Origin of the sequence: Herbaspirillum aquaticum (assembly GCF_002213425.1) — a bacterium.
Classification (GTDB): Bacteria; Pseudomonadota; Gammaproteobacteria; order Burkholderiales; family Burkholderiaceae_D; genus Herbaspirillum; species Herbaspirillum aquaticum.
The window spans coordinates 1-56,282 of record NZ_NJGV01000017.1 but is presented as its reverse complement, the minus strand read 5'-3'; the positions used below and the strand labels follow the sequence as shown (position 1 = coordinate 56,282).

At 63.2% G+C, this 56,282-nt stretch carries 51 protein-coding genes and 1 tRNA gene (1 of these 52 running past the window's edge); 31 read left to right on the top strand and 21 right to left on the bottom strand.

The genetic code is table 11. From position 1 onward, the window contains the following. From CEJ45_RS16330 to CEJ45_RS16320, 3 genes are all read right to left on the bottom strand, one after another. Positions 1-76, bottom strand: the 5' portion of a protein-coding gene (locus CEJ45_RS16330) for a transposase (RefSeq protein ID WP_088756118.1). It extends 656 nt beyond the left edge of the window; 76 of the gene's 732 nt are visible here — the first part of the coding sequence; it begins with the start codon at positions 74-76; the stop codon falls past the left edge of the window. A 182-nt stretch (positions 77-258) separates the two neighbouring features. Next, complete coding sequence (locus CEJ45_RS16325; RefSeq protein WP_088756117.1) at positions 259-1,236, bottom strand: TerC family protein; 978 nt, start codon at positions 1,234-1,236, stop codon at positions 259-261. Positions 1,237-1,317: 81 nt separating this feature from the next. After that, positions 1,318-1,617, bottom strand: a complete 300-nt coding sequence (locus CEJ45_RS16320) for a TFIIB-type zinc ribbon-containing protein (RefSeq protein WP_088756116.1) — start codon at positions 1,615-1,617, stop codon at positions 1,318-1,320. 166 nt (positions 1,618-1,783) lie between these two features. On the opposite strand from CEJ45_RS16320, the gene nhaR reads away from it, so the two are divergent. Further along, positions 1,784-2,722: a transcriptional activator NhaR gene (nhaR, locus tag CEJ45_RS16315; RefSeq protein WP_088756152.1), complete on the top strand. Its 939-nt coding sequence runs from the start codon at positions 1,784-1,786 to the stop codon at positions 2,720-2,722. Between the two features lie 387 nt (positions 2,723-3,109). On the opposite strand, the gene CEJ45_RS16310 is transcribed toward nhaR, so the two are convergent. Beyond that, positions 3,110-3,973: a LysR substrate-binding domain-containing protein gene (locus tag CEJ45_RS16310; protein WP_088756115.1), complete on the bottom strand. Its 864-nt coding sequence runs from the start codon at positions 3,971-3,973 to the stop codon at positions 3,110-3,112. A 117-nt stretch (positions 3,974-4,090) separates the two neighbouring features. On the opposite strand from CEJ45_RS16310, the gene CEJ45_RS16305 reads away from it, so the two are divergent. Next, the gene (locus tag CEJ45_RS16305; RefSeq protein ID WP_088756114.1) at positions 4,091-5,314 is read left to right on the top strand and encodes a YbfB/YjiJ family MFS transporter; all 1,224 of its coding nucleotides are present in this window, start codon (positions 4,091-4,093) and stop codon (positions 5,312-5,314) included. Positions 5,315-5,396: 82 nt separating this feature from the next. On the opposite strand, the gene CEJ45_RS16300 is transcribed toward CEJ45_RS16305, so the two are convergent. After that, complete coding sequence (locus CEJ45_RS16300; protein WP_088756113.1) at positions 5,397-6,899, bottom strand: AMP nucleosidase; 1,503 nt, start codon at positions 6,897-6,899, stop codon at positions 5,397-5,399. Positions 6,900-7,464: 565 nt separating this feature from the next. On the opposite strand from CEJ45_RS16300, the gene CEJ45_RS16295 reads away from it, so the two are divergent. From CEJ45_RS16295 to CEJ45_RS16280, 4 genes are all read left to right on the top strand, one after another. Beyond that, the gene (locus CEJ45_RS16295) at positions 7,465-8,532 is read left to right on the top strand and encodes a type II asparaginase (RefSeq protein WP_088756112.1); all 1,068 of its coding nucleotides are present in this window, start codon (positions 7,465-7,467) and stop codon (positions 8,530-8,532) included. A 152-nt stretch (positions 8,533-8,684) separates the two neighbouring features. After that, positions 8,685-10,313 (top strand): OpgD/OpgG family glucan biosynthesis protein, encoded by a 1,629-nt coding sequence (locus CEJ45_RS16290; RefSeq protein ID WP_088756111.1) that lies wholly within the window; start codon positions 8,685-8,687, stop codon positions 10,311-10,313. Between the two features lie 82 nt (positions 10,314-10,395). Continuing rightward, positions 10,396-10,472 (top strand) — tRNA-Arg (locus CEJ45_RS16285). Positions 10,473-10,678: 206 nt separating this feature from the next. Next, on the top strand, positions 10,679-10,984 hold the full coding sequence (locus CEJ45_RS16280) for a hypothetical protein (RefSeq protein ID WP_088756110.1): 306 nt from the start codon (positions 10,679-10,681) through the stop codon (positions 10,982-10,984). 44 nt (positions 10,985-11,028) lie between these two features. Here CEJ45_RS16280 and CEJ45_RS16275 read toward each other — a convergent pair whose 3' ends face one another. Further along, positions 11,029-11,298 (bottom strand): hypothetical protein, encoded by a 270-nt coding sequence (locus tag CEJ45_RS16275; protein ID WP_088756109.1) that lies wholly within the window; start codon positions 11,296-11,298, stop codon positions 11,029-11,031. Then, positions 11,298-14,408, bottom strand: coding sequence for a multidrug efflux RND transporter permease subunit (locus CEJ45_RS16270; protein ID WP_088756108.1), 3,111 nt, complete (start codon positions 14,406-14,408; stop codon positions 11,298-11,300). Before CEJ45_RS16270 ends, CEJ45_RS16275 begins: the two co-directional genes overlap by 1 nt. 169 nt (positions 14,409-14,577) lie before the next feature. Between CEJ45_RS16270 and CEJ45_RS16265 the strand changes: the two genes are divergently transcribed. From CEJ45_RS16265 to CEJ45_RS16255, 3 genes are all read left to right on the top strand, one after another. Beyond that, positions 14,578-15,318, top strand: coding sequence for a response regulator (locus tag CEJ45_RS16265; protein WP_167386308.1), 741 nt, complete (start codon positions 14,578-14,580; stop codon positions 15,316-15,318). 23 nt (positions 15,319-15,341) lie between these two features. After that, positions 15,342-16,430: an ATP-binding protein gene (locus tag CEJ45_RS16260; RefSeq protein ID WP_088756107.1), complete on the top strand. Its 1,089-nt coding sequence runs from the start codon at positions 15,342-15,344 to the stop codon at positions 16,428-16,430. A 126-nt stretch (positions 16,431-16,556) separates the two neighbouring features. After that, positions 16,557-17,708 (top strand): branched-chain amino acid ABC transporter substrate-binding protein, encoded by a 1,152-nt coding sequence (locus CEJ45_RS16255; RefSeq protein WP_241517360.1) that lies wholly within the window; start codon positions 16,557-16,559, stop codon positions 17,706-17,708. 21 nt (positions 17,709-17,729) lie between these two features. Here the strand turns inward: CEJ45_RS16255 and CEJ45_RS16250 are convergent, their stop codons facing one another. The 4 genes from CEJ45_RS16250 to CEJ45_RS16235 form a co-directional block, all read right to left on the bottom strand. Beyond that, positions 17,730-18,128 carry a hypothetical protein gene (locus CEJ45_RS16250; RefSeq protein ID WP_088756105.1) on the bottom strand — a complete coding sequence of 133 codons (399 nt, stop codon included), beginning with the start codon at positions 18,126-18,128 and terminating at the stop codon, positions 17,730-17,732. Between the two features lie 79 nt (positions 18,129-18,207). Beyond that, positions 18,208-18,681: a hypothetical protein gene (locus CEJ45_RS16245; protein WP_088756104.1), complete on the bottom strand. Its 474-nt coding sequence runs from the start codon at positions 18,679-18,681 to the stop codon at positions 18,208-18,210. Positions 18,682-18,922: 241 nt separating this feature from the next. Further along, positions 18,923-19,450, bottom strand: a complete 528-nt coding sequence (gene ssb / locus CEJ45_RS16240; protein ID WP_088756103.1) for a single-stranded DNA-binding protein — start codon at positions 19,448-19,450, stop codon at positions 18,923-18,925. 18 nt (positions 19,451-19,468) lie between these two features. Continuing rightward, complete coding sequence (locus CEJ45_RS16235; RefSeq protein WP_420913305.1) at positions 19,469-20,665, bottom strand: MFS transporter; 1,197 nt, start codon at positions 20,663-20,665, stop codon at positions 19,469-19,471. A 573-nt stretch (positions 20,666-21,238) separates the two neighbouring features. Here CEJ45_RS16235 and CEJ45_RS16230 point away from each other — a divergent pair. From CEJ45_RS16230 to CEJ45_RS16220, 3 genes are all read left to right on the top strand, one after another. Further along, on the top strand, positions 21,239-22,993 hold the full coding sequence (locus CEJ45_RS16230; protein WP_088756101.1) for an ArnT family glycosyltransferase: 1,755 nt from the start codon (positions 21,239-21,241) through the stop codon (positions 22,991-22,993). 326 nt (positions 22,994-23,319) lie between these two features. After that, positions 23,320-26,187, top strand: a complete 2,868-nt coding sequence (uvrA, locus tag CEJ45_RS16225) for an excinuclease ABC subunit UvrA (protein ID WP_088756100.1) — start codon at positions 23,320-23,322, stop codon at positions 26,185-26,187. 163 nt (positions 26,188-26,350) lie between these two features. Further along, a complete protein-coding gene (locus tag CEJ45_RS16220; RefSeq protein WP_088756099.1) occupies positions 26,351-27,118 on the top strand; it encodes a phytanoyl-CoA dioxygenase family protein in 768 nt (255 codons plus the stop codon). Between the two features lie 128 nt (positions 27,119-27,246). Here CEJ45_RS16220 and CEJ45_RS16215 read toward each other — a convergent pair whose 3' ends face one another. Both CEJ45_RS16215 and CEJ45_RS16210 read right to left on the bottom strand, forming a co-directional pair. Beyond that, the gene (locus CEJ45_RS16215; RefSeq protein WP_088756098.1) at positions 27,247-28,878 is read right to left on the bottom strand and encodes a methyl-accepting chemotaxis protein; all 1,632 of its coding nucleotides are present in this window, start codon (positions 28,876-28,878) and stop codon (positions 27,247-27,249) included. A gap of 250 nt (positions 28,879-29,128) precedes the next feature. After that, positions 29,129-31,120 (bottom strand): monovalent cation:proton antiporter family protein, encoded by a 1,992-nt coding sequence (locus tag CEJ45_RS16210; protein ID WP_088756097.1) that lies wholly within the window; start codon positions 31,118-31,120, stop codon positions 29,129-29,131. A gap of 361 nt (positions 31,121-31,481) precedes the next feature. Here CEJ45_RS16210 and CEJ45_RS16205 point away from each other — a divergent pair, with 361 nt between their 5' ends. The 10 genes from CEJ45_RS16205 (at position 31,482) to CEJ45_RS16160 (ending at position 38,899) form a co-directional block, all read left to right on the top strand. Next, positions 31,482-32,510: a KpsF/GutQ family sugar-phosphate isomerase gene (locus tag CEJ45_RS16205; protein ID WP_088756096.1), complete on the top strand. Its 1,029-nt coding sequence runs from the start codon at positions 31,482-31,484 to the stop codon at positions 32,508-32,510. Continuing rightward, positions 32,510-33,064 carry a KdsC family phosphatase gene (locus CEJ45_RS16200; protein ID WP_088756095.1) on the top strand — a complete coding sequence of 185 codons (555 nt, stop codon included), beginning with the start codon at positions 32,510-32,512 and terminating at the stop codon, positions 33,062-33,064. The genes CEJ45_RS16205 and CEJ45_RS16200 overlap by 1 nt, the downstream gene beginning before the upstream one ends. Further along, positions 33,061-33,669: an LPS export ABC transporter periplasmic protein LptC gene (gene lptC, locus CEJ45_RS16195; RefSeq protein ID WP_088756094.1), complete on the top strand. Its 609-nt coding sequence runs from the start codon at positions 33,061-33,063 to the stop codon at positions 33,667-33,669. The genes CEJ45_RS16200 and lptC overlap by 4 nt, the downstream gene beginning before the upstream one ends. Positions 33,670-33,720: 51 nt before the next feature. Further along, positions 33,721-34,359, top strand: a complete 639-nt coding sequence (gene lptA, locus CEJ45_RS16190; RefSeq protein WP_088756093.1) for a lipopolysaccharide transport periplasmic protein LptA — start codon at positions 33,721-33,723, stop codon at positions 34,357-34,359. Then, entirely contained in the window at positions 34,356-35,105 is a 750-nt protein-coding gene (lptB, locus tag CEJ45_RS16185; protein WP_088756092.1) for an LPS export ABC transporter ATP-binding protein, read from the top strand. The genes lptA and lptB overlap by 4 nt, the downstream gene beginning before the upstream one ends. A gap of 68 nt (positions 35,106-35,173) precedes the next feature. Then, entirely contained in the window at positions 35,174-36,664 is a 1,491-nt protein-coding gene (locus CEJ45_RS16180; protein ID WP_088756091.1) for an RNA polymerase factor sigma-54, read from the top strand. Between the two features lie 152 nt (positions 36,665-36,816). Continuing rightward, complete coding sequence (hpf, locus tag CEJ45_RS16175) at positions 36,817-37,179, top strand: ribosome hibernation-promoting factor, HPF/YfiA family (RefSeq protein ID WP_034331451.1); 363 nt, start codon at positions 36,817-36,819, stop codon at positions 37,177-37,179. A 370-nt stretch (positions 37,180-37,549) separates the two neighbouring features. Then, positions 37,550-37,861: a Grx4 family monothiol glutaredoxin gene (gene grxD, locus CEJ45_RS16170; protein ID WP_088756090.1), complete on the top strand. Its 312-nt coding sequence runs from the start codon at positions 37,550-37,552 to the stop codon at positions 37,859-37,861. Between the two features lie 22 nt (positions 37,862-37,883). Further along, positions 37,884-38,486 carry a UbiX family flavin prenyltransferase gene (locus CEJ45_RS16165; RefSeq protein ID WP_034331455.1) on the top strand — a complete coding sequence of 201 codons (603 nt, stop codon included), beginning with the start codon at positions 37,884-37,886 and terminating at the stop codon, positions 38,484-38,486. A gap of 14 nt (positions 38,487-38,500) precedes the next feature. Continuing rightward, positions 38,501-38,899: a helix-turn-helix domain-containing protein gene (locus CEJ45_RS16160; RefSeq protein ID WP_154134113.1), complete on the top strand. Its 399-nt coding sequence runs from the start codon at positions 38,501-38,503 to the stop codon at positions 38,897-38,899. Positions 38,900-38,981: 82 nt separating this feature from the next. Here CEJ45_RS16160 and CEJ45_RS16155 read toward each other — a convergent pair whose 3' ends face one another. Then, positions 38,982-39,740 (bottom strand): SDR family oxidoreductase, encoded by a 759-nt coding sequence (locus CEJ45_RS16155; protein WP_088756088.1) that lies wholly within the window; start codon positions 39,738-39,740, stop codon positions 38,982-38,984. A 161-nt stretch (positions 39,741-39,901) separates the two neighbouring features. Next, positions 39,902-42,583: an alpha-ketoglutarate dehydrogenase gene (gene mdeB / locus CEJ45_RS16150; RefSeq protein ID WP_088756087.1), complete on the bottom strand. Its 2,682-nt coding sequence runs from the start codon at positions 42,581-42,583 to the stop codon at positions 39,902-39,904. 307 nt (positions 42,584-42,890) lie between these two features. Between mdeB and CEJ45_RS16145 the strand changes: the two genes are divergently transcribed. Next, complete coding sequence (locus CEJ45_RS16145) at positions 42,891-43,370, top strand: Lrp/AsnC family transcriptional regulator (protein ID WP_006461679.1); 480 nt, start codon at positions 42,891-42,893, stop codon at positions 43,368-43,370. Positions 43,371-43,450: 80 nt separating this feature from the next. Here CEJ45_RS16145 and CEJ45_RS16140 read toward each other — a convergent pair whose 3' ends face one another. Further along, positions 43,451-43,972: a response regulator gene (locus CEJ45_RS16140; protein ID WP_088756086.1), complete on the bottom strand. Its 522-nt coding sequence runs from the start codon at positions 43,970-43,972 to the stop codon at positions 43,451-43,453. Positions 43,973-44,205: 233 nt separating this feature from the next. On the opposite strand from CEJ45_RS16140, the gene CEJ45_RS16135 reads away from it, so the two are divergent. Next, positions 44,206-44,637 (top strand): hypothetical protein, encoded by a 432-nt coding sequence (locus CEJ45_RS16135; protein ID WP_088756085.1) that lies wholly within the window; start codon positions 44,206-44,208, stop codon positions 44,635-44,637. 26 nt (positions 44,638-44,663) lie between these two features. Here the strand turns inward: CEJ45_RS16135 and CEJ45_RS16130 are convergent, their stop codons facing one another. Further along, positions 44,664-45,542 carry an AraC family transcriptional regulator gene (locus CEJ45_RS16130; RefSeq protein ID WP_088756084.1) on the bottom strand — a complete coding sequence of 293 codons (879 nt, stop codon included), beginning with the start codon at positions 45,540-45,542 and terminating at the stop codon, positions 44,664-44,666. A gap of 150 nt (positions 45,543-45,692) precedes the next feature. On the opposite strand from CEJ45_RS16130, the gene CEJ45_RS16125 reads away from it, so the two are divergent. After that, complete coding sequence (locus CEJ45_RS16125) at positions 45,693-46,562, top strand: CPBP family intramembrane glutamic endopeptidase (RefSeq protein WP_241517359.1); 870 nt, start codon at positions 45,693-45,695, stop codon at positions 46,560-46,562. 12 nt (positions 46,563-46,574) lie between these two features. On the opposite strand, the gene CEJ45_RS16120 is transcribed toward CEJ45_RS16125, so the two are convergent. After that, positions 46,575-47,141 carry a pyridoxamine 5'-phosphate oxidase family protein gene (locus CEJ45_RS16120; protein ID WP_088756083.1) on the bottom strand — a complete coding sequence of 189 codons (567 nt, stop codon included), beginning with the start codon at positions 47,139-47,141 and terminating at the stop codon, positions 46,575-46,577. Positions 47,142-47,347: 206 nt separating this feature from the next. Here CEJ45_RS16120 and CEJ45_RS16115 point away from each other — a divergent pair, with 206 nt between their 5' ends. Beyond that, the gene (locus tag CEJ45_RS16115; RefSeq protein WP_088756082.1) at positions 47,348-47,668 is read left to right on the top strand and encodes a hypothetical protein; all 321 of its coding nucleotides are present in this window, start codon (positions 47,348-47,350) and stop codon (positions 47,666-47,668) included. A 46-nt stretch (positions 47,669-47,714) separates the two neighbouring features. On the opposite strand, the gene CEJ45_RS16110 is transcribed toward CEJ45_RS16115, so the two are convergent. Continuing rightward, positions 47,715-48,881: a 4-hydroxybenzoate 3-monooxygenase gene (locus CEJ45_RS16110; RefSeq protein ID WP_088756081.1), complete on the bottom strand. Its 1,167-nt coding sequence runs from the start codon at positions 48,879-48,881 to the stop codon at positions 47,715-47,717. Positions 48,882-49,101: 220 nt separating this feature from the next. On the opposite strand from CEJ45_RS16110, the gene CEJ45_RS16105 reads away from it, so the two are divergent. Next, entirely contained in the window at positions 49,102-50,013 is a 912-nt protein-coding gene (locus CEJ45_RS16105) for a helix-turn-helix domain-containing protein (protein WP_088756149.1), read from the top strand. A 74-nt stretch (positions 50,014-50,087) separates the two neighbouring features. Here the strand turns inward: CEJ45_RS16105 and CEJ45_RS16100 are convergent, their stop codons facing one another. Further along, positions 50,088-50,903 (bottom strand): IclR family transcriptional regulator domain-containing protein, encoded by an 816-nt coding sequence (locus tag CEJ45_RS16100; RefSeq protein WP_088756080.1) that lies wholly within the window; start codon positions 50,901-50,903, stop codon positions 50,088-50,090. Between the two features lie 251 nt (positions 50,904-51,154). Between CEJ45_RS16100 and pcaH the strand changes: the two genes are divergently transcribed. The 4 genes from pcaH (at position 51,155) to pcaCD (ending at position 55,162) form a co-directional block, all read left to right on the top strand. Further along, entirely contained in the window at positions 51,155-51,847 is a 693-nt protein-coding gene (pcaH, locus tag CEJ45_RS16095; RefSeq protein WP_088756079.1) for a protocatechuate 3,4-dioxygenase subunit beta, read from the top strand. 19 nt (positions 51,848-51,866) lie between these two features. Further along, complete coding sequence (locus tag CEJ45_RS16090) at positions 51,867-52,379, top strand: peptidase associated/transthyretin-like domain-containing protein (RefSeq protein ID WP_034336162.1); 513 nt, start codon at positions 51,867-51,869, stop codon at positions 52,377-52,379. 100 nt (positions 52,380-52,479) lie between these two features. Further along, a complete protein-coding gene (pcaB, locus tag CEJ45_RS16085; protein ID WP_088756078.1) occupies positions 52,480-53,847 on the top strand; it encodes a 3-carboxy-cis,cis-muconate cycloisomerase in 1,368 nt (455 codons plus the stop codon). A gap of 52 nt (positions 53,848-53,899) precedes the next feature. Then, a complete protein-coding gene (gene pcaCD, locus CEJ45_RS16080; protein WP_088756077.1) occupies positions 53,900-55,162 on the top strand; it encodes a bifunctional 4-carboxymuconolactone decarboxylase/3-oxoadipate enol-lactonase PcaCD in 1,263 nt (420 codons plus the stop codon). Positions 55,163-55,531: 369 nt separating this feature from the next. Here pcaCD and CEJ45_RS16075 read toward each other — a convergent pair whose 3' ends face one another. Next, a complete protein-coding gene (locus CEJ45_RS16075; protein WP_088756076.1) occupies positions 55,532-56,152 on the bottom strand; it encodes an HD domain-containing protein in 621 nt (206 codons plus the stop codon). Positions 56,153-56,282 lie beyond the last annotated feature (130 nt).

The window sequence follows — 56,282 nt, the reverse complement described above, 5'->3', positions numbered from 1 at the left end:
TGACCAGGCCATCATGGCCACGCTGGATGATGTGATGCGGCTGGTGCGGAACGACGAGTCGGGGAAGGCGGGCCATGGCAGACGCTGCAAACCTGAAGAATGGGAGCGGACATTCTAATGCACTCCGTCCCCAATAAACACACGATGCCGAAATTGCATCGTTTATCCTGATTGTTCAGTTGGGCATAAAAAAACCGGCCAGATCGCTCCAGCCGGTCAAACCCCACGTTGAATTGTTCACATGTCCATCAAATCCGCTTAACCCGCGGTGGTTTCCTTTTCCTTGCCCTTGGTCAACACCAGGCTGGCGATGATGGAGATCACCAGGATGGCACCGACGATGGACAGCGAGACCAGCACCGGCACGTGGAACCAGTAGGACGCCAGCATCTTGAAGCCCACGAACAGCAGCACCAGGGCCAGGCCATACTTGAGCAGGTGGAAGCGCTCTGCCGAATCAGCCAGCAGGAAGTACAGCGCACGCAGGCCCATGATGGCGAACATGTTCGAGGTGAAGACGATGAACGGATCCTTGGTGATGGCGAAGATCGCCGGGATGCTGTCCACCGCGAAGATCACATCGGAAATTTCGATCAGCAGCAGCACCAGCATCAGCGGGGTGAAATAGCGCACACCATTGATGCGGGTGGTGAAGTTTTCGCCGTCATAGTTGTCACTGATCTTCATGTGACCACGCAGCCAGCGCAGCAGCGGGTTGTCACCCAGGTCGGCTTCCTTGTCGGCAAAGATCAGCATCTTCACGCCGGTAAAGACCAGGAAGGCGCCGAACACATACAGGATCCAGCTGAACTGCGCGATCATCCATGCACCCAGCAGGATCATCACGGCGCGCATGACGATGGCGCCGATGACCCCGTACAGCAGGACGCGGCGCTGCATTTCAGCCGGTACGGCGAAGTAGCTGAAGATCATCAGGAACACGAAGATGTTGTCGACCGACAGCGCCTTCTCGATCAGGTAGCCGGAGAGGAACTCGGCCCCCTTCTGGTTGGCGAACTCGCGGCCGACGTTGGCATCGAGGTACCACCACATCAGGCCGGCAAACAGGAAGGCCAGCGACACCCACACCACCGACCAGCCCAGGGCCTCCTTGGGCGACACCCGGTGGGCGTTGCGGCCACCCAGGGCAAACATGTCCACGGCCAGCATCCCCAGCACGAAGACAATGAAACCTATCCACATGGGCAGGCTTGCGAAACTCTCTACGCCATTCACGTCAGACCTCTCTCTTCTTGTTCAACCGCCGGCGGCGGGTTCGGTTATCGCTTATCGCTTATCGGTTCCTGGAATAAATCTTCAATCGAAGTCGAAGATCTCGCCCAGGAAGCCCTTTTTCTTGCGTTTGTAGTCATATCCATGGCCACCATGGCCGTAGCGGGGATCGTACCCTGCCTGCGGCGGCATCGGTGGCGTATGCGCCCGCGCCGCCTGCACCGGCACCGGTGCGCCCGCCTGGCTGGCGGCGGAACGTTCGATCAGCTTGTCCAGCTCGCCGCGATCCAGCCACACGCCACGGCATTGCGGGCAGTAATCAATCTCGATGCCCTGGCGTTCCGAGATCAGCAGGTTGTGAGATGTGCAGACAGGACATTTCATCAGGCTCTCCTCAAAGTCAGGTTTGGCAACGATGCCCGGCACGCTGGCAACCCAAGATCACTACCGGACAAGGCGTCACTTTAGGCGAAACCATGATGAATGAAAATTCGAATATTTTGAGATAATGCTTCGGAAAAACCGAAGTATTCAGACAAGGATGATTGCCATGGCCAGCCTCAACTACAAGCATCTCCATTATTTCTGGACGGTGGCCAAGACTGGCGGCGTGGCGCGCGCCAGCGAACGGCTGCACCTGACGGCCCAGACCATCAGCGGCCAGATCAGCCTGTTCGAGGAATCCCTGGGCTACAAGCTCTTCAAGCGTGTGGGACGGCGGCTGGAACTCAACGATGAAGGCCGCATGGTGTTCGACTATGCCGAACGCATCTTCAGCCTGGGCGAGGAACTGGAAGAAGCGCTGCGCCTGCGCCCCGGTGGACGCACGCTGCAGCTGCGCGTGGGCGTGGCCGATGCCGTGCCCAAGGCGATTGCCTACCTGCTGCTGGAGAGTGCACTGGCGATGCAGGACCCGATCCGCATCATCTGCCGCGAAGGCAAGCTGGACGTGCTGCTGGCCGACCTCGCCATCCACAAACTGGACATCATCATCGCCGACAGCCCCATGCCGCCCAATGTGGACGTGCGCGGCTACCACCACCAGCTGGGCGAATGCGATACCAGCTTTTTTGCCACGCCCGAATTGGCCAGGCGCTACCGCAAGGGGTTTCCGCAGAGCCTGGATGCCGCGCCCTTCCTGATGCCGGGCGAAGATGCAGCGGTACGTCCGCGCCTGTTGCGCTGGTTCGAGAGAGAAGGCATCCGCCCCCGCATCACCGGTGAATTCGACGACGGCGCCCTGCTGCTGGCCTTCGGCGACGCCGGTGCCGGGATTTTCGCCGCCCCTACGGCCATTGCCGCACAGATCCGCAAGCAATACGGCCTGGTGGAAATCGGCAAGACCGAGGCCATCCGCGAGCAGTTCTATGCCATTTCGGTCGAGCGCAGGCTCAGCCACCCTGCCGTCCTGGCGATCCAGACGGCGGCGCGCGGCAACCTCATCGTCGGCAGCGCAGCCCCGTCAACGCGTGCCAAGGGCGAACAATAAGTCACTCGCAGGGTTACCAACAGGCAATTCCATGAGCAACGGGTGTGATGTGAAAAACATCAAAATATATGCACCTTGGTACATATCTACTCATCATTCCACACGACCTGTGCTTTCATGCGGCAGCCTGTCGTAAATGACGGGAAAAGACAGCTGTGAAGTGGGAAGAAAGACGCAGAACAAAAGAAAAACCCCACGTCCCTTGCGAGCCGTGGGGTAAATCCCATTCTCGGGGGGGAGAATGGAGGGGGAACTTCAATATAGGGAAATACCCCACCCGTCGCAGCCGTTTTTACAAATGGTTACACCCTCTTCATATGCTGCAGCTGCGAACATATTTTGTGCAGAAGGATGCATATCAAAGCGATCCTGCATGAATCCAATATATCAAAGACTTGCCACAAGTAAAGAACGCAGCGCCAGCAGGGACGCCGAACTGCGTTCGCGCCGGCTGACCAAGTAAGTGGTGACCCGCCCATCGCGGCCCAGCGAATGGGTGGAAAAGCCGTGGGGTTCCATCTGCATGGCGATCACCGAGCGCGGCACCACCGCCACCCCTGCCCCGGCCGCCACGCAGGCGAGGATGGCGTGATAGGAAGCCAGCTCCAGTGTGCGCACCGGCACCCCGCCCCGTCCTGGACCGGCGAACCAGCTTTCGGCATGACGGCGATAAGCGCAGCCCTGCTCGAAGACGATCAAAGTATCGAGCTGCACATCCTCGGGCGAGCGCACCCGGCGATGGCTGCGCGGTGTCACCAGCATCAGTTCTTCCTTGTAGAGGGGCGTGGCCGACAGGGCCGCATCCTCGATGGGTCCGGCCACCAGCGCCGCATCGAGCTTGCCGGTGCGTACGCCGGCCATCAGCACATCGGTCGGGCCGGTCGAGAGTTCCAGCCGTACTTCCGACCAGCGCTGGTGGAATTCGGCCAGGGGTGCCGGCAGGCGGCTGGCGGCAGCGCTTTCCATGGAGCCGATGCGCAAGCGGCCGCGCGGATTCTGGGGCGACACCACCTCGCGCGCCTCCTGCACCAGGTCGAGGATGCGCTCGGCGTAATCCAGCAGGGCTTCGCCCGATGCAGTGAGCACCAGCCGCTTGCGGTCACGCACGAACAGCGGCACGCCCACGGACGCCTCCAGTTGCTTGATGCGCGTGGTGACATTGGACTGCACCCGGTTGAGCCGTTCGGCGGCGCGGGTTACACCGCCCTCGGCGACGACGGTGCGGAAGATTTCCAGTTCGGCCAGTTCCATGGCTGCTCCAGTCGATGTTCTCGAATCAAGATGAAGTCATCCCGATTATTCATTTTTTGGAATGACCGAAAGACGATAGCATAGACCCCTGTTTCCCTCACGCCTTTGCGCTCGCCCATGACCCACCCCGCCGCCACACCTCCCGGTGCCTCCCTTGACGCACTGGCCTGGAAAGTCTGTTTGTCCGGCATGATCGCCCTGTCGGTGGCGATGGGCATCGGCCGCTTCGCCTTCACGCCGCTGCTGCCGATGATGCTGCATGAGGGCAGCCTCTCCCTGCAGATGGGCGGCTGGCTGGCCACGGCCAATTACCTCGGCTACTTCGCCGGCGCCATGCTGTGCGCCTTCCATCGCAGCAAGCGCGGCGTGGCCATGCTGCGCGCCGGGCTGGTGGTGACCATCCTGCTCACGCTGGGCATGGGCGTGCTGCACCAGGACTGGATCTGGCTGTGGATGCGCTTTCTCTCGGGCGTGGCCAGCGCCTATGTCTTCGTCTACACCGCAGGCTGGTGCCTGCAGCAACTCACGCAGCTGGGCCGTCCGGAATTGGGCGGCGTGATCTTCTGTGGTCCCGGCCTGGGCATCGCGCTGACCGGCCTGCTCTCCGGCCCTATGATCGCGGCCGGCTGGCTGGCGGCCGGTGGCTGGATTGCCTTTGGCGTGATCGCGCTGGGGCTCACGGCATTGGTGTGGAAGTCGTTCAGCTTCGATGCCGGGCGCGGCCTCAATGTGCATCCGCACGACAGCGGTGCAGCCCAGGCCCCGGTACCGGAGTCGGCCAGCCAGAAGCGTGAGGTGCTGATCCAGGTGATCGCGTATGGCATCGCCGGATTCGGCTACATCATCACCGCCACCTTCCTGCCGGTGATCGCGCGCCAGGCGCTGCCGGGCTCGGTGTGGCCGGATTACTTCTGGCCCATCTTCGGCTTGTCGGTGGCCGCCGGCGCTTTCAGCGCCACGCGACTGTCGGTGTTGGGTGACCAGCGCCTGCTGCTGACCGGGGCTTACCTGATGCAGGCGGCGGGGGTACTGGTGTCCATCCTCTTCCCCACCGCGCCCGGCTTTGCGTTGAGCTGCCTGCTGCTGGGCCTGCCCTTTACCGCCATTACCCTGTTCGGCATGCGCGAAGCACGCCGCCTGCGCCGCGAACAGGCCAGCAGCCTCATGGCCCTGATGACCGCCGCCTACGGCATCGGCCAGATCGCCGGTCCGCCGCTGGCCACGGCCCTGGTGCATGGCAGCGGCTCCTTCACGCCATCGCTGTGCGTAGCGGCCGTGACGCTGGCAATCGGTGCTGCGCTTTACTACCGACTGACGATCACGCATCGCCTGCCGCGCTGACCCGCTTTTCGACGCCGCATGAAAAACGCCCGCGACATCGACTGTCGCGGGCGTTCGTCCTTGCGGCAACCAGCGATGTGGATCAGCGGAACGCCGGCTCCGCAAAGCTGCGCAGCTTGCGGCTGTGCACCTGCTCGATGCCATTGTTGCGCAACAGTTCCAGCGCGCGAATGCCGATCTGCAAGTGCTGCGCCACGCGCTGCTCATAGAAGGTATTGGCCATGCCGGGCAGCTTGATCTCGCCGTGCAGCGGCTTGTCGGAGACGCACAGCAGCGTGCCGTAGGGCACCCGGAAGCGGAAACCGTTGGCCGCCACCGTCGCGCTCTCCATGTCCAGCGCGATGGCACGGCTCTGCGAGAAACGCAGCAGCGGCATGCGATGGTCGCGCAGTTCCCAGTTGCGGTCATCGACCGAGGCCACGGTCCCGGTCCGCATGATGCGCTTCAATTCATAGCCGTCGAGCTGGGTGATGCTGGCCACCGCATCCTGCAAGGCCAGCTGCACTTCTGCCAGGGCCGGAATCGGCACCCACAGCGGCAGGTCATCATCGAGCACGTGATCGTCCCGTACATAGGCGTGCGCCAGCACGTAATCCCCCATGCGCTGCGAGGCCGACAGACCGGCGCAGTGGCCCAGCATCAGCCAGCCATGCGGACGCAAGACGGCCACGTGGTCGGTCACCGTCTTGGCATTGGACGGACCCACGCCGATGTTGACCAGGGTAATGCCGCTGCCGTCGGCGCGCTGCAGGTGATAGGCCGGCATCTGCGGCTGCCGTGCTGGTGCCACACCGGAAACTGGCCTGGTATCCGTACCGGTCTGGTTGGCACTCCAGGTGGTGACATTACCGGGCTCGACGAAAGCGGTGTACTGGCGGCGATAAGCCAGTTCGTCCGGGTCATCGGTCGGCTCCATCAGGTGCCGGCCCAGGCGCACGAATTCATCGACGTAGAAGGCATAGTTGGTGAAGAGCACATAGCGCTGGAACTGGTCCGGCGAGGTCGCCGTGTAGTGGCGCAGCCGATGCAGCGAGTAATCGATGCGCGGCCCGGTGAACAGCGCCAGCGGATGCGGCCCTTCGCGCCAGGCACCGTTGTCCACTTCATAGGTGCCGTTGGCGATGCGGTCATCCATGGTCGCCAGGTCGGGCAGGTCGAAGTAATCGGGCAGCGTGCGCAGGTGTTCCGGATCCAGGCTGCCTTCCACGTGGATGCCCTCGGGGAAGGCGAAGTGCACCGGGATCGGCAGCTCGCTCACGCCCACTTCCAGCGGCACTTCATGGTTCTGCAGTACCAGCTTGAATTGCGCCAGCAGGTATTGATGGAACAGCTTGGGGCGCGTGATCGTGGTCTCGTAGCAGCCGGGACCGGCCACGAAACCGAAGGATTGGCGGGTATCGGTGTGGGTGGATTTTTCGGTGGTGATGCGCACGAAGGGATAGCAGGCACGCACCCGCTGCGGCATCCCTTCGCCGCTGGAGAACTGGCGGAAAGCATCGCGCAGGATGGCCGTGTTGTGTTCGTAGATCTCCAGCACGCGCGCATAGGCAGCTTCGGGGTTGGTGAATTTTTCTGTGGCAAACATCGTGGTTCTCCATCATTGCCGCGCGCCGCACCGGTTTGACAGCCAATGCGCTGGGGCGGCGCGGCCGGTTGGACCGGTCATTCATCGAAAGAACTTGTGCGCGGCACCATCTTACCTGAGAGCGCCGATTTTCACGCGGCTGCGCCATGCCGCGATCAGACAGGACAATGCCGCGCTTGTCGCGCTTTGCTGCCTTCTGATTCAGTGATATCTTCCAAGTTCTTCCGCGCAATTTACTTATTTTTTGTTCGCGCCCTCTCCCTCGGCCAAGCCACCTCCATCAGGCCCGGCCGACGGCGTCAGCCCGTTGTCAGTGGCAAGTCACTTTTCCCCTTTCGATCACCCTGGCCCTGCCAAAACGCACCAAACGTGCACGCAACCCCGTCGCAAAGGCCCGCACCATGCGGCTTTCTCACCGGATAAAAAAACCTTTGATTGCCAGGCGAGCCGGTGCTATCGTGTCGGCGCTTTTGACGGGATGACATCACGCAGCAAGACGTGAACCATCTTCGCAGGGCACACATAAAACTAAGAAAATTTATCCACCACTTGTTCAGAGGCAAACATGTTCATCCGAAAAATCTTCCAGCAGATGCTGGTCCTGCTCTGCCTGGCTGCAGCGGCTGCCGCGCAAGCACAGAACCTCCCCAATGTCGTCATCCTGGCCACCGGCGGCACCATCGCCGGCACCGGCGCCACCAGCACCACCACGGTCGGCTACACCGCTGCCAAGGTTGGTGTGGATGCGCTGATCGCCGCCGTTCCTGAACTCAAGAAGGTCGCCAACGTGCGCGGCGAGCAGGTCATGCAGATCGCCAGCGAGAACATGAACAACGAGGCCTGGCTGAAGCTGGCCAAGCGCGTCAACACCCTGCTGGCGCAGAGTGACGTCGATGGCATCGTCATCACCCACGGTACCGACACCATCGAAGAAACCGCCTACTTCCTGGACCTGGTGGTCAAGAGCAAGAAGCCGGTGGTGATCGTGGGCGCGATGCGTCCCTCCACTGCCATCAGCGCCGACGGCCCGATCAACCTGTACAACGCCGTGCTGCTGGCCGGCTCCAAGGAAGCCGTCGGCAAGGGCGTGCTGGTGACCCTGAACGACCAGATCAACGCTGGCCGTGAAGTGACCAAGACCAACACCTCCACCATGGACACCTTCAAGACGCCGGAACTGGGCTTCCTGGGCTACATCCAGGGCAGCAAGCCTTACTTCTATCGCCAGTCCACCCGCAAGAACACGGCTGACACCCCGTTCGACATCATGAACCTGGACAAGCTGCCGCAAGTGGACATCGTCTATGGCTACGCCAACATGAACCCGATCGCGCTCAACGCCTTCGTGGCCGCTGGTGCGCAAGGCATCATCCACGCCGGCGTGGGTGACGGCAGCCTGAACAACACCGTGGTGCCGTCCCTGACCGAAGCCCGCAAGAAGGGCGTCGTGATCGTGCGTTCCAGCCGCGTCGGCCAGGGCATCGTGGCGCGCAACGGCGAAGCCGACGACGACAAGCTGGACTTCGTGGTCTCCGATACGCTGAACCCGCAGAAGGCCCGCATCCTCTTGATGCTGGCACTGACCAAGACTACCGACACCAAGGAAATCCAGAAGATGTTCTGGGAGTACTGATCCTGCGATCCGGCGGTCCCGACTGCCGGGCCCCGCATCAGTGCGCAAGCCCGCTGCCCGTGCAGCGGGCTTTTTTTACGCAGGAACCAAGCACGGCAGGCCTCACTCTGTAGAGTTCGTCTTGCCCGGAACACCTCACAGGAGAACACCGCATGCCCAGCCGCCGACATTTCCTCGCCGCCGCCAGTGCCGCTTCGGCATTGGCCGCCCTCGGCCTCGCGCCGCGTGCGCTGGCGGCCCAGGGCTTGCGCCTGGGCAGTGCGCAGCCGTTTTCCCTCGACAGCCTCATCGCGCGCGCCCGCGACATGGCCCGCACCCCCTACCAGGCGCCGCCCGCCGTGCCGGCCGAGGTGCTGGACAAGATCGACTACGAAGCCCACGGCAAGATCCGCTTCAAGACCGCCGATGCCCTCTTCGCCCAAGGGCCCGGCGCGTTTCCGGTGACCTTCTTCCACCTCGGCAAGTTCTTCCGTGTACCGGTACGGATGTTCATCCTTGCTGGTCAGGGCGATGGCACTGTACCGGTACAGTCGCGCGAAGTGTCTTACCGCGATGACTATTTCGACATGCCGGCCGACAGCCCCGCCCACCAGCTCCCGGCAGGCAGCGGCTTCGCCGGCTTCCGCTTCCAGGAAAGCCGCCTGGCCGACCAGAAGGCCAAGGACTGGCTTACCAATGACTGGGTGGCTTTCCTCGGGGCCTCCTATTTCCGTGCCATCGGCGACCTGTACCAATACGGCCTGTCGGCGCGCGGCATCGCCATCGACGTGGCCCAGGCCGACCGGCCTGAGGAATTTCCCGACTTCACGCAATTCTTCTTCGAACCCTCCGCCCCGGGCAGCGATACGGTGGTGGTGTATGCCCTGCTCGACGGGCCGAGCATCACCGGCGCCTACCGCTTCGCCATGCAGCGCAAGCAGGGCGGCGGCGTCAACATGGAGATAGACAAGTCGCTGTTCCTGCGCCGAGACGTGGCGCGCCTGGGCCTGGCCCCGGCCACCTCGATGTACTGGTTCTCGGAAACGGTGAAGGGCACCGGCGCGGACTGGCGGCCGGAGGTGCATGACTCGGACGGACTGGCGATCTGGAACGGTGCGGGCGAACACCTCTGGCGTCCGCTCAACAATCCGCCCCGCACCATGTCATCGGCCTTCAGCGACCAGCACCTGCGCGGCTTCGGCCTGCTGCAGCGGGATCGCGATTTCGATCACTACCTGGACGGCGTGCATTACGAGCGCCGCCCCAGCCTCTGGGTAGAACCCGTGGGTGACTGGGGCGAAGGCGAAGTGCAGCTCATCGAGCTGCGCACCGATGACGAGATCCACGACAACATCGTCGCCATGTGGGTGCCCAAGGCCCCGGCACGCGCGGGCAGTGCGTATCGCCTGCGCTACCGGCTCTACTGGCAGCAGGACGAGCCCTTCCCTTCCCCGATGGCACGCTGCGTGGCCACGCGCCTGGGACGTGGCGGCCAGCCGGGCCAGCCCAGGCCGCCGCAGGTGCGCAAGTTCATGGTGGAGTTCAAGGGAGAAGCGCTGGCGGGGCTGCCTTTCGGCGTAAAGCCGGAGGCGGTCATCACGGCCTCGCGCGGCAGCATTTCCTATGTCTATACCGAAGCGCTGCCCAACGGCGTGCCCGGCCACTGGCGCGCGCAGTTCGATCTCACGGCCAGCGGCGAGGAGCCGGTCGAGCTGCGCCTGTTCCTGCGCCATCAGGGCCAGGCACTGAGCGAGACCTGGCTGTTCCAGTACCATCCGTTTGCCGCCCGGGAAGTTTATTGAAATGCGGCGGAATGTTTTTTTTGAAGGGCTGCGAAAAAATGTTTGTACTTTTTTCAAAAGCTCCTTATAATCTCGTTCTTTCGCGGCTGTAGCTCAGCTGGATAGAGTACTTGGCTACGAACCAAGGGGTCGTGGGTTCGATTCCTGCCAGCCGCACCATATGTAGTAGAAAAAGGGTCCATCGCAAGATGGGCCCTTTTTTGTTTTCCGCTGCCGCCACCATGGCGCAGCTCATCCACACAATCCAAGGCTGGCCGACGCACGGTTGCGCCATCGTCCGACAGGCCCCCGCAGCTCGGCTGGGGATAATCAAGGCTCCCCGAATCTGATTCCATCGATTTCCCTCGATGCCCACAGGAGCCGCAATGAAAAAGATGTCCTTCCTCATGCTGGCCGCCGGTTCGCTGGCCATGCTGGCCGCCGCCAAGCCGGTACTGCGCCGCTATGACGACCTCAACCGCCGCCGTGCCGGCACAGCGCCCGCAGACAACGCCCCAGCCCAACCGGCCGTCATCGGCGAAGAAGACATGCAGCCCGTCGCCCAGGAAAGCAGCATGGTGGCTGACGGCACGCAGCAGCATGACCCGGCCAGTCCGCCTGCAGTGCAAGCTGCACCGGCGGGCATCCCTCCTCGCAAGGATGGCGATTTTGCACCGCCGGTCGGTGCGTGAAGCCGAGGCCTTGAACGCGCCGGCAATCCGCCGGACGCTGTCCGTCAGGGCGCCGACCGGCGCTCGATGATCTCGTGGGCGCGCAACATGCCGGCGATGCGGGCGTGTTCGAAATCGAGATACAGAGGACTGTCCTGCCGGTAGCGCACGATGCGCTTGCCGGCGTGGAAGATGCGCAGGCTCATCTCCCAGCCATGCTGCCCCTCAATTGCGATGACGCGGATATCGTAGTCGCGATACCGGGCGTGGTGGATCTGTTCGCGGTCGTTGAGGAGCCGGCGGCCATACAGCCGCAAATCACTGCGCGGACACATCATGCCTCCTGCACGCGCTGCGCGCCGCGTCGACGTCCCGCACCCAGCACCAAGACGAAGAACAAGGGGACGAACAGCACCGCCAGCACCGTGGCACTGACCATGCCGCCGAACACGCCCGTACCGATGGCGCGCTGCGTCTCCGCGCTTGCGCCCGAGGCCAGCATCAGCGGTACCACGCCCAGCGCAAAGGCCAGCGAAGTCATGAGGATGGGCCGCAGCCGCAGCACCGCCGCCTTGATGGAGGCCTCCACCAGGCCCGCCCCTTCAGCCCGCAACTGGCGCGCGAACTCGACGATGAGGATGGCGTTCTTGGCCGAGAGCCCGATGACGGTAATCATGCCGACCTTGAAAAACACGTCATTGGGCATGTCGCGCAGGATCACCGCTGCCACCGCGCCGGCCAAGCCCAATGGCACCACCAGCATGACTGCCAGCGGAATGCGCCAGCTCTCATACAAGGCCGCCAGCACCAGGAACACCACCAGCATCGACAAGACCATCAGCATCGGTGCCTGGGCCGCCGACAGGCGTTCCTGCAGCGACTGGCCGGTCCACGCCACGGCAAACCCGGGCGGCAGTTGCTGTGCCAGCTTCTCCATCTCGGCCATCGCATCGCCACTGGCCACGCCGGGCGCGGCACTGCCGGAGATGCGCACGGCCGGGAAGCCCTGGTAGCGCTGCAATTGGGTCGGCACCACCTGCCATTGGGCTTGCACCATTTCCGAGAGCGGCACCATGCCGCCGTTCTGGTTGCGGACATACAGCTTCATCAGATCGTCAACCTGCATGCGCGACTGCGCCTGCGCCTGAATGATGACCTGCTGCATGCGGCCCGCATTGGGGAAATCATTTACATAGAAGGAACCCATGGCCGCCGAGAGCGTATCGCTGATGCTGGCAAAAGAAACGCCCAGCGCGGCCGCCTTGTGGCGATCCACATTGAGTTGCAGGCTCGCACCCGGCGGCAGGCCGTCCGAATAGACGCCGGCCAGCTTGGGGCTGTGTGCGGCCAATGCCAGCAGCTGCGCTTCGGCCGCCTTGAGCGCGGCGTGGCCCTGGTTGGCGCGGTCCTGCAGCCGCATGGCAAAGCCGGAAGAATTGCCCAGCTCCTCGATGGCCGGCGGCAGCAGGCTCATCACCATCCCGTCCACGCCGTTCTCCATGGCCGCCTGCGCATGCTGGGCCTCGATGGCGGCGGTGGAACCCTTGCGCTCCTTCCAGTCTTTCAGTTCGGTGAAGGCCATTGCCGCATTGGGACCGGAACCGGAGAAACCGAAACCCAGCACCGACAGGTTGGCGCCGATATCCTCGCGCGTTTTCAGATAGCGCTCGAACTGATCCACTGCGCGCGCCGTGCGCTCGGTGGTGGCATCGGCGGGCAGCTGGAAGCTGGTCATGAAATAGCCCTGGTCTTCTTCCGGCAGGAAAGCCGAGGGCAGCGCCCGCCAACCCAGCACCAGCAACAGTGACAGCACCCCATAGAGCAGCATCATGCGCAGCCCGCGCGCGATCACCCGGCCCAGCAGCGATTCGTAGCGGCGCGTCAGGCGCGCAAAGGCACGATTGAAGGCACCGAAGAAGCCACGCTTGTCGTGATGGCCGGGAGCGACCGGTTTCAACAGCGTGGCGCAGAGGGCCGGTGTCAGGCTCAGCGCCAGGAACGCCGAGAACAGGATCGATACCGCCATGGCCAGCGAGAACTGCCGATAAATCACGCCCACCGATCCCCCGGCCAGCGCCATGGGGATGAAGACAGCGGTCAGCACCAGGGTGATGCCGATGATGGCACCGGTGATCTCCCCCATCGCCTTGATGGTGGCCTCGCGCGGCCCCAGGCCCTCTTCGGCCATGATGCGCTCGACGTTTTCCACCACCACGATGGCGTCATCGACGATGATGCCGATGGCCAGCACCATGCCGAACATGGTCAGCACGTTGACCGAGTACCCGGCCACCAGCATCACCGCCAGCGTGCCCAGCAGCGCGATGGGCGCGACGATGGCCGGGATGACGGTATAGCGCACGTTCTGCAGGAACAGGTACATCACCAGGAACACCAGCACCATGGCCTCGATGAGGGTCTGCACCACTTTCTGGATGGAGATCTTGACGAAGGGCGCGGTGTTGTAGGGCAGCGAGAACTGCATGCCCTGCGGCAGGCTGGGGCGCAGCTCTTCCATGCGCGCCTGGATCGCCGCAGCCGTGCGTACCGCGTTGGCGCCGGGCGAGAGCTGTACGGCGGCCACGCCCGCAGGCTTGCCGTCTTCACGGTTGGAGAAGGCATAGGATTGCGCACCCAGTTCGACCCGGGCTACATCGCCCAGCAGTACGCGCGAACCATCGGGCTTGGCCTTGAGCACGATGGAAGCGAACTGGTCCGGTGACTGCAACTGTCCTTGTACTGTCAGGGGAACGGCGATCTGCTGGCCCGGTACAGTTGGCGTATCGCCCAGGCGTCCGGGAGCGATCTGTGCGTTCTGCTGGCTGATCGCTGTACTGATATCTGTCACGGACAATCCGTAGGCATTGAGCTTGAAGGGATCGATCCAGATCCGCATTGCCTGCTCGGCACCGAACAGTTGCACGCGGCCTACGCCGTCGACGCGGCGCAGCTCTTCGACGATGTTGCGGGCCAGGTAATCGTTGAGGCGGATTTCATCATGGCTACCATCCACCGAGGTCAGGCTGACCATGAGCAGGAAGCCCAAGGCCGCCGACTCCACGGTCACCCCGTTCTGGCGCACCGTTTGCGGCAGGCGCGCTTCGATAGCCTTGAGCTTGTTCTGTACGTCGACCTGGGCCAGTTCCGGATCGGTACCAGGCTTGAAGGTCACGGTGATCTGGGCGCTGCCCGAGGTATCAGCCGAGGATTCGAAATAGAGCAGGTTCTTCACGCCCGACAGCTCGCGCTCGATCAGGCTGATGACGCCGTCGTTCATGGTCTGCGGCGTGGCGCCCGGATAGGTGGCATTGATCGTCACGCTGGGCGGGGCCACGGAGGGATAGCGGGCAATGGGCAACTGGCTCATGGCGATGACGCCGAAGAGCACGATGAACAGCGCGACCACCCAGGCAAAGATGGGGCGGTCGATAAAGAAGCGGGGCATGCAGAAACTCCATCGGGGGAAACACGCGAAGGACAGCACCTGTCGGTCACCCCCGGCATTTTTGCCGCGCGGGCTGCCCGACAGTACAATCGCGAGCGAAGGCGGAGTCTGGGCCATGCGCGTGAGGTTTGCGCGGTACAACGATGGAGTTTTGATGGAGAAGGCAAGAATGGCGGCAACCCAAGTGAAAGCCAGCGAGGCCGCACCGGCCACGGGCGCGCTGATCCTCATCGCCGAGGACGCCCCCGAGATCGCCGAGATCCTGGCCGCCTACCTGGCCCGCAGCGGCATGCGCAGCGTGCACGCGGCCGATGGCGCGCGGGCACTGGAGCTGCATCTCTCGCTCAAGCCGGACCTGGTGCTGCTCGATATCCAGATGCCGCAGGTCAATGGCTGGCAGGTGCTGGCGCAGATCCGCCAGCGCGACAACACGCCGGTCATCCTGCTCACCGCGCTGGACCAGGACGTGGACAAGCTCACGGGGCTGCGCATCGGTGCCGATGACTACGTGGTCAAACCGTTCAACCCGGCCGAAGTGGTCGCGCGCGTGGAAGCGGTACTGCGCCGCAGCCTGCCGCGCGAGGAGCGCGAGGACCGCCGCATCCTGCGCGTGCCGCCCTTGGTGATCGATTTCGAACAGCATGAGGCGGTTGCTGAGATCGATGGCGTGAGCCACACCCTGGTGCTGACCCTGACCGAATTCAAGCTGCTGGCGCAATTGGCGCGCTCACCGCGACGGGTGTTCAGCCGTGCCGAACTGCTGGCCACTTGCCTGCCCGAGGGCGACACCCTGGAACGTACCGTCGACAGCCACGTCAGCAAGCTGCGCAAGAAGCTGGAAGACCTCGGACTGGCCGGTATCCCGGTGAGCATCCGCGGGGTCGGCTACCGCTTCCAGCAGGGCGGCTGAGTGCGCCAACCCGGTATCTCCCAATGAAACCCGGCATCGATCTCCTGACCCTCTGGCGCGGCAAGGGACTGGCGCGCCAGATCATCAGCTCCGTCGCCATCCTGGCGCTGACCATCATGCTGATGGTGCTGCTGGGGTCCTACGCGTTTTATTCGACCCTCTTCATCTTCCTGCCCACGGCACTCTCCGCGCCGGACAGCTGGCTGCCCTCGCCCGCCGAATGGGGCTGGATCGTGGTGACCACGCTCATCGGCGTGGCCATCGCGGTGTGGGTCGCGATCCGGCTATCACGGCGCATCCTCACGCCCTTGAATTCGGTGGCCACCAGCCTGCGCCGCGTGGCGCAGGGCGACCTGGCCGCGCGCGCGGCGGCAGAGCGGCAGCCGCTGGATGAGGCCTCGCAACTCATCAGCGACTTCAATGCCATGGCTGAACGGCTGGAGCGGGTGCAGCAGGAACGCGTCTTCTGGAACGCCGCGATTGCCCACGAGCTGCGCACACCGGTGACCATCTTGCGCGGACGTTTGCAGGGCCTGGCCGATGGCGTGTTCCAGCCCGATCCGGCGCTCTTTGCCAGCCTGCTGGTGCAAGTGGAGGGATTGGGCCGCTTGATCGAGGACTTGCGCATCGTGGGACTGGCCGAGAGCGGCCACTTGCGCATCCAGTTGCAGCAGACCGATCTGCGCAAGGAGGTCATGACGGTACTCAAGGCCTGCGAATCGGCGCTGCAGGAAAAAGGCTTTACGGTGACCCTGGCACTGGCCGCGCAGGTCTCGGTGTGCGATCCGATCCGCATCCGCCAGGCCTTGCTGGCCCTGCTGGAAAACGCCCTGCAACACGCCACGCCCGGCCCCTTGCGCATCGCGACCATGCAGCGCGACGGCCAGCAGTGCCTGCGGGTGGAAGACAGCGGGCCCGGCCTGGCGGCGGCCGATGCGCAGCGCATCTTCGAGGCGTTCCAGCGCGGCCCGCATACCGGAGAGACGGCGGCCAAGGGCAGCGGGCTGGGATTGGCCGTGGTGCGGGCCATTGCCAGTGCGCATCATGGCACGGTCCAATGCCAGCCCTCGGGAATGGGCGGCAGCTGTTTCGAGTTGCGCTGGCCCGGTTGAAGCCGGATGTGCTATTTTCTTCATACTAGTGCTTGTTCCCATTCAATCTGCGAGTGCGATTGAATGGGAACAGGCCCTGGGGCCACATACAACATGACAAGGCCGGCAAGGCCAAAGGGGGGCAGGATGCGGCGACTCGATACAGCGATGGCGCTGGCCATCGCGTTCTTGCTGAACTTTCATACCTTATCGCACGCGGAAGAAACGCGGACCGTCACGCTGGGCCTGAGCGCCTGGATCACGCAGCCGATCGTGCAGAGTGCCTGGCATGGGGCCGAGCTGGCGGTGGAGGATGCCAACACCCTGGCCGCCAGGAAGAAATCTTCATGGCGTTTCCGCTTGCTGGCCCAGGATGACCAGGGGACGGCCAATTTCGGCGTCAATGTCGCCCGTTACTTCATCAAGGAAAAAGTCACTGGCGTGCTCGGCCCCTGGAGCAGTGATGCCGCCATGGCCACGGCCGAGCTGTACGAGGTGGCACGCATCCCGCAGATCAGCTTTACGGCCGGTACCAGCCAGTGGACCAGCCAGGGCAACCGCATGCCGTTCCGCGTCGTGGGTGGCACCACCGAAGTGGGAGCCACGATGGCCGAGGTGGTGACCAATACCTTGAAGGGCAAGCGCGTTTTCGTGGTCCACAATGATTCGGCCTACAGCAATGCCCTCACAGATGAACTGACCTCGCGCCTGGTCAACCGGCCCGGGCTGACGGCCACGCGCTACCTGGTCGGCCGGCGCAGCACCGACTTCAATGCCACGATCAAGGCAGCCAGCCAGTATCAGGCTGACGTGCTGGTGTTTCTGGCGCTGTTTCCCCAGGCGGCGGCCTTTGTGGAGGAAGTCCGACGCTCAGGACTGGACGCCAAAGTCTTGCTGGTTGGCGGAGCCAGCAGCCTGTCCTTCGGCCAGGCCGAGATGCCGCAGGCCTACGTGCTGGAATACGAACTGGCGCGTGAGCAGTGTCCTCGCTGGAAGGCCTTCACCCAAGCCTATGTGCGGCGCTACGACGCCCCGCCCAGTCCCTACTCCTACTACGCCTATGACGCGGCCAGCGTACTGATCGCCGCCATCCTGCAAAGCGACTCGACCGACGGCGAAAAGATTGCGGCCAGCTTGCGCCAGATACGCCATGCGGGGCTGAGCGGGCCGATCAGTTTTGCGGCCGGCGGCGCCAATGCGGCGCCGCGCTTCCGGCTGTATCAGTACCAGAACAAGGGGCAATGGCGGCCGGCGGGGGTGTTTCCACCAGGGGCGGGACAGAACGAGAAATGCCTGTGAAGCAGAGCAGCCTGATCGGGCTCACCTCAGCCACAGTGCGCGGACAGCCTTGGGCAAACCGTATTCCATGTACGCTTTGACGCGGGCATTGCGCGCCTCCGTCTTGGCATCGCCGCGGCAGCGATCAATGGCTTCGCCAAAGCTGATGTCGGGCACCCTGATCTTCTCCGCCCTGGCCATCTCCACGAAACGCCTTACCAGTGGCTGAGGCAGACTGCGCTCCTTGAGCTCGTCCTGGGTCAGGCTGATCTGCTGCTCCCAGAGCAATTGCAGATCTTCCTCGAAATCGGGCCACAAGAGCTGGCACGTCGCTGCCAGGCGCAACAGATCTGCACCTTCCCGAACCACCTGTTGCAAGGCCTTTTCATCGGGCACGGCGGCCACGGCCGGCAAGGCTTGCGCACCGGCCATCAGCAGCAAGGCGGCAGTCCAGGATGCGCGATATCGTCGCATGGTACTTTCTCCTGATTCGTCATCATTGTTCACTGGCGCGCGCATGTCAGCGCGGGCCCTTTCCCGTGGCTTGACGCAGGGCCGCGAGCAGGTCGGGAAAGATCAGCTTGTTGAAGTCCGCGAGCAACTTGCCGTTGTTGTTGCAATGCCCGATGACGTCGCGAAGACGGGCTTTCCTGTCTGGCTGCAAGCGCGCTTCATCGGCGGCCTCAATGAGGCGTTTCTTCGTGTTCTGGCTGAGCTGCAGCTCGGAAAGAAACTGCGCAGCCTCATCCAGCTGATCACTCCAGGCGTACGAGATGCTCGCGTCCATGCCTTCGGTCAGATAGGTGCAAGTGACCAAGGTGCGGTATTGGTCACGTACCCCCTCAAATACCTTGACGACCTTGGCTTCGTTCACGGATGCAGCCTGGGCCTTGACCGGGGTGATCGCAGCACAGGCAAGCAGCAAGCTGATGCGCGGCAGCAGGAAAACGCGGCTGGTGCGCGCCCTGCGTGGCGGGGCGGGTTGATCTTTCAATGAGGTCTACCGTTGTCGGATGAGGGTGGATAGGGATGGTGCAGCTGACCGAGCTCCTGCGTGGAGGACGGGCGTTGCCCTCTATGATCTCAGCCGATGCGAAAAGTTTGTTCATTTTCGCTGTGGGCCTCGTCATCGCCGTCGTCGGCCAGCGTGAACAGATATCGCGAGCAACAAAAAACCCTCGCTTCTTGACGAAGCGAGGGTTGGATGACTTGGGATGCGAGCGTACGGCGTTGGCTCAGAAGGGGATATCGTCGTCCATGTCCGAGAAGTTCGGTGCCGGACGCTGGGCCGGCTGCTGGCGCGGGGTGCCGCCACCTGCTGCGCCACCACCGGCGCTCTGGCGCGGGGCACCGCCGCCGTAGCTGCCGCCACCGCCGCCGCCACCGTAGCCGCCTTCATCCATGCCGCCGCCACCGCCGCCGGCGCCTTGGCGGCCGCCCAGCATCTGCATGGTGTCAGCGATGATTTCGGTGGTGTAGCGCTCCACACCTTCCTTGTCCTGCCACTTGCGGGTCTGCAGGCGACCTTCGACGTAGATCTGCGAACCTTTCTTCAGGTACTGGCCGGCGATTTCAGCGAGCTTGCGGTAGAAGGTGATGCGGTGCCATTCGGTGAGCTCCTTCTTTTCGCCGGTGTTCTTGTCCTTCCAGCTTTCGGTCGTGGCGACGGCGATGTTGGTGACGGCTTCGCCGTTGGGCATGTAGCGGGTTTCCGGATCGCGCCCGAGATTGCCGACGATGATGACTTTGTTGACCGATGCCATTGTTTCTCCTGAATACGTTTAGGCTGTTGCACCCGCCGCCTGCGCAGCGCGGCGCGGCAGGTTTTTCATGTTAGCCGCGATTATAAGCCAGGTCAGCGTGAGGGCGGCTGAGAGAAGGAATACGGCGGAATTCCCCACATTTTGTTTGAGCCAGCCCCCGAAGGCGCCGCCACAGGACAATCCCAGCGCCTGCAAGGTGTTGTAGACGCCCAGCGCCGCGCCCTTGGCGGCCGGCGGCGCAATGCGCGACACCAGCGAAGGCTGGGCCGCCTCCAGGATGTTGAAGGCGACGAAAAACAGGAACAGCAGCGCCACCAGCATCCACACCTGCGCCAGCGGATGCGAGAGCACCGCCCAGAAGCCCAGTTGCACCAGCAGCATGAGCCCGATGGCCCCGAGGAAGACCGGCTTCATGCGGCCATATTTCTCTGCCACGAAGATCGGCGGCAGCATCAGCACGAAGGACGCCAGAACCACCGGCAGGTAGATCTTCCAGTGCTCGCCCAGCGGGATGCCGGCCAGTTGCACCAGGGCCGCCGGCACCACCATGAACATGGCGACCTGGGTCAGGTGCAGCGTGAACACGCCAAAGTTGAGCCGCAGCAATTCAGCATGGCGCAACACCTCGGAGAGCGACACCCGGCGCGCCTGCACCATCGGTGCGGCCGGCACCACCCACACCACCACCGCGATGGCGATCAGCGACAGGATGCCCGTCAGGCCGAAGATGCCGCCCATGCCGATGGACTTGTAGAGCAGCGGCGAAGCCACCATCGAGACCGCAAAGGTCACCCCGATGGAGGCGCCGACCATGGCCATGGCCTTGGTGCGGTGTTCTTCCCGGGTGGAATCGGCGATGAAGGCCGTGATGGCCGCCGAAATCGCGCCCGAGCCCTGCAGTGCGCGTCCGATCAGCAGCCACAGCACGCTCTGGGCGCCGGCTGCCACGAAGGAACCCAGCGCAAACAACAGCAGCCCGATGACGATGATGCGCTTGCGTCCGTAGCGGTCGGAAGCGATGCCGTAGGGAATCTGGCCGCAGGCCTGCGCCAGGCCGTAGATGCCCAGGGCGATGCCGACCAGGGTGTCGCTGTCGCCGCCGGGCAGGCTGTGCGCATGGACTGCGAACACCGGCAAGACCAGGAACAGGCCCAGCATGCGCAGGGAAAAAATGGAGGCAAGGGAAACGCTGGCGCGCACCTCGGCGCGCGACATGCCGGATTTTTCAGGCTGTGCGGTGGAACGGGTGTTGTGGGACATACGGTTCGTGGCTGGCGTTGGCGGCTGCCCGGCCTCGCGGGAAACCCGGCCGGGGCAAAAGACGTATGGTAACAGGATAGTCCGGCCGACCGGCAGCGCCGGTCCACCCCGCACGGTCCCATCCTGCGGGATTGACGCACTTCCCTGTCCTGCGTCAACTTCCTTGCGCTGCTGGCCCGCCGCCGGCGTAGCGAGAATGACGCGATTCTTTACAACATTCCTGACAAACCTGTCATTTTGCACACACATTGTGCCAAAATATTGCATTGCTCATTTTTTCTGCAGTGCTCATAACAGCCGCCCAGCTTCCGTCCAAGGAAGAATTCCGTGAGGCAATAATTTCGCCAAGAAAAAGAAGGCAATCACGCGTCAGGGGGGAGAAGACCAGGACGCAGAGGATGGCGAAGAAGCCGGCCAGCACTGATCACGGTGCCAGCCGTTGACGCACGTGCATTCCCTGTCTTCCCGGTTTTCAGTTTTTTGTTTGTTGCGCGAGCAGCATGGATTGCTCGCATCCGGTTATTCACCATGTACTTATTCGATTCGCTCTCTGAAGGCAAGACGAGCACCCTCATTCCTGCGCACTCGCCAGCGACCCCGGGCAAGCGCGCGCTCTCGCCGCGCCTGGCCTGGCTGTTGCTGGTCCTGGTGGGGGCGGCATGGCTGCTGCCCGGCATCTTCGGCCACGGACCGTGGAAGCAGGACGAAACGTATTCCTTCGGCATGATCCATCACATGCTGGTGTCGGGCCAATACCTGGTGCCAACCAATGCCGGCCAACCCTTCATGGAAAAGCCGCCGCTGTACTACTGGACGGCGGTGATCACGGCCAAGCTGTTGCACCCGCTCTTGCCCTATCACGACGGGGCGCGCCTGGCCTCCGTGTTCTACAACCTGGTGACGCTGGTCTTCGTAGCCCGCATCGCCAAGATCATGTGGCAGCAGCACAGCCTCATGAGCCTGCCGGTACTGGCTACCCTGGCGCTGTTTGCCGGATCGCCGGGCATGGTCAAGCACGCCCACGACATGTTCACCGACGTGGCCCTGGTGGCCGGCGGCGCCATGGCGACCTACGGCCTGCTGCTCATCGCCTTGAATGAGGAACGCAATACGCCCTCCTGGAAGGCCGCCTTCTGGTTCGGGCTGGGGGTCGGCATCACGCTCATGAGCAAGGGACTTTTCGTACCGCTGACCTTCGCCGCCACCGCCCTGGCCGTCGGCATCCTGGTCCCGGCCTGCCGGCGGCGCTCCTACTGGAAGATGGTCGGCGCAGCCGTGCTGGTTTCGCTGCCCTTTTTCGTGATCTGGCCAGCGCTGCTGGCCCAGCATTCGATGCCGCTGTTCATGGAGTGGTTCTGGGATAACAACGTCGGCCGCTTCTTCGGCTTCTCCGTCCAGAAACTGGGGTCGGACAACGACCATACCGTGATCCTGCGCGCACTGGCCGGTTTCGCCCTGCCCGTTTCCCTCCTGGCGCTACTGGCGCTGAGCTCCGGCGACTGGCGCCAGGCCGGTACCTCGCGCGTGGCCGTACCGCTGGCCTTCGGCGCCATCAGCCTGGCGGTGCTGCAAAGCTCGGCCACCGCGCGCCAGCTCTACCTGCTGCCGGTCCTGCTGCCGCTGGCCATGCTGGGGGCGCGCGCCCTGCCCCGCCTGCCGCAGCGGCTCCACCTGGTATGGGACTGGTTGTCGCGCCTGCTCTTCGGCACCCTGGCCGTGGGGATCTGGGCCATCTACCTCGTTTCCACCAGCCCGGCCGACCAGCACCAGGCCATCGGCTTCATGGGCAAATGGCTGCCGCTGGACTTCGTCACCCCCGTCTACCCCTTGGCCTTGCTGGCGGCCGGCGCCATGAGCGCGCTGTGGATCGTCTCGCTGGGCCTGCTCAGTCGCGCGGGCCAGTGGCGCGGCGTCTTTTCCTGGTTCGGCGGCATGACCCTGATGTGGGGCCTGGCCTTCACCTTGCTGATGCCCTGGGCCGACTACGGCAAAAGCTATGAATATGTCTACACCGACCTCAACGCCAGGATAGCGCCGCTCTGGCAGGAGGGCGACTGCATGGCCAGCCAGGCGCTGGGCGAGTCTGAGGCGCCGATGCTGTTCTACTACACCGGGATCCTGCACCAGCCCGTGGCGGGACACGCCCGCACCCATTGCCGCTGGCTGATCCAGGAGATGCCCGAAGCCACCAGGCGTCCGCACGGCCACTGGGTCCTGTTCTGGGAGGGCCGCCGCGATGGCGACCAGGGGCAATTGTTCAAGGTCTACCAGCGCGCCCCCTGAAAACGGATTGCCAATCCATCAAGAACATCCATGCCGGCCGCGGGCCGGCTTTTTCTTGCCTGGTCGCGCCGGAAACTTCACTTCGGGATACCTGTACCGTCGATTTCCTGCGGCATTTGCGCTGCACCGGCAAGCCTTTTTCCACTGTCGCGCTTTCAATTCGCGCAGGCATGCCCACATGGGTGATCTGCCGCTGCAGCCCCGCCTGCCGGCCATTCGCAGTCCTGTTATAGTTACATGTTGTCCCCATCGCTGCTCCGCACAACGCGCTAACGCTTATCGGCTGATCGCACGCGGGGGCAGGCAACCCCTAGCTGAAGGCATCCATGGAAGAAATTCGCATTCGCGGCGCACGCACGCACAATCTCAAGAATATCAACCTAGACCTCCCCCGCAACAAGCTCATCGTCATCACTGGCCTGTCCGGTTCGGGCAAGTCGTCGCTGGCCTTCGATACCTTGTATGCCGAAGGCCAGCGCCGCTATGTGGAGTCGCTGTCGGCCTACGCACGCCAGTTCCTGCAGCTGATGGAAAAGCCCGATGTCGACATGATCGAGGGCCTGTCCCCTGCCATCTCGATCGAGCAGAAGGCGACGTCGCACAACCCGCGCTCCACCGTCGGTACCGTCACCGAGATCCACGACTACCTGCGCCTGCTGTACGCCCGCGTCGGTACGCCTTATTGCCCGGACCACCCCGAGCATCCCCTGGAGGCGCAATCGGTCTCGCAGATGGTCGATGCCGTGCTGGCGCTGCCGGAAGACACCAAGCTGATGATCATGGCGCCCGTGGTAGCCAACCGCAAGGGCGAACATGCCGACCTGTTCGAGGAGATGCAGGCCCAGGGCTTCGTGCGCTTCCGCATCCAGAGCGGCACCGGTACGGCCAAGGTGTATGAAGTCGATGAGCTGCCCAAGCTGAAGAAGACCGAGAAGCACACCATCGACGTCGTCATCGACCGCGTGAAGGTCAAGGCCGAGATCAAGCAGCGCCTGGCCGAGAGCTTCGAGACCGCGCTGCGCCTGGCCGATGGCCGCGCCATTGCGCTGGAAATGGACAGCGGCAAGGAACACCTGTATTCCAACAAGTTCGCCTGCCCCATCTGCGGCTATTCGCTGCAGGAACTGGAGCCGCGCCTGTTCTCCTTCAACAACCCGATGGGCGCCTGCCCGGAATGTGATGGCCTGGGCCATATCGAATTCTTCGATCCCAAGCGCATCGTCGCCTTCCCCAACCTGTCGCTGGCCTCGGGCGCGATCAAGGGCTGGGATCGCCGCAACCAGTTCTACTTCCAGATGTTGACCAGCATCGCCGCCTACTACGGCTTCGACCTCGATGTGCCCTTCGAGCAGCTCGACGACAAGGCCCAGCAAGCGGTGCTCTACGGCTCCGGCCGCCAGACCATTCCGTTTGCCTATGTCAACGAGCGTGGCCGCACGGTGGTCAAGGAGCACACCTTCGAAGGCGTGGTCAACAACCTGCAGCGCCGCTATCGCGAAACCGATTCGATGGCGGTCAAGGAAGAGCTGGCCAAGTTCATCAACGAAAAGCAGTGTCCGTCCTGCCACGGCGCCCGCCTGCGGGTGGAAGCGCGCTATGTGAAGGTCGGCAGCGGCAAGCAGCAGCGTGCCATCTACGAGGTCGCTGCCACGCCGCTGCGCGAGACCCTGTCCTTTTTCGAGACCTTGAAGCTGACCGGCGCCAAAAAGGAAATCGCTGACCGCATCATCAAGGAAATCGTCTCGCGCCTGACCTTCCTCAACAACGTCGGCCTGGACTATCTCTCGCTGGAACGCAGCGCCGATACGCTCTCGGGCGGCGAAGCCCAGCGCATCCGCCTGGCTTCGCAGATCGGCTCGGGCCTGACCGGCGTGATGTATGTGCTGGACGAACCCTCCATCGGCCTGCACCAGCGCGACAACGACCGCCTGATCGATACCCTCAAGCACCTGCGCGACATCGGCAACACCGTGCTGGTGGTGGAACACGATGAAGACGCCATCCGCACTGCCGACTACGTGGTCGACATGGGCATTGGCGCGGGCGTGCATGGCGGCGACGTGATCGCCCATGGTTCGTTGCCGGACATCCTCAAGAACAAGAAGTCGCTGACCGCCAAGTACTTGAACGGCTCGCTGGAAATCGCCGTGCCCAAGAAGCGCACGCCCTGCGATGAATCGCGCATGCTGACCATCACCGGCGCCACCGGCAACAACCTCAAGAATGTGGACCTGGAACTGCCGGTGGGCCTGCTGACCTGCGTGACCGGCGTCTCCGGTTCGGGCAAGTCGACCCTGGTCAACGACACGCTGTACCTGTCGGCGGCGCGCCACCTGTACGGTTCGCAAACCGAACCGGCCGAGCACGAAGCCATCGGCGGACTGGAACACTTCGACAAGGTGATCGCCGTGGACCAGGCACCGATCGGCCGCACGCCGCGCTCCAACCCGGCCACCTACACGGGCCTGTTCACGCCGATCCGTGACCTGTTCGCCACCGTGCCCATGGCCAAGGAACGCGGCTACAGCGCCGGGCGCTTCTCCTTCAACGTCAAGGGCGGCCGCTGCGAGGCCTGCCAGGGCGATGGCGTCATCAAGGTGGAAATGCACTTCCTGCCGGACGTGTATGTGCCTTGCGATGTCTGCCACGGCAAGCGCTACAACCGCGAAACGCTGGAGGTACAGTACAAGGGCAAGAACATCACCGAGATCCTGGACATGACGGTGGAAGACGCGCACGAGTTCTTCAAACCCGTGCCGCTGATCGCGCGCAAGCTGCAGACCCTGCTCGATGTGGGCCTGGGCTACATCAAGCTGGGCCAGAGCGCCACCACCCTCTCGGGCGGCGAGGCGCAGCGCGTGAAGCTGTCGCTGGAATTGTCCAAGCGCGATACCGGCCGCACGCTCTACATCCTCGATGAGCCGACCACCGGCCTGCACTTCCACGATATCGACCTGCTGCTCAAGGTGATCCATCGCCTGCGCGACCAGGGCAATACGGTGACCATCATCGAGCACAACCTGGACGTCATCAAGACTGCCGACTGGATCATCGACCTCGGTCCCGAAGGCGGTGCCGGCGGTGGCCGCATAGTCGCCGCAGGCACGCCTGAGGACGTGGCCAAGAATCCTGCCAGCGTCACCGGCAAGTACCTGGGTCCGCTGCTGAAGAAGAAGTCGAAGCAAGAAAAATAAGTCCGGACTTGCGCACGCGCAAACGATACAGAATTGCTGCCCATCTGTATCTTGCGCTGCGCCGGCCATGGCATACAGTCATGCACCTGGCCGCCATCCGGCGCACAATGAAGGCTCGCCCGTCCGCCATGGACGGGCTGCCGTGCAACCCCGAAAGTCCATCATGTCGAACCCGCTGTCACCCGCCCAGGTCGCTTTCTTCCGCGAACAGGGCTATCTCCTGCTCCCGGGCATGGTCCCTGACGCCCTGCGCGAACGCCTGCTCGCCGTTACCCAAGATCACCTGCAACGCGCGGTCGCGCCCCTGGAATACGAAGCCGAGGTAGGCTATGAAGGCGCTCCCGCTTCGCTGGAAGCCGAAGGAGGCCGCACGGCGCGGCGCCTGCGTGCAGCCTGGCAGCGCGATCCGGTGTATCGCGAATGGGCCGCCGATGCGCAACTGGTGGCCATGCTGCACCAGCTGTTCGAAGAACCGGTGTGCCTCACGCTGGCCCATCACAACTGCATCATGACCAAACACCCGGCCTTCGGCACGGCCACCGGCTGGCACCGCGACATCCGCTACTGGTCCTTCCCGCGCAATGAGCTGATTTCGGTGTGGCTGGCGCTGGGCGCGGAAACGCCGGAAAACGGCGCACTCAAGTTCATCCCCGGTTCGCACAAGCTCAAGCTGCAGCCGCAACAGATGGATGAACTGGATTTCCTGCGTCCGGACGTGCCCGCCAACCAGGCCCTGTTCGAGCAGGGCATTGCGCTGTCGCTGGCGCCGGGTGATGTGGTGCTGTTCCATAGCGGCCTGTTCCATGCCGCTGGCCGTAACGATAGTGACCAGGTGAAGTGTTCGGCAGTGTTCGCCTATCACGGCAAAAGCAACCCGCCCTTGCCGGGCACGCGGTCGGCGGCGTCGGAGGATGTGGCCTTGGACAGCTGAACCGACCGTACTGGTCGATCAACTAGCGGTGTACCGGTAAGGTTCAGGGCACTGGGCCGGAACAGTCGGGCGACTGTTCCGGTGAACTGTCCGCTGCAGCAAAGCCGTAGCGGACGGGCCGGGCCGGATCAGCGCAGCAGCAGGCTGCCCTTGGCCGGCAAGGAAGGAGTGGCAGGAGCGGCCATGCTCTGAGCGGCCGGTATCCCGGCCACGCTGCCACCACCGAGTCGGAAGACGCTGACCGCTTCCGACAGGCGCGCCGCCTGTTCCTGCATGGATTGCGCAGCGGCAGCGGCCTGCTCCACCAACGCGGCGTTCTGCTGCGTGGTTTCATCCATCTGCGTGATGGCGTTGTTGACTTCCTCGATGCCCTGGCTCTGCTCCTGCCCGGCCGCGCTGATGTCGGTGACCACTTCGCTTACGCGCTGCACGCTCCTGACCACTTCATCGATGGTTTGTCCGGCCTGTGCCACCAGGGCGCTGCCGGTCCCCACGCGGGTGACCGAGTCATCGATCAGGACCTTGATCTCCTTGGCCGCTGCCGCCGAACGCTGGGCCAGCGAACGCACCTCGGAGGCCACCACCGCAAACCCGCGCCCCTGCTCCCCGGCGCGCGCCGCTTCCACGGCGGCATTCAAGGCCAGGATATTGGTCTGGAAGGCGATGCCGTCGATGACGCTGATGATGTCGACGATCTTGCTGGAGGACTGGTTGATGGAACTCATGGTGTCGACCACCTGGCGCACCACATCGCCTCCACGCACCGCCACTTCGGAGGCGGAATGCGCCAGCTCCTTGGCCTGCTGCGCGCTGTCGGCGTTGTGGCGTACGGTGGAGGTCAGCTGTTCCATGGCGGAGGCGGTTTCTTCGAGCGCCCCGGCTTGCTGTTCGGTACGCGAGGAGAGATCGAGGTTGCCATGCGCGATCTCGCTGGAGGCCGTGGCAATGGTGTCCGTGCTCAGGCGCACCTGGCCGACGATGCCCTGCAGGTTTGCATTCATCTGCTGCAGCGCCTGCATCAGCTGGCCGGTTTCATCCTGGCTGTGCACGTCGATCTGCTGGGTGAGATCGCCGGCGGCCACCGCTTGCGCCACCGTCACGGCCCGCTGCAAGGGACGCGAGATCGCCCGCACCAGCAGCACACCCATCAACAATGCCACGAACAGGCCCGCCGCCATGGCCACGCCCATGACCACCAGCAAGGTCTGGTAACGCTGCTGCGCCTGCTCATGCAGCTCACGGCCGACATTGCGCTGCAAGTCCATCAGCTGGGCCAGCGTGGCATGGGCATCCGCATAGAGCTTGAGCATGACGCCGCCATACAGCTCGATGGCGCCCTGGAAGTCACGATTGCGCAGGGCTTCGGCCGCAGGCTTGATGCCCTCGGCGACAAACTTCTGGCGCTGCGGCACGAGCTTGTCCAGCAGCGCTCGCTCCTCGCTGGTGAGCTGGGTCTCCTGGTATTGCTTGAGGACGGCATCGTTGGCCTTGATGGCTTTTTCGATGCGGTCCATGTTGGCGTCGATGTCGCCGGAGTCTCCCACGATGGACGTGGAGATGCCATTGCGCGCGGCATCGAGCGCCGCCGACATGCGTTCGAGCTGGGAGAAGGCCACCAGGCGATCTTCATAGAGCGAGCGCATCTGCGCATTGGTCGAACGCAGGCCCACCAGTCCCAAGACACCTGAGGCGACCAGCAGCAACGCCAAAAAGCCGATGACGAAAATCAGGCGAGCCCTGATGGTTAATTTGCTGAACATGTTCCTCCCGGACTTCACTTTTGTTTTCTCTACAACGGATCCATTGTGTGGACCCGTAGTCCTGATGCGTCCGGCGCGCCGATGAGGCCACGCCGCTACCGCCCGGAAACACTAGCATTTCTCGTACCAGGGGAACAGGTGCGGGATGCGCCAAGTGAAGATTTATTTTTGGAGGCCTGGGATGATGAGCAGACGTGCTGAAGTTTGCTTCACGAGCCGCTGCGCATCGGCTGCCAGCGGCACGCTCCGTCTACTTGCTGAGCAAGCGCTTTTCGGCGCGCAGGATGCTCTCTGAACTTCCGCGCAGCACCACGATGTCGCCCGTCATCAGCACCGTATCTTGGGCCGATTCCAAGCGTTGCTTGCCGCGTCGCAACATGGTGACTTCAGCGCCACACTGCGTCGGCAGGTCGATTTCTGCCAGGGTGTGGCCAACCGCACTGGCACCGCCGATGAGGGTCACCGATTGCAGGCGCACGTTCATGCCCACGCCATCGGCCTCGGCGTCCGACATGCCGTGGAAATAACCGCGCAGCGAAGCGTAGCGTTCGTCGCGCGCGTCCTGCACGCGGTGCACCACCCGCCGCAGCGGTACACCCAACATCACCAGTGCGTGCGAAGCCAGCATGAGGCTGCCTTCCAGGGCTTCCGGCACGACCTCGGTAGCGCCGGCGGCCAGCAGTTTTTCCAGGTCGGCATCATCGTGGCTGCGCACGATGACGGGCAGCTCGGGTTCCAGTTCGTGCGCGTGATGCAGGACCTTCAGGGCCGAAGGCGTGCTGGCATAGGTCACCACCAGCGCCGCCGCGCGATGGATACCGGCGGCCACCAGGCTCTCGCGCCGCGCCGCATCGCCGTAGGACACGCTGGCGCCACCGTTGCGGGCGTCCTGCACCAGCTCCGGATCCATCTCCAGGGCGTGATAGGCGATGCCCTCCTCTTCCAACAGGCGCGCCAGGCTCTGGCCGCTGCGGCCGAAGCCGGCGATGATCACGTGCTTCTGCACACCCATGGTGCGCGTGGCCAGCTGCGTCAGGGCCAGCGACTGCAGCATCCACTCATTGGCGGAAAGCTTCATGACGATGGCATCGGACTTGGCCAGGATGAAGGGCGTGGCCAGCATCGACAACACCATCGCGGCCAGGATCACCTGGATCAGCATGGGATCGACCAGTTTGAGGCCACCGGCCTGGCTCAGCAGCACGAAGCCGAATTCCCCGGCCTGCGCCAGGCCCAGGCCCACGCGCAGCGCCACACCGGTGGTGGAGCCGAACAGGCGCGCCAGTCCGGCGATGAGGGCAAACTTGAGCAATACCGGCCCGGTCAGCAGGAGCAGTACCAGGAACCAGTGATCCACCAGCGTGCGCACATTGAGCAGCATGCCGATGGTGATGAAGAACAGGCCCAGCAGCACATCGCGGAAGGACTTGATGTCTTCTTCCACCTGGTGCTTGAACTCGGTCTCGGAAATGAGCATGCCGGCGATGAAGGCGCCCAGGGCCAGCGACAGCCCGGCCTTCTCGGTGATCCAGGCTGCACCCAGGGTGATGAGCAGCAGGTTCAGCATGAACAGTTCCTGCGAACGCCGCTTGACCACGATGCGGAACCAGCCGCGCATGAGCTTGCTGCCAAAGAACAGCAGCAGGGCCAGCACCACCAGCGCCTTGCCCACCGCCCAGCCCAGCGTGACCATGATGTTGCCCGACGGGTTGGCCAGCGCCGGTACCACGATCAGCAGCGGCACCAGCGCCAGGTCCTGGAACAGCAGCACGCCGAGAATGCGGCGGCCGTGTTCGGTCTCCAGCTCCAGCCGTTCGGTGAGCAGCTTGGAGACGATGGCCGTGGACGACATGGTGAGCGCCCCGCCCAGCGCGAAGGCGGCCTGCCAGGTCACGTTGACGAACTGCGGCAGCACCATGGCCGCGCCCCAGGCCACCAGCATGGTCGTGGCAATGGTGGCGGCCACCTGCGCCACGCCCAGGCCGAAGACGATGTGGCGCATGGCCGAGAGCTTGGAGAGCGAAAACTCCAGCCCGATGGAGAACATCAGGAAGACCACGCCGAATTCGGCCAGCGCATGGGTGGTTTCGTTGTCTTCGGCGAAGGCCAGGCCGTGCGGGCCGATGATGATGCCCACCACCAGGTAGCCCAGCATGGGCGGCAACTGCATCATGCGGAAGGCGACCACGCCGAGCACTGCGGCGGCCAGAAGGAAAAGGGTCAGTTCCAGTCCGGAAAACATTGCTGTCGAGTTTCTTGTCAAAAGCCGCCGGGCTCGGCGGGGTTCGATGTGAATGAATTGGCAACGCACCAGCAAGAGGCAGTTCATGCAGCCAGCATTGAACGTGAAGGAAAACCTCGGGCAGCGCCGGGCTTGATCGCCGTAGAATTCATACCTGTGGCGCAACAACAGCAGAGTTATTCACTACGATCGTGGGCTTTCCCCGTCTGTTGCGATGCCGCGCCCGACCTTGGTGCAGGCCGGAATCCCCCGTGGCTGCGGCGCTGCGGCGCGACGCAAAGCTGCACTTCACATCAAATCCGGCAGCATTCCCTTACATCTGGCAAGTTTTTTGCTTTGCTAATTCGTTTATACTTCGGTTATGAGTGTAACCGATGACAAAACCACGCCTGCATCTTTTTCGGCCGGGGCTGCCCGCCGTGCCATCGAACTGGCACGCCAGACCCTGCAGATCGAAGCTGATGCCATCCTGGCCCTGAAAAACCGCCTGCGCGACGACAGCGCCGACCCCCTGGCCCAGGCCGTAGAGGTCTTGCTGCAGTGCGAGGGGCGAGCGGTGGTTTCCGGGATCGGCAAATCCGGCCACATCGGCCGCAAGATGGCTGCAACCCTGGCCTCTACCGGCACCCCGTCGCTGTTCATGCATCCGGCCGAAGCCGCCCATGGCGACCTGGGCATGGTGACCGCGCGCGATGTCTTCATCGCCATTTCCAATTCCGGCGAAACGGCCGAGCTGCTGGCCATCGTCCCCATCATCAAGCGCATGGGCGCAGTGATCATTGCCATGACCGGCAATGACCAGTCCAGCCTGGCGCAGCTTGCGGCCGTGCACCTCAACGTGGGCGTGGCCCAGGAAGCCTGCACCCTCAACCTGGCGCCTACCGCCAGCACCACGGCCGCGCTGGCCATGGGCGATGCGCTGGCGGTGTCGCTGCTGGACGCACGCGGATTCGTCGAGGAAGATTTTGCCCGCTCGCATCCCGGGGGCGCCCTGGGCCGCCGCCTGCTGACCCACGTGCGCGATGTCATGCGCAGTGGCGAGGCCATTCCTGCCGTGCGTCCGGATGTGTCCCTGTCGGCCGCGCTCATGGAGATCACCCGCAAGGGCATGGCCATGACCGCCGTGGTGGATGAGCAATTCCGCCCGGTCGGCGTCTTTACCGATGGCGACCTGCGCCGCCTGCTGGAGCGTGGCCAGGACTTCGCCAAGTTCTGCATTGCAGACGTGATGCATGCCAATCCGCAGACCGTCAACCAGGACCAGCTGGCAGTGGATGCGGTGCAATTGATGGAACAATTCCGCATCAACCAGTTGCTGGTCACCGATGCGGCCGGCGTGCTCACCGGCGCGCTGCACATCCACGATCTCACGCGTGCCAAGGTGATCTGATGAATGCGCCAGCCTTCGCCAGCACCCTGCCCGCCGCCGCGCTCGCCAAGGCGGCGCAGGTGCGCCTGATGATCTTCGATGTGGACGGCGTGCTCACCGATGGCGGCCTGTTCTATGGTGATGAGGGTGAAGCCTTCAAGCGCTTCAACGCCCTCGATGGCCACGGCATCAAGATGATGCAGCAGTACGGTACGGCCGCCGCCATCATCACTGCGCGCCAGTCGCCCTACGTACTGCGCCGGGCGCGCGACCTGGGCATCGCCCATGTCTTCCAGGGTATCCACGACAAGCGCCAGGCTTTCGAGCAATTGCTGCAGCAGGTGCAGCTGGGTCCGCAGGATTGCGGCTATCTGGGGGATGACATCATCGACCTGCCGGTCCTGACCCGCGTGGCCTTCAAGGCCTGCGTGGCCAACGGCCATCGTGAAGTGAAGTCGCGCAGCGACTACGTCACCCAGGCCACCGGCGGCAATGGCGCTGTGCGCGAAATCTGCGACCTGGTCCTGGCCGCGCAAGGCAACTACGAGGCGGCGCTGGCGCCGTACCTGGCATGAGCGGGCACAGCGGGGCACGCAAGGCCGAGCGCATCCGCGTGGCGGTGATCCTGGCGATCCTGATCGGCGCAGCGCTGGGCAGTTTCTGGGTGATGCAGGCCATGCGCGCAGCGGGCGACAAGCAGCCGGTGCAGCGTCCGCGCGGCAAGCCCGACTACTACCTGGAAAACTTCAGCTACGTGAGGATGGGCCCCACCGGCCTGCCGCGCTATGACGTCTCGGGCAGGAAGATGGAGCACTTCCCCACGGATGATTCCTTCGAGATCACCAAGCCGGTCGTGCACAACCTGGACCAGGCCCAGGCGCCCATGGAGCTCTACTCCGATACCGCACGCGTGACGGACGACCAGACCCAGATCCACATGTACGGCAACGCCAACGCGATACGCGCGCCCTACAAGGGGCGCGAGCAGATGCACCTGGTATCGGAATACCTGCTGCTGTTGCCCGACGATGAAATCGTCAAGACCGACAAGCCGGTGGCCATGACCATGGGCACCACGCGCCTGAACGGCGTGGGCATGGTGGCCAACAACGCCACCCAGGTGGTGCAGCTGTTCGGCAATGTACGCGGCTATTACGAGCCGACCCCGAAGAAACGATAACCCGGTAGCGACCGGGACAAGAACGCCAAGAACCGACCAGACAGGAAACCAATGAAACGCTCACTCTTTCTGCCCATGCTGATGCTGGCTGCCGTGTGCGGCGTGGCCAACGCCGAGAAGGCGGACTCCACCAAGCCCACCAACATCGAGGCAGACCAGATGGTGTATGACGATGTGCGCCAGGTGAAGACCTTCACCGGCAACGTGGTCATGACGCGCGGTACGCTCATCATCAAGGCCGGCCGGGTGGTATTGACGACCGACCAGTACGGTTATGAAAACGCCGTGCTGTACGCGGCTCCCGGGTCGCTGGCCAACTTCCGCCAGAAGCGCGACGGCGGTCCCAACCTGTGGATCGAAGGCCAGGCCGAGCGGATCGAATATTCGGAACAGACCGAAGTCTCCAAACTGTTCCAGCGCGCGCACATCCAGCGCATGGATGGTGATCGCATCACCGATGAAGTCAACGGTGAATTCATCTCCTACGACAGCCGTGCGGAGTTCTACTCCGTGAACAATACCGCCAGCGGCGAGAGCAAGCCCGGCGCGGGCCGCATCACCGCCGTGATCCAGCCCAAGAATCCGCCGCCGGCTGGCAGCACGGCACCGGCCACCCCGGCGGCCCAGCCGTCCGGCAAGAACAACGCCGCGCAGCCTGCCCCGCGTCGCGACAACGGAAAGGGCCAATGACGATGGCAGCCAGCTCGCTGGTCGTTCGCGGCCTGAAGAAAAGTTATGGCGCGCGCCAGGTGGTGCGCGATGTCTCGATGGAAGTGCGCAGCGGCGAAGTGGTCGGCCTGCTTGGCCCCAATGGTGCCGGCAAGACCACCTCGTTCTACATGATCGTGGGCCTGGTGCCCTCCGATGGCGGCGAGATCGACCTGGATGGCGCATCCATTTCGCGCATGCCCATCCACAAGCGCGCCACCATGGGCTTGTCTTACCTGCCGCAGGAAGCCTCGGTGTTCCGCAAGCTGACGGTGGAAGACAATATCCGTGCCGTGCTCGAGCTGCGCCAGGAAGACGGCAAGCCGCTCTCGCGCGATGAAATCGAAGGCCGCCTCAACAACCTGCTGCACGAACTGCAGATCGAAAAGCTGCGCGATAGCCAGGCGCTGTCGCTCTCGGGCGGCGAGCGTCGCCGTGTCGAAATCGCCCGCGCACTGGCCACCGATCCGCGCTTCGTGCTGCTCGATGAACCCTTTGCCGGTATCGACCCGATTGCCGTGATCGAGATCCAGCGCATCGTGCGCTTCCTGAAGGAACGCGGCATCGGCGTGCTCATCACCGACCACAATGTGCGCGAGACGCTGGGCATCTGCGACCGCGCCTACATCATCAACCAGGGCACGGTGCTGGCCAGCGGCAATCCGGAAGAGATCATCGCCAACGAATCGGTGCGCCGCGTGTACCTGGGCGAACACTTCCGCATGTAAGCAGGCAACTTACTTTACGCAACGACAGGCAGTGCAACCAGCGGGCCACGCCGCTTCCAGAAAGACAGATGAAACAGTCGCTCCAGTTACGTACCTCGCAGCACCTCGCCTTGACGCCGCAACTGCAGCAGTCGATCAGGCTGCTGCAACTGTCGACGCTGGAACTGCACCAGGAACTGGAACAGATCCTCTCCGACAATCCCCTGCTGGAACGCCTGGACGATGCGCTCGACAATTCGGTGCGCCTGCTGGCCGATGGCGCCGTCTCCAGTTCGCCCTCCAGCGGTGTGGCCGAGGCGCCCGGGGAAGGCAGCGGCGAAGCCGCACCGGCGGCGGCAGATGGCGAGTCCAGTTTCGAGTACCAGGACAACAATCCCGACAACGGTGTGACCGGCGATGCTGACTGGAGCTTTGACGATGTCGCACGCAGCGGCAAGTCGCCGGACGACGACGATGCCCGTCCGCAACTCGAAGCCCACGAACTGACCCTGCGCGAACACCTGCTGGAACAGATCCGCGTGACCGCGCGCACCCTGCGCGATCGGGCGCTGCTGGAGCTGCTCACCGATGCGCTCGACGAAAGCGGCTATCTCGAAGAACCGCTGGAAGACATCCACGCGCGCCTGCCTGAAGAGTTGGGCATCGACATGGAAGAGCTGTCCATTTCGCTCAAGCTCCTGCAGAGCCTGGATCCCGCGGGGGTGGGTGCACGCAGTGCCGGTGAATGCCTGGCGCTGCAAATCCGCCGCCTGCCCAAGATCCCCTTTGTCACCCGCAAGCTGGCGCTGAGGATCGTTGAGGATTACCTGCCGCTGTTTGCCCAGCGCGATTTCAACAAGATCAAGAAGGCCCTGGATTGCGATGACGAAGACCTGCGTGAAGCCCAGGCCGTGATCCGCCAATGCCGTCCGCATCCGGGTGCCGAATTCGCGCGCGATGCCTCGGACTATGTGGTGCCGGATGTGATTGTCAAGCAGACAAAGACCGGCTGGCAGGTCATGCTCAACCATGAGGTCATGCCCAAGCTGCGCGTCAATGCGATGTATGCCAGTGCATTGAAGCAAGCCAAGGGCGAAGGTTCGCTGTCGTCGCAGTTGCAGGAAGCCAAGTGGCTCATCAAGAACATGCGGCAACGTTTCGATACAATTTTGCGCGTCGCGCAGGCTATTGTGGAACGTCAAAGAAACTTCTTTTCACATGGGGCAGTCGCCATGCGCCCCCTTGTGCTGCGTGAAATTGCTGATACACTGGGTCTACACGAGAGCACCATCTCTCGCGTGACGACTCAGAAATACATGCTCACTCCGCATGGAATGTTTGAGTTGAAATACTTCTTCGGTAGCCACGTCGCGACTGAAACCGGAGGCGAAGCTTCCTCCACCGCGATACGGGCGCTGATCAAACAGTTGATAGGAGCCGAGAACCCGCAGACCCCATTATCCGATAGCAAGATTGCGGATATGCTGGCAGAACAAGGCATGGTGGTCGCGCGACGCACAGTCGCCAAATACCGCGAAGTGTTGAAGATTCCGCCGGTCAATCTCCGCAAGTCCCTCTGAGTTTTTCCTCAGTTTTTCTGCAGTACCGTTGCTGTGTTCAGGCAAGCATCCGACTGATGCCCGCGCCATCCGACACGAAGACCGTGCCCGTGGTACAGCTGCAGCAGGATCGATTGCACGAACCTCCAGTGACTTCACGATAGGAGTCTTGTATGAATCTGACCATCAGTGGACACCACCTCGAACTGACCCCCGCCATCCGGGAATACGTGCAAAGCAAGCTCTCGCGTATCAAGCGCCATTTCGACAACGTGATCGACGTCAGCGTGATCCTGAGCGTAGATAAACTCACAGAAAAGGAAAAGCGCCAAAAAGCGGAAATCAACGTCCACATCAAGGGGAAGGATCTACATGCGGAAAGCATCGCACACGACCTCTACGCTGCCATTGACACGCTGATCGACAAGCTCGATCGCCAGGTCATCAAGCACAAGGACAAGTTGCAGGAACATCACTCCATGGCCAAGCGCCTGCCGGACGAAACGCCGGAGGACGCGGTGGCCGGAGCGGCATAAGCCAGGACACCCTCGGCAAGCCGCCTCGCAGCCCCAACGCTGCTGAGAAAGCCAGCCGAATTTCATGAGGAAGGGGCGCGCAAGCGCCCTTTTTCATTGATGGCCGCCGAACTGGCGCAAGCCTGTGGAAAAAATATAAATCATTGCGCAAGGCAACTTTTCCACAGCCGTCGCTGAACATGATGCAGGAGCCTGCTTGAATGTGTTCACGTTACCCTCATCTTCGATCCGAGAACTTGCATACGATATAAATCATTTCCGTGATGCAATTTCCTGCCCGGTCAGACGGCCGGGTGGACCTTACCCGTTTTCAACGCGCCGGCCGGCTTTTCCCTATAATGTCGGCAATCCCATTTTTAAAGGCATAGCCATGAGCGACGTCCAATCCTGGATCAAAGAAACCGTGACCCAAAACCCCGTGGTGCTGTTCATGAAGGGCACTGCACAGTTCCCGCAATGCGGCTTTTCCGGCAAGGCCATCCAGTTGCTCAAGGCCAGCGGCGCCGAGAACATCGTCACCGTCAACGTGCTGGAAAGCCCGGACGTGCGCCAGGGCATCAAGGAATACTCGAACTGGCCGACCATTCCCCAGCTGTACGTGAAGGGTGAATTCGTCGGCGGCTCCGACATCATGACCGAGATGTTCGAGTCGGGCGAACTGCAGACCCTGATCAAGGGCTGAGTTTTACTTGCCTCGCTGACGCATGAGCAGTTCTTCCAGCCAGCCACGCCAGCGCCTGATCGTGGCCATCACCGGCGCCACCGGGGCCATCTATGGCGTGCGGCTGCTGGAGCATCTGCGCAAGCACGGCCAGGTGGAAACGCACCTGATGGTGTCCGAAGCCGGCGTGCTCAACCTGCACCAGGAACTGGACATGCGGCGCAAGGATGTGGAAGCGCTGGCCGATGTGGTGCACAACGTGCGCGATGTCGGCGCATGCATCGCCAGCGGTTCCTTCGCCTCCACCGGCATGGTGGTGGCGCCCTGTTCGATGAAGACGCTGGCCGCCGTGGCGCATGGCCTGTCAGACAACCTCATCACCCGCGCAGCGGATGTGGTACTCAAGGAACGCCGGCGGCTGGTGTTGATGGTGCGCGAGACCCCCTTCAACCTTGCCCATTTGCGCAACATGACGTCCGTTACCGAAATGGGCGGCGTGATCTTCCCGCCCTTGCCCGGCTTCTACCAGCGCCCTGCTTCGATGGAAGAAATGGTGGATCACACACTGGGGCGCGTGCTGGACATGTTCGGGATTTCCATGCAGTTGACGCCGGAGTGGAAGGGCATGAAGGGCGGGACTGAGTGATGGACGAGAGGATGATGGACGACATCACCTCGCACTTTGCGGCCTTGTCGTCCCTCATCCCGCTACGGCCGATTCGTTCCGACGACGACTATGACCGCGCAGTCGCCACGCTGAATCAATTGCTCGATGCCGGTGCCAGCGATGAACGGCATCCCCTGGCCGACCTGGTCGACACGCTCGGCAGCCTCATTGCCGAATACGATGACAAGCACTTCCCGCTGCAGCAGGTTTCTCCGGTTGAAGTCCTGCAATTCCTGATGGAGCAGCATCAGCTGACGCAATCCGACCTCCCCGAGATCGGCTCACAAGGCGTGGTCTCCGAGATCCTGCGCGGCAAGCGCGATTTGAACCTGCGCCAGGTCAAGGCACTGGCCGAGCGCTTCGGCGTCGGTCCTGCCGTGTTCATCGGCTAGCGCATCTCGCTTTTCACCGCTTCAAAAAATGGCCGCAGTTCATCACTGCGGCCATTTCTTCATCTGGCGGATATAAGCCCGCTCAACCCCGCCCGATATACGGCATCTTGGTCGCCATCACCGTCATGAACTGCACATTGGCCTCCAGCGGCAGGCTGTCCATGTAGAGGATGGCACGGGCCACGTGTTCGGCATCCATGGTCGGCTCGACCTTGGTCGAGCCATCGGCCTGCAGCGTGCCCTTCTTCATGAGCGTGGTCATGTCGGTGGAGGCATTGCCGATGTCGATCTGTCCGCAGGCGATGTCATAGGCGCGGCCATCGAGCGAGGTGGCCTTGGTCAGTCCCGTGATGGCGTGCTTGGTCGCCGTATAGGAGGCCGAGAAGGGACGCGGCGCATGCGCCGAGATCGAACCATTGTTGATGATGCGCCCGCCCCGCGGCGACTGGTCCTTCATGATGCGGAAGGCTTCCTGGGTGCAGAGGAAAACACCGGTCAGGTTGATGTCCACCGCCGCCTTCCACTGCTCCACGCTCAGTTCTTCCAGCGACACCGGCGGCGCAAAGATACCGGCATTGTTGAAGAGCATGTCAAGGCGTCCGAAACGCTCGCGGGTCTTGGCGAAGAGCTGCTTCACCGAGGCCGGATCGGTCACGTCGGCCGCCACCACCAGCGCGTTGGCGCCGTGCTCGCCGGCCAGCTTGACGGTCTCTTCCAGCGCATCCTGGCGGCGTCCGGCCAGGGCCACGCCATAGCCTTCGCGCAGCAGCGCGAGCGTGATCTGCCGGCCGATGCCGGAGCCTGCGCCGGTCACCAGCGCGATACGTTTGGGTGCAGCCATCTTGTGTACTCCTCACTCACTGTAGGTCATGGACGATGCGCATCACGGAGCCATAAAAAAACCGCCCGTGATGCACGGGCGGTTTCACTATAGCAAACACGGCGTCGGGCCAGATGAGAGATTTTCAATCCGGCTGGCCACCGTTCATCTATCGCTCCACTTCATACCGAGGACGACAAGGGCTTGTTCGTATCGATACCCAATGTACGCGCTGCTTCTTCAAGCCGCGCGCGTTCATTCCCCCATACTTCACACAAAGCCGTATAGGCAATCCAGCGCGCATCGATCTCGAAGAAGTCCCGCAAATTCACCCGTGTATCACTGCGGCCGAACCCGTCCGTCCCCAGCGTCACATACGGTGCCGGCACGAAGCCGCGAATGCTCTCGGGCAAGGTGCGAATGTAATCGCTCACGGCGATCACCGGTGCCGCGCTATCCCGCAATTGCGCTGTCACGTAAGGCTCGCCATCGCTGCCCGACAAGCGCTGCGCGCGCTGTGCCGCCACCCCATCACGCGCCAGTTCGGTATAGCTGGTCACGCTCCATACCTCGGCCTCGACCTGCCAGTGCTGTTGCAGCAGCGCCGCCGCCGCCACGGCTTCCTTGAGGATGGGGCCGGAACCCAGCAGCCGTACTTGCGCCCCAGGCTTGCGGCCCAGGCAGTACATGCCGCGCAGGATGCCGTCTTGCACCCCGTCCGGCAGGCTGGGCTGGGCCTCGTTCTCATTGGTGACGGTGATGTAGTAGAAGACGTCATCGCCGCGCTCCATCATGCGGCGCATGCCCTCATCCAGGATCACCGCCAGCTCATAGGCATAAGCCGGGTCATACGACACGCAATTGGGAATCGATGCGGCCGTCACCAAACTGTTGCCGTCCTGGTGCTGCAGCCCCTCGCCGCCCAAAGTCGTGCGGCCCGAGGTGGCACCGATCAGGAAGCCGCGCGCACGCTGGTCTGCCGCCGCCCAGATCAGGTCGCCGATGCGCTGGAAACCGAACATCGAATAGTAGATGTAGAACGGCAGCATCGGCGTGCCATGCACCGAGTAGGCGGTAGCCGCTGCAGTCCACGAGGAAATCGCCCCTGCCTCGGTGATGCCCTCCTCCAGGATCTGGCCATCCTTGGCCTCGCGATAGTAGAGGATGGAACCGATATCCTCAGGCTCATACAGCTGACCCTGCGAGGAATAGATGCCGACCTGGCGGAACAGGTTGGCCATGCCGAAGGTGCGCGCCTCATCGGCCACGATGGGCACCACATACTGGCCGAAGTCCTTGTCCTTGAGCAGGTTGCCGAGCTGGCGCACCAGCGCCATGGTGGAAGACATTTCCTTGCCATCGGCTTGCAGCGCGAACTTGCTGTGTGCCTCCAGCGATGGCACGGTGCGCCGCGCCTCACCCGCATGGCGGCGCGGCAGGTAGCCGCCCAGTGCGGCACGGCGCGCGTGCAGGTGCTTCATCTCCGGGCTGTCATCGGCCGGCTTGTAGAAGGCCAGCTCACGGCATTGCTCATCGGTGAGCGGCAGCTTGAAGCGGTCACGGAATTGCAGCAGGCTTTCCTCATCGAGCTTCTTCTGCTGGTGCGTGGTCATCTTGCCCTCGCCCGCCGCCCCCATGCCGTAACCCTTCTTGGTCTGCGCCAGGATCACCGTGGGCTGGCCGCGATGCTTGGCTGCCGCCTGGTAGGCCGAGAAGATCTTCTTCATGTCATGGCCACCACGGCGCAGGCGATTGATTTCCTCATCGGTGAGGGTGGCGCCGATGGCACGCGTGCCCGGGGTCTGGCCAAAGAAATGCTGGCGATTGAACGCACCATCATTGGCGGCAAAGGTCTGTAATTGCCCGTCCACCGTGCGGTTCAAGGCATCGACCAGTTCGCCGTCCTTGTCGCGCGCAAACAGGCCATCCCAGTCCGAGCCCCACAGCAGTTTGATGACGTTCCAGCCGGCACCGGCAAAGAGGGTTTCCAGTTCATCGACGATGTGGCCATTGCCGCGCACCGGGCCATCGAGCCGCTGCAGGTTGCAATTGACCACGAAGATCAGGTTGTCCAGCTTCTCGCGCGAGGCCAGCGAGAGCGCGGCCAGCGATTCGGGCTCATCCATCTCGCCGTCGCCAAACACGCCCCACACCTTGCGCCCTTGATCCTGCAGCAGGCCGCGATGCTCCATGTAGCGCAGGAAGCGCGCCTGGTAGATGGCATTGATGGGACCGATGCCCATCGAGCCGGTCGGGAACTGCCAGAAATGCGGCATCAGCCAGGGATGCGGATAGGACGACAAACCCTGCCGCCCCACGCGCTTGGCTTCGATCTCGCGGCGATAGTAGGCCAGGTCCTCTTCGCTCAAGGCGCCTTCGAGAAATGCGCGCGCATAGATGCCAGGGGCGGAGTGCGGCTGGAAGTAGACGACGTCACCGGCAAACTGCGCATCGCGCGCACGGAAGAAGTGATTGAAGCCGACCTCGAAGAGGTCCGCCGCCGAGGCGAAGCTGGCGATGTGCCCGCCCAGCTCGCCGTAGGCGCGGTTGGCGCGCACCACCATGGCCAGTGCATTCCAGCGCATGATGCTGGCGATGCGTTCCTCGATGGCCTGGGCGTCGGAACCACCGGGAAAAGGCGGTTCCTGTTCAGGCCGGATGGTGTTGACGTAGGGCGTATTGCGCGCATCACGCCAGTTCACGCCCCATTGCTGGGCCGCCGCCGACAGCCGCGAGAGCAGGAAGCGCGCGCGTTCCGGGCCGGCTTCGGCCAGCACGCTCTGCAGCGCCTGCAGCCACTCCTGGGTTTCCTGGGCATCGAGGTCGATATCCTTCGGGATATCACTGTCACTGGGGCGGGACATGTCCACTTCCTGTTCTCCTGTCTGGGCGCGCCGGGCAACACGCAGCACCCGGCACAAAACGTGCCGGCACTGCAATCGCTGCTATGCAAAGAGACAAAAAGCCGGTAAAACACAGGCCGCGCCATCCGTCTCCCCGCGCCCGACGCCTTTTCGGTCTTGTTGTCGTTGAGGGCTAGCTTCTGTGATGGAACCACTGGACTACGATACGCCGGATACCCCGGCATGAGTCACTTAAAATTGGAAGTTGCCGTACAATATTCAGCATCCAGTGCTGCAAAACTGAAACTGACAGAATTAAATTTCGATAATGGAACTAGACACCACCGATTTGCGCATCCTGAATATCCTTCAGGAGAACAGTTCGATCAGCAATCTGGAGCTGGCCAGCCGCATCAACCTTTCGCCCTCGCCGACCCTGGCCCGTGTGAAGCGACTGGAGACCGAAGGCATCATCTCGCGCTATGTGGCGCTGGCCGATCCGCACCTGCTGGGCCTGAAGGTGAACGTGTTCGTCAAGGTGATCCTGGAGCGCCAGGGTGCCGAAGCACTGGCCCAGTTCGAGACGGCGGTCAGTGCCTTCGATGAAGTCATGGAAGTCTACCTGATGACCGGCGACGAAGATTACCTGCTGCGCATCGTGGTGCCGGACCTGCTGACGCTGGAGCACTTCATCGTCGATCACCTGACCAAGATCCCCGGCATCAAGAACATCCGCTCCAGCTTTGCGCTGAAGCAGATCAAGTACAAGACCGCCCTGCCCACGCCCAAGATCAAGACGCGGCGCTGAGCCGGGCTGAGCCGCACGGCATGCTGGCGAAAAAAAGGGCCTTGCGGCCCTTTGTTCGTTGTTGCGCCAACGCGCCGGATTCAGTGCGAACGCCTGCCGCGCGGCTGGCCATCCTCACGGCGTCGCTGCGGGTGCCCGGGCAAGTCGGCCAGTGCCTCGGCCATTACACCCTCGGCCAGGGGCGCTGCAGCCTCGCTGAGATCGCACCAGCGCTCCACCATCTCCACCACGCAACGCGCATAGTGTTCGCCATCGACCGGCTTGGGCAGGTATTCGGTGGCACCGGCGGCCAGCGCCTCGCGCTCGCCTTCGGTCTCGTAGGACGGAAACACCACCACCGGCGCGCAGCAGAGATGCTTGCTGGCGCGCAACTCGCGCAGCAGTTCCAGTCCCTCGCCGCATTCCATCTCGGACTCCAGCAGGATCAGGCTGGGCACGATGCCATCGGCCTGGCGGCGCCCCTGCAGCAGGCAGCGGCGCGCCGCGCTCAAGTCGCTGCACGCGCGGAAGTCGCAATGCAATCCCGCACGCCACAGGGCGAAGCGCGCCAACTCGGCGGCCTCCTGGCTGGGGTCAATCATGATGATGCTGGGGAAACTCATGCTGCGAGGAAATATCCGGTAAAAATGCACAAGCCGTTCAAGGCTACAGCAACCGTTTTACAGGACTCGCCGCCAGCCCGGCATCGGGAATTTCCTGAACGCAGCCAACCCGCAAGCTGACGCGCCGTCAGGATTTCCCCGATCGCCGGCACCGGGGAAGATGGCTACAGTGGCAACATCAATGCAGCGGTCCCCGGGATCGCCCGTCCCCGCACCCAAAGGAAGCCTCGCCGATGTCGCCATTCGCCAAAGTCCGCGTCCCTGTTCCCAGCGCCTTGCTGGGCATGGTCGAGTTGTATGTCAGCAGTTGCACCCGCATCGTCACCGGGCGCACTGATGCCATGCATGACTGGGCAAGCCTCAAGGCCAGTCCGCGCAAGGTGCTGGAATGGTTCGCCACGGCCGGTTTCGCAGCCAGCGGAGAAGCGCTGCCGCCGGCACCATTCCGGCCGTGCGCGCAGCGCCTGGCCAGCCTCGACCAGCTCAAGCACAGCGTGCGTCCCGCGCTGGCGGTGCCGCGCTTCTGGCTGCTCGAGGGCAGCAACTACGGCTTCGATGCCAGCCCGCACCTGCCCTATTGGCTCGCCGTGAACGATGCTTCCTTCGTGCCGCTGCTGGTGCCCGCACACCAGATGGCACACTTCTCGCGCACCCTGGTGGCGTGAGCTTTCTTCCCTTTTCCTGAGGGTCCCTATTTCAAGGGCAGGTAGATATCGGTGAGCAGCTCGCCCGGCGGCGTATCGGGCAGCAAGTTGAGATAGTGGAAGTACAGCGGAAAATCACGCAGCTCCTCGCCGCTCTGCGGCAGCCACTGGCGATACAGCGGATAGATGCTTTCGCCCAGCCGTTCATGCGCGCCGGCATGCCGCACGCGTGCGCAGCGTCCGCCGGGAATCAGGGTCGGCTCAACGCCTTGCACATTATCCGGCACCTCCCCATCGACCTCGCCGCAGATGCCGAAGCGAAATTGCTCCGGCGGCGTGGTATCGGGATTGTCCCAGGCCAAACCAAAGGTACGGCTGCGCCCCACGGGTGACAGGCCCGTGGCCTTGCGCCATTCGATGAAGCGCGCCACCGTGGCATTGAGCTGGTTGACGGGGCCGCGATGCGTGAGCATGGCGATGCGGATGGGTTCGACATTGACGATCTCGACTTGCACGTCCACTTTCCTTTCAGGGATGCGGAACACGAAACGCTCATTCCAAGAGGGCCAGTCGGGTGCGCGCCGGAACTGCGAAGGCGACTGGCCGAAAGCACTCCTAAAGGCGCGCGTAAAGGATTCCGGATTTTCGAAACCGGCTTCGAGGGCGATGTCGATGATGCGCCGCTGCGACTGGAAGGCCAGTTGCAAACTGGCGTGCTTCAAGCGCATCAGCAGGATGTAGCGCGCCACCCCGACGCCGGTGAAATCGGCAAATTGCCGCTGGAAATGGAACCGGGAGAAATGCGCGACGGCGGCCAGCTGTTCCATCTCCAAGGGCGCATGGAGATGGGCTTCGATATGGTCGAGCACGCGCTCGAATCGGGCTTGATAGCGGGCCTGGCTGCTGCTTTTACGGTCGTCGTTCATCGGGTCCTCGGTTCACGGGACGTACTGTGCAAGAAATGACGGCACAAATCCTGACCAAAACTGCGCATCGTACGATGGCCCAGGGTGGCCGCCATCACGTCCGCCATGTTAAAACACCGCCTTTGCCGCCATTCAATGAATCTCTCGACCATGTCTGCACCGCTGCTCCTGATGCTGGCCATCTGCACCGTCTGGTTCCCTTCCCCGTCCCGCTGGCCATCAGGCGGTCGCCTGGCGCTTGCGCCCTGGGCCCCCTTGCTGGCGCTGGCTGTCCTGGCGGGCATGCTTGCCGGACAGGTCGACGCCATCGGTGCCGCAGGCCTGGCCTTGCTGGCGGCGGCCGCATGGGGAACGACCCATGCGCCCCGCGCATGGCAACGTGCCAGTCTGCTGGTGCTCACCCTGTTGCTCGCGCTGCTGCTGGCCTTGCATCGCTGGCCTGGTTTCCACAATGTGCTGGTGGTCCCGTCAGCGGCCATCACGGCCGATGCGCGGCCTTTCATGCTCTATGCCAACCTGGACAAAGGGGCCGCCGGACTGCTGCTGCTGGCCCTGCTCGCTCCGCGCATCCATGCGTGCAGGGAATGGCGCGCGACGATTGGCGCGACGCTGCTGCCGGGTGCCGTCACGATCGTCCTGGTGATGGGATTGGGCGCGCTGGCAGGCCTGGTCAGGCCCGCGTTGAAATGGCCTGATTTCACGCTGCAGTTCCTGGCCATCAACCTGTTCCTGACGGTGGTGGCCGAAGAAGCGTTCTTCCATGGCGTGATCCAGCACCGCTTGCAGGCTGCCTTGCAGGCAGTGCGTGGTGGAACCGGGCTGGCGCTGGTGCTCTCGGCCCTGCTGTTCGGTGCGGCACACCTGGGCGGCGGGCTGGCCTATGCCGCGCTGGCCACGGTGGCCGGGGCCGGCTATGGCTGGGTGTTCCAGCGCAGCGGGCGCATCGAAGCGGCGATCCTGCTGCACTTCATGCTCAATGCGGTGCACTTCCTCGGATTCACCTATCCGGCGCTGGCCTGAGCAGGCGCGCCGTCAAGGCGCGATCCACTGCCCCTGCCATTGATCCTGCAGGCGCTCGAAGCGGGCGCGGCGATGCTGGTTTGGCGTCAGGTCCAGCCATTCGATGCGTTCCAGCCGCACTTCCACCAGCGCAAAATTCTCGACGCCATCACCGCTGGCCTGCGGTGGCACGTGGCCATCCTCGGGCTGTGCGATGGGGGTGCCTGGCGCATGCGGCGTCTTGTACAGGATCAGCGTATGCGGCCTGGCGCCGGTCCACATGGCACGAATGCGCGCGGCATCCTGCACCACCCGTGCCACGCCGTTCAGGCGCAGTTGCAGATGGCGATCCAGGTCCACCGCGAGCATCGCCACGCGGCCGTCCGCGCCTATCTCGGCCAGCTTGGGGGAGCGCAAGTCGGTATGAAAACCCAAGCGTCCGCTTGACGCATCGGCCTCGCGCAAGACGATGGAACGCAGCTGCGGCGCACCGTCCAGGGCGAGCGTGGCCAGTTGCCAGATGGTAAAAGGCGAACGCGTGGGACTGGCACCGCGCTGCAGTTCGTCCCAGATCAGGGTATGGAGTTCAGGCAAGTTCATGCCGGCATTGTAGAGCCTGGCGCAGGCAGCCGAGGCCCTGCTGCAGCCAATCCCGCGTCAATCGCGCGACGACATGTTCATGTCAGGCCAGCGTCAGTGCATTGTCAGAGCGATGTGCAAACATGATGAACACGCATTGCCCATCGAAGTCCAGACCGCAGCACCTTGCCCTCCCCGCGCCACGGCGGGAAAACATGGAGCCTGGCATGAAACGCAACTGGTCCCTCAACCACTTTCCCGCACACACCGCCCTTGGCCGCGCATCACGCATGGCGCGCTGGCAGGCCATCTCCCTGCGCTGGCACCGGCATGGCCAGGCCGGGATCACGCTCGTGTCCTGCGCGCTGCTCTCGGCCCTGGGACGCTCCCTGGGCCTGGCCCATCCTGCAGGCCTGGTGACGGCCTGCGCGGTCGCGCAATGCTATTGCCAGGTCTACCTCTACCTTGCCCGACGCCGCTGCCGGCGGCTGTTCATGCGCAAGGGCAATGATCACGCGCAGGGCACGGACGTGACGGTCGTGCAATGAAAACGCCCGCTTGCGCGGGCGTTGGTGATTGCATCCAGGCAAAGGCTCAGAATGCGCCGACGTAATTCTCCGCCAGCGCGGTCGAGAGGGCGCGCGAGTTGACCACGTTCTCCAGTTCGGCGCGCTGGATCTGGCGCTGGAAGGGAGAAGCATCGTCGAAGGTATGCATCATGCTGGTCATCCACCAGGAGAAATACTCGGCGCGCCAGATGCGCTTCAAGGCTTGCTCGGTGTAGGTCGAGAGACCTTCCTCGCTGGCGCTGCGATAGAACTCCTCGATGCCCTGGGCCAGCCGTTTCACATCGCCCACGGCCAGGTTCAAGCCCTTCGCGCCGGTCGGCGGCACGATGTGGGCGGCGTCACCGGCCAGGAACAGGCGGCCGTGCTGCATGGGCGTAGAGACGAAGCTGCGCATGCCGATGATGCCCTTCTGGAAGATCTTGCCTTCCTTGACGCGCCAGCCGTCGACATTTTCCAGGCGGGTATGGAATTCATTCCAGATGCGGTCATCGCTCCAGTTGTCCACGCTGTCCTTGGGGTCGCACTGGAAATACATGCGCTGCACCGTCGGCGAACGGGTGCTGATGAGCACGAAGCCGCGATCATGCTGGGCATAGATCAGTTCATCCGACGACGGCGGCGCCTCCACCAGCACGCCGAACCAGCCGAAGGGATAGATGCGCTGGTAATCCTGGCGGTGGCTTTCCGGAATGGCCGGGCGCGAGACGCCATGGAAACCATCGCAACCGGCGATGAAATCCGCCTCCAGCGTATGCTGCTCGCCCTCGTGCAGGAAGCGCACGCGCGGCTTGCTGGTCTCGATGCCTTCGATGGTGGTACCGCTCACGCCAAACAGCAACTGTCCTTGCGCGGCCAGGCGTGCGGCCACCAGGTCCTTGATGACTTCGTGCTGGGCATAGACGGTGATGGCCTTGCCGGTCAGTTCGGTGAGGTCGATGCGATGGCGGCGGCCACCGAAGGCCAGCTCGATGCCGTGATGCAGCGCGCCTTCGCGCTTCATGCGCTCGCCCACGCCGGTTTCGGTGAGGATGTCCATGGTGCCTTGTTCCAGCACGCCGGCACGGATGGTGGATTCGATTTCTTCGCGGGTGCGGGTTTCCAGCACGACCGATTCGATGCCCTTCAGGTGCAGCAGGTGGGACAGCAACAAACCGGCCGGGCCGGCGCCGATGATGGCGACTTGGGTACGCATGGTGGAGGTCTCCGTGTAAAGGTCAGGCACCGTTTTCGTTCCCGGCGCGCAATGGCGCGAGCCCGAAGCGGGTAGCAGGTGATCTGTTCTTGTTCTTGGTGTGGGAAGAATCTTAGACGGCGGTGGCTGAATAAAAAATGGATGATCCCGCCAATTGCTTGTACTATTTTTACAGAGCACAAACATGCCGCCCAATCACAATACCCAGGATGGAGACACCATGCCCTTGCCGCGCAGCAAACCCCGTACCAGCGAAGTACCGCAATTCTCCTTGTATGGAGAGGCTTCCCGGCCGGAGGATGCGGAGTCGGTCCACATCGAACTGATCGAGACACGCAGCCGCGTGCATGACTGGCATATTGCACCGCACACTCATGCCGGACTTTTTCAGGTACTTTTTTTAATGTCCGGGCACGTCAGTGCCTTGATGGAAGAAGAAGTCTGGGAAGTCGATGGACCGGTCGTCATCACCATCCATCCCTCGCTGGTGCATGGTTTCGATTTCTCGGAACAGGCCGTGGGATTCGTCCTGACGGTCGATCCCCACGTGGTGTTTTCGGCAGGCGGCAGCGACGGGCATGGCGAATTGTTCTCGCCCTTGTTCCTGCGGCCGATGGCCATCGAACTGGGCCGCGTACCGGAATTGCGCGAGCGCATGGAGACGCTGCTGCGCCTGTTGATCGCCGAATCGGCTGCGCCCCGCAACGGCCACACGCTCATGCTCGAATGGCTGGCGCGCAGCGTCATGCTGTTGCTGGTGCGGCTGGAGGCGGATCATCGCTCGGCGGAATTGTCCGGACGCGGCGACTTCGAATTGTTCAGCCGCTTTCGCGCACTGGTAGAGCAGCATTTCAAGGAGCAGTGGCAGGTGGCGGTGTATGCGGACAAGCTGCGCATCACTCCCAGCCGGCTCAATCGCCTGTGCCTGAAGCTGGCCGGGCATTCGGCCTTCGACCTGGCGCAGCAGCGATTGATCCTGGAGGCCTGCCGCAAGCTGACCTATGTGCCGTCAGGCATCTCGACCATTGCCTATGAACTGGGCTTCCAGGATCCGGCGTATTTCAGCCGGCTCTTCAAGCGGCACCTGGGTGTGACGCCCAAGGAATACCGGCGCACGCACGTGGAGGAATAAGCAGTTCGCCGGCCGTTTCCGGCAATGGCGCAAAAACGAAGACCGGGGCACTTTCTTCGACATTCAGCCAAGCCTCACAGCAGCGCTCCCAGCTCCACCTGGATCTTCAACATGGCCGGCAGGCAGCGCTCCACCATGTCTTCCAGTTTCATGCGGGCCGCATGCACGCTGATGTTCATCGCTGCCACCACCTCGCCACGGAAGTTGCGCACCGGCACGGCCATGGTGCGCAGGCCCAGCTCCAGTTCCTGGTCCACCAGCGCATAACCCTGTGCGCGGGCACGGGCGATTTCCAGCCCCAATCGTTCGACATCGGTGATGGTATGGGCGGTGATGGCCTCCGGCTGGGCCCGTGCGAGGATGGCATCGAGCTGCGCCGGCGGCAGGTTGGCCAGCAGGATGCGGCCATTGGCGGTGCAGTAGGCTGGCACCCGCGTGCCGGGCTGCAGGGTGGTCGAGACCAGTTGCCCTGCGCTGACCGCCGCCACGCACACCAGCTGGTCGTGATCGAGCACCCCGCAGGAAGCCGCCTCCCCCAGCGAATACGCCAGCCGGTACAGCAGCGGCTGCACGATGCGCGGCAGCCGCGCCGAATGCAGGTAGGACTGGCCCAGCCGCAGCACCATCGGGGTGAGCGAGAAGGTCTTGTTGTCGTGCCGCATGTAGCCCAGGTGCGTGAGCGTGATGAGATAGCGGCGCGCGGCCGCACGGGTCAGGCCCGTCAGCTGCGCCACTTCGGCGATGGTCAGGCGCGAGCGCTCCTGGTCAAACGCTTCGATGACCTGCAAGCCCTTTTCCAGACCGGCGACCAGGTCGCGCTTGAGGGGGCCGTTATCTCCGTCTGCGCCCTCTCCGCCTTCTCCGACTTCCTCGATATCTTCTGGCTGCATGCTTCCCTGCCCTGTGGATAAAACAAGCTGATACGCACCGTTTCCCGTTCGCTGCAGAAAATCGGCCATTTGTGCGATTCTCGCACAAAGCGGGCGCAGGGCGGATATGCTGCACTGCGTTGGCCTTGAGAGCGGGGAGCGGCTTGCCTACTATCTGTCCACACCCAAGCACGGCGCGCCATTCGCCCATTCCGGCAGGCAAGGAATCCGAAGACGACGCCGCATCCATCCCGTCGACCTGAGGAGACCTCATGCAATTCGATGCCATCGAACCCGGTGTCTATCCGGAACTGATCTATCCCCCGTACAAGTCCACCGCCAAGCGCGGCCCTACGCAGGCGCCGCTGCGCGTACGCGACGAGACCGCCACCGGCACCAACCTGTTCGCCTCGCCCAAGCTGATCCTGCCGCACGACATGGATCTCACCAAGCAGGGCAAGGGCGAGCCGCTGGGCGAGAAGATCGTCGTTACCGGCCGCGTGCTCGATGAAGACGGCAAACCGGTGCGCAACTCGCTGCTGGAAGTCTGGCAATGCAATGCCGCCGGCCGCTACTTCCACAAGAAGGACCAGCACGATGCCCCGCTGGATCCCAACTTCACCGGCTTCGGCAAGATGCTCACCGATGATGATGGCCGCTATCGCTTCGTCTCCATCAAACCGGGCCCGTATCCCTGGGGCAATCACCACAAGGCCTGGCGTCCGGCGCACATCCACTTCTCGCTGTTCGGCAATGTCTATGCGCAGCGCCTGGTGACGCAGATGTATTTCCCCAATGATCCGCTGTTCGCCTATGACCCGATCTTCCAGAGCATCCCCGACGAAGCCGCACGCCAGCGCCTGATCTCGCGCTTCTCGCTGGAGGAGACGGTGGACGACAAGATGCTGGGCTATGAATTCGACATCGTCCTGCGCGGCCGCAACGCCACGCCCATGGGCATCTGAACACAAGGCAGGAGACCACATGAGCAACATCACCACTTCGCAAACCATCGGCCCCTTCCCGCACGAAGCCTGGGCCTGGGCCGTGGAACTGACTTCGCGCGTGGAGAGCAGCGCGCCGCAGGTCAAGATCAAGGGCGCCATCATCGACGGCGACGGCGTCCCCATCAATGACGCCTGGGCCGAAGCCTGGCTGCCGGGCAGCGCCGCGGCGGAAACTTCACATGCCATTCCCGGATATCGCCGGGTGCCCACCAATGAAGAGGGCGGGTTCACTTTTTCGATTTCGCAGCCACAGGCGCCGGCCGGCAAGCCGGTGGCTTACGTGACCGTGTTTGCGCGCGGGCTGGTCAAGCACCAGTTCACGGCGGTCTTCCTGGAAGATGATCCGGCGCTGGCGCAATCGGCGCTGCTGGAGCAGGTCCCGGCTGACCGCCGCCACACCCTGATCGCCCGCAAGCAAGCCGATGGCAGTTACCTGTGGAATATCCACATGCAGGGCGCGAGCGAAACGGTATTCTTCGACTACACCTGAACGCCTGTTGCGGCGTGACGACCCAGGGGATCCGCAGGCTTTGGCCTGCCGGATCCCGTTTGCGTTGGATCGTGCCGCAACGGCAAGCAATGGAGACTTCATGAGCGTTTCGATCTTCGACAGCTTCCTCACCACATCCGACATGATTGCGGTGTTCGACGACCAGGCGGTGGTGCAAGCCATGCTGCGTTTCGAGCAAGTCCTGGCCGAGGCCGAAGCCGCCGAGGGCATCATCCCCGAGGCCGCTGCGCGCGCCATCGCCAGCGTCTGCCGCGCCCCGCTCTATGACATCAATGCGCTGATCGTCGCCGGCCGCCGCGCTGGTGCGCTGGCCATTCCGCTGGTCAAGGAATTGCAGCGCACGGTTGCCCTCTACAGCGAGGAGGCTGCCACCCATGTGCACTGGGGCAGCACCAGCCAGGACGTGCTGGATACGGCCATGGTGCTGGTCACGCGCGAGGCGCTGCGGCTGGTCGATGGCGAACTGGACCAGCTGGCGCGCCGCCTGCTGGACTTGTCGCAATCCCATCTGGATACGCCGGTGCTGGCGCGCACGCTGATGCAACCGGCGCAGGTGACCAGCCTGGGCTTGAAGTTCTGCAACTGGGCGGCGCCCCTGTTGCGCTCGCGCGCGCAACTGCAGGCACTGGCCGAACGCGCCTTGCAGCTGCAGCTGGGCGGCGCAGTAGGCACGCTGGCCGTGCTGGGCGAGAAGGGCCCGGCGGTGGCTGCGCGCATGGCAGCGGCCCTCGACTTGAAGACACCCGATGCCGCCTGGCATACCCAGCGTGACGAATGGATACGCCTGGGCAGCGAGATGGCCGTGCTGGCCGGCAGCCTGGGCAAGATCGCAACCGACCTGTCGTTGATGGCGCAGGGCGAAATTGCCGAACTGGCCGAGCCTTCCGGCAATGGCCGTGGTGGATCGTCGGCGATGCCGCACAAGCGCAACCCGGTGTCGTCCATGATCGCCCTGGCAGCCGCCACCCGTGCGCCTCACCAGGCCGCTGCGTTGCTGGGAGCGATGTCGCAGCAGCACGAACGCGGGCTGGGCAACTGGCAGGCCGAACTGGCCGAATGGCCGGGCTTGTTCCTGGGCGTGCATGGTGCCTTGCGTGCGCTCAATGATGCGTTTGCCGCACTGGTCATCGATGAGGCCCGCATGCTGCGCAATATCGATGCGCTGCAGGGACTGGTATTTGCCGAATCCGCATCGATTGCGCTGGCGGGCGTGATCGGCCGTCCGCGGGCACACGGCCTGCTGGAGCAGCTCACGCGCAAGGCCGTGGCCGATGGCGCGCAGCTGGTCGATGTGCTGGTCGATGCCGTGCAGGCCGATGCGCAGCTGGGCAAGGAAATCGACCTGGCCATGTTGCGCGGGCTGTTCGATCCGGTGCAGGCGACGCGACCTGCGCGCCGCATTGCTGAAGGGCAGCTTGAACACTTGCGCGCGATGCTGGCGCGCTGAATTATTGATTTCTCCACCTCACTCCACATCACGAGACAAAAGAGAACACCTCATGAGCTACGATCCGCTGGACCATGATTTCGAGCGCGGCATGCGCAATCGCCGCAGTGTGCTGGGCGACGCATGGGTTGACCGTTCGGTGGCCAACGCCACCAACTTCAATGCCGATTTCCAGAACCTGATCACGCGCTTTGCGTGGAATGAAATCTGGGGCCGTCCCGGGCTGGACCACAAGACCCGGCGCATCATCGTGCTGGCCATCACCATTGCGCTGGGGCGCTGGGAAGAATTTGAACTGCATGTGCGCGCAGGGCTGACGGCTGATCCGGCTACGCGATTGACGCCGGATGAGATGAAGGAAGTGATGATCCAGGCGTCGGTCTATGCAGGTGTGCCGGCGGGCAATACGGCCTTTACGCATGCGCAGAAGATCCTGCGTGAAGTGGGTGAGCAGATCGGCTATGCGGTGGTGCCGCAGGCGCCTGCTGCCAGCGTGCATCCTGGAGTCGGGCGTGAGGGACGGACTGCTTCGTCACCGGCGCTGCATTACACGGTACGGGAGCCGCGCAATGGCAAGGCGCCGCGGCATACGGTGGTGTTGTCGCATGCGCTGGGGACCGACCTGATGATGTGGGACGGACTGGCCAACCTGCTGGCAGCTGATTGCCGGGTGATCGCTTACGATCATCGCGGGCATGGCAGTTCGGAGAAGCTCGACGGGCTCTACAGCATGGGGGATCTGGCCGATGATGCGGCGCGGCTGTTGCGGGAGCTCGATACCGGGCCGGTGGTGTGGGTGGGCTTGTCCATGGGCGGCATGGTGGGGCAGGAGCTGGCCTTGCGGCATCCGGCACTGGTGCGTGCACTGGTGCTGGCCAACACCACCTCTGCCTATCCTGAGGCGGCGCGCGAGGTTTGGCAGCAGCGGATTGCTACCGTGCGGTCTGACGGGATTGAGGTCATTGCGGATGCGGTGATGGGGCGGTATTTCCATGAGGGGTTCCGTGCTGCTCAGGCGGCTACCGTGGCGCGCTATCGTCATCGGCTGGTCACTACCGATGCGGTGGGGTATGTGGGGTGCTGTCATGCTGTTGGGACGGTCGATACTTCTGCCCGGTTGGGGGCCATTCGCGTGCCCTGCCTGGTGATCGCAGGGGAGCTGGATCAGGGGACGCCGGTTGCCATGGCTCAGACCCTTGTTGACGGTCTTGCTGATGCTCGCTTGGAGATCATTGCGGAGGCTTCCCACGTTAGTGCTGTGGAGCAGCCTGTGGTCTTTGCTGAGCTTGTTGCTGGATTTATTGGCGAGCTTTGATGGTTTTAGGTTTGGGGCGTAGTCTGCACGGAATTCTGTCCTGCGCTCTAGCTTAATTATCTTCTCTCTCCGGTCGGAAGAACGCGCCGGGAGCGGCCCGGCAGCCGCTCACTTTTCTTGTCTCGCCAAGAAAAGTAAGCAAAAGAAGGCGACCGCAACTGCGCCGCCCTCCTTCGGAGGGTCCCCGCTTCAGTACCCAATAAAACGGGAAAAATAAAGTCGCTTCGCTCCGGTTATTTTTCTGATCCGTTTTATTGGGTACTGAAGCGGCGGCGCAGATGCGGACGGCCGAGACGGCTCGCCTCCGGCATCGCTGCGGACACTACTCGCCTTCGGCTTCGGGTTGATCGGGTTCTTGCTGCGGTTTCTTCATACACTGGCCTCAATCGCCCTTTCCAAATTCTTTCTCGCAGTTGCCTCATATCTTTCGAAAAATGTCTTTGTCCTGTATATCCTCGGGCGATTCAGGAAACCTTGCAGAATCTTCTTCCGCTCTTGCCTGAACAACGCTAGCGGAACATAGTCGTATTCCGCACGAATCTGCCGTTCATATTCTTCGAAACGATTCGGTGGCGCGGCCAAGATCGACAAGTCGACATCCACCAATAACGACGCGTCACCCTCGACGCCGGGCTGATGGTGCCGAGTTGCCATCACCAGTGCATGCACGCGCTGTGCCATCTCTTCCGATGCGCCGGCATCCACTAGACAACGCCGCGCCCACTCTGCGCTCTTCTCTTCGTTGTCATGACGTTTGACGTCGTAGATGACGTCATGAAACCAGAGTGCCAGTTCAACTTCGCCAGGATAGGAGGATTCGGCGCGCAACTCGTCCCACTTTGCGAAGCACTCTTCGAGGTGTTGAAGGGTGTGATAGTGGCGATGGGGTTCACGGTAGTGTGAGAGGACCGATTCAAGCAAGCGCGGATCGGGGCAAACCAGACCCAATTGTTTCCAGGTGAGATCCCAGCGTTGGGTGGTCGGGGTCATGATCGGGTCTTTCGAAGAGAGGGGAGGAAAGATTATCTGTCGATATTCATCTCAATGCGAGAAGCGTACCACCCCGACCAGAGCCGAAGGCGAGTCGGAGACGCGGCGAGGCCGAAGGCGAGCCCGTGGG

Excerpts from the sequence above, each read along its gene's own strand:
- CEJ45_RS16320 (WP_088756116.1), bottom strand. The coding sequence starts at position 1,617 with ATGAAATGTCCTGTCTGCACATCTCACAACCTGCTGATCTCGGAACGC.
- nhaR (WP_088756152.1), top strand. The coding sequence starts at position 1,784 with ATGGCCAGCCTCAACTACAAGCATCTCCATTATTTCTGGACGGTGGCC.
- CEJ45_RS16310 (WP_088756115.1), bottom strand. The coding sequence starts at position 3,973 with ATGGAACTGGCCGAACTGGAAATCTTCCGCACCGTCGTCGCCGAGGGC.
- CEJ45_RS16305 (WP_088756114.1), top strand. The coding sequence starts at position 4,091 with ATGACCCACCCCGCCGCCACACCTCCCGGTGCCTCCCTTGACGCACTG.
- CEJ45_RS16300 (WP_088756113.1), bottom strand. The coding sequence starts at position 6,899 with ATGTTTGCCACAGAAAAATTCACCAACCCCGAAGCTGCCTATGCGCGC.
- CEJ45_RS16295 (WP_088756112.1), top strand. The coding sequence starts at position 7,465 with ATGTTCATCCGAAAAATCTTCCAGCAGATGCTGGTCCTGCTCTGCCTG.
- CEJ45_RS16290 (WP_088756111.1), top strand. The coding sequence starts at position 8,685 with ATGCCCAGCCGCCGACATTTCCTCGCCGCCGCCAGTGCCGCTTCGGCA.
- CEJ45_RS16280 (WP_088756110.1), top strand. The coding sequence starts at position 10,679 with ATGAAAAAGATGTCCTTCCTCATGCTGGCCGCCGGTTCGCTGGCCATG.
- CEJ45_RS16275 (WP_088756109.1), bottom strand. The coding sequence starts at position 11,298 with ATGTGTCCGCGCAGTGATTTGCGGCTGTATGGCCGCCGGCTCCTCAAC.
- CEJ45_RS16270 (WP_088756108.1), bottom strand. The coding sequence starts at position 14,408 with ATGCCCCGCTTCTTTATCGACCGCCCCATCTTTGCCTGGGTGGTCGCG.
- CEJ45_RS16265 (WP_167386308.1), top strand. The coding sequence starts at position 14,578 with ATGGCGGCAACCCAAGTGAAAGCCAGCGAGGCCGCACCGGCCACGGGC.
- CEJ45_RS16260 (WP_088756107.1), top strand. The coding sequence starts at position 15,342 with ATGAAACCCGGCATCGATCTCCTGACCCTCTGGCGCGGCAAGGGACTG.
- CEJ45_RS16255 (WP_241517360.1), top strand. The coding sequence starts at position 16,557 with ATGCGGCGACTCGATACAGCGATGGCGCTGGCCATCGCGTTCTTGCTG.
- ssb (WP_088756103.1), bottom strand. The coding sequence starts at position 19,450 with ATGGCATCGGTCAACAAAGTCATCATCGTCGGCAATCTCGGGCGCGAT.
- CEJ45_RS16235 (WP_420913305.1), bottom strand. The coding sequence starts at position 20,665 with ATGTCGCGCGCCGAGGTGCGCGCCAGCGTTTCCCTTGCCTCCATTTTT.
- CEJ45_RS16230 (WP_088756101.1), top strand. The coding sequence starts at position 21,239 with ATGTACTTATTCGATTCGCTCTCTGAAGGCAAGACGAGCACCCTCATT.
- uvrA (WP_088756100.1), top strand. The coding sequence starts at position 23,320 with ATGGAAGAAATTCGCATTCGCGGCGCACGCACGCACAATCTCAAGAAT.
- CEJ45_RS16220 (WP_088756099.1), top strand. The coding sequence starts at position 26,351 with ATGTCGAACCCGCTGTCACCCGCCCAGGTCGCTTTCTTCCGCGAACAG.
- CEJ45_RS16215 (WP_088756098.1), bottom strand. The coding sequence starts at position 28,878 with ATGTTCAGCAAATTAACCATCAGGGCTCGCCTGATTTTCGTCATCGGC.
- CEJ45_RS16210 (WP_088756097.1), bottom strand. The coding sequence starts at position 31,120 with ATGTTTTCCGGACTGGAACTGACCCTTTTCCTTCTGGCCGCCGCAGTG.
- CEJ45_RS16205 (WP_088756096.1), top strand. The coding sequence starts at position 31,482 with ATGAGTGTAACCGATGACAAAACCACGCCTGCATCTTTTTCGGCCGGG.
- CEJ45_RS16200 (WP_088756095.1), top strand. The coding sequence starts at position 32,510 with ATGAATGCGCCAGCCTTCGCCAGCACCCTGCCCGCCGCCGCGCTCGCC.
- lptC (WP_088756094.1), top strand. The coding sequence starts at position 33,061 with ATGAGCGGGCACAGCGGGGCACGCAAGGCCGAGCGCATCCGCGTGGCG.
- lptA (WP_088756093.1), top strand. The coding sequence starts at position 33,721 with ATGAAACGCTCACTCTTTCTGCCCATGCTGATGCTGGCTGCCGTGTGC.
- lptB (WP_088756092.1), top strand. The coding sequence starts at position 34,356 with ATGACGATGGCAGCCAGCTCGCTGGTCGTTCGCGGCCTGAAGAAAAGT.
- CEJ45_RS16180 (WP_088756091.1), top strand. The coding sequence starts at position 35,174 with ATGAAACAGTCGCTCCAGTTACGTACCTCGCAGCACCTCGCCTTGACG.
- hpf (WP_034331451.1), top strand. The coding sequence starts at position 36,817 with ATGAATCTGACCATCAGTGGACACCACCTCGAACTGACCCCCGCCATC.
- grxD (WP_088756090.1), top strand. The coding sequence starts at position 37,550 with ATGAGCGACGTCCAATCCTGGATCAAAGAAACCGTGACCCAAAACCCC.
- CEJ45_RS16165 (WP_034331455.1), top strand. The coding sequence starts at position 37,884 with ATGAGCAGTTCTTCCAGCCAGCCACGCCAGCGCCTGATCGTGGCCATC.
- CEJ45_RS16160 (WP_154134113.1), top strand. The coding sequence starts at position 38,501 with ATGGACGACATCACCTCGCACTTTGCGGCCTTGTCGTCCCTCATCCCG.
- CEJ45_RS16155 (WP_088756088.1), bottom strand. The coding sequence starts at position 39,740 with ATGGCTGCACCCAAACGTATCGCGCTGGTGACCGGCGCAGGCTCCGGC.
- mdeB (WP_088756087.1), bottom strand. The coding sequence starts at position 42,583 with ATGTCCCGCCCCAGTGACAGTGATATCCCGAAGGATATCGACCTCGAT.
- CEJ45_RS16145 (WP_006461679.1), top strand. The coding sequence starts at position 42,891 with ATGGAACTAGACACCACCGATTTGCGCATCCTGAATATCCTTCAGGAG.
- CEJ45_RS16140 (WP_088756086.1), bottom strand. The coding sequence starts at position 43,972 with ATGAGTTTCCCCAGCATCATCATGATTGACCCCAGCCAGGAGGCCGCC.
- CEJ45_RS16135 (WP_088756085.1), top strand. The coding sequence starts at position 44,206 with ATGTCGCCATTCGCCAAAGTCCGCGTCCCTGTTCCCAGCGCCTTGCTG.
- CEJ45_RS16130 (WP_088756084.1), bottom strand. The coding sequence starts at position 45,542 with ATGAACGACGACCGTAAAAGCAGCAGCCAGGCCCGCTATCAAGCCCGA.
- CEJ45_RS16125 (WP_241517359.1), top strand. The coding sequence starts at position 45,693 with ATGTCTGCACCGCTGCTCCTGATGCTGGCCATCTGCACCGTCTGGTTC.
- CEJ45_RS16120 (WP_088756083.1), bottom strand. The coding sequence starts at position 47,141 with ATGAACTTGCCTGAACTCCATACCCTGATCTGGGACGAACTGCAGCGC.
- CEJ45_RS16115 (WP_088756082.1), top strand. The coding sequence starts at position 47,348 with ATGAAACGCAACTGGTCCCTCAACCACTTTCCCGCACACACCGCCCTT.
- CEJ45_RS16110 (WP_088756081.1), bottom strand. The coding sequence starts at position 48,881 with ATGCGTACCCAAGTCGCCATCATCGGCGCCGGCCCGGCCGGTTTGTTG.
- CEJ45_RS16105 (WP_088756149.1), top strand. The coding sequence starts at position 49,102 with ATGCCCTTGCCGCGCAGCAAACCCCGTACCAGCGAAGTACCGCAATTC.
- CEJ45_RS16100 (WP_088756080.1), bottom strand. The coding sequence starts at position 50,903 with ATGCAGCCAGAAGATATCGAGGAAGTCGGAGAAGGCGGAGAGGGCGCA.
- pcaH (WP_088756079.1), top strand. The coding sequence starts at position 51,155 with ATGCAATTCGATGCCATCGAACCCGGTGTCTATCCGGAACTGATCTAT.
- CEJ45_RS16090 (WP_034336162.1), top strand. The coding sequence starts at position 51,867 with ATGAGCAACATCACCACTTCGCAAACCATCGGCCCCTTCCCGCACGAA.
- pcaB (WP_088756078.1), top strand. The coding sequence starts at position 52,480 with ATGAGCGTTTCGATCTTCGACAGCTTCCTCACCACATCCGACATGATT.
- pcaCD (WP_088756077.1), top strand. The coding sequence starts at position 53,900 with ATGAGCTACGATCCGCTGGACCATGATTTCGAGCGCGGCATGCGCAAT.
- CEJ45_RS16075 (WP_088756076.1), bottom strand. The coding sequence starts at position 56,152 with ATGACCCCGACCACCCAACGCTGGGATCTCACCTGGAAACAATTGGGT.